At 40.4% G+C, this 57671-nt stretch carries 43 protein-coding genes (1 of these 43 running past the window's edge); 33 read left to right on the top strand and 10 right to left on the bottom strand.

Going from position 1 to position 57671, the window contains the following annotated elements; translation table 11 throughout:
- A protein-coding gene (locus KSO91_RS03950; RefSeq protein WP_238741554.1) for a S9 family peptidase crosses the window boundary here: on the top strand, positions 1-1343 show its 3' portion. The gene continues 712 nt to the left of window position 1, outside the view; the window shows 1343 of its 2055 coding nt (coding positions 713-2055); the start codon falls outside the window, past its left edge; the stop codon is at positions 1341-1343.
- A 320-nt stretch (positions 1344-1663) separates the two neighbouring features.
- Here KSO91_RS03950 and KSO91_RS03945 read toward each other — a convergent pair whose 3' ends face one another.
- Both KSO91_RS03945 and KSO91_RS03940 read right to left on the bottom strand, forming a co-directional pair.
- Complete coding sequence (locus tag KSO91_RS03945) at positions 1664-4099, bottom strand: cation:proton antiporter (protein WP_238741553.1); 2436 nt, start codon at positions 4097-4099, stop codon at positions 1664-1666.
- Between the two features lie 313 nt (positions 4100-4412).
- Positions 4413-4883: an RNA recognition motif domain-containing protein gene (locus KSO91_RS03940; RefSeq protein WP_238741552.1), complete on the bottom strand. Its 471-nt coding sequence runs from the start codon at positions 4881-4883 to the stop codon at positions 4413-4415.
- A gap of 624 nt (positions 4884-5507) precedes the next feature.
- Here KSO91_RS03940 and lepA point away from each other — a divergent pair.
- The 7 genes from lepA (at position 5508) to KSO91_RS03905 (ending at position 12896) form a co-directional block, all read left to right on the top strand.
- Entirely contained in the window at positions 5508-7304 is a 1797-nt protein-coding gene (gene lepA / locus KSO91_RS03935) for a translation elongation factor 4 (protein ID WP_238741551.1), read from the top strand.
- Positions 7305-7568: 264 nt separating this feature from the next.
- Positions 7569-8483: a signal peptidase I gene (gene lepB / locus KSO91_RS03930; RefSeq protein ID WP_238741550.1), complete on the top strand. Its 915-nt coding sequence runs from the start codon at positions 7569-7571 to the stop codon at positions 8481-8483.
- A gap of 2 nt (positions 8484-8485) precedes the next feature.
- Entirely contained in the window at positions 8486-9166 is a 681-nt protein-coding gene (rnc, locus tag KSO91_RS03925; RefSeq protein ID WP_238741549.1) for a ribonuclease III, read from the top strand.
- On the top strand, positions 9166-10068 hold the full coding sequence (gene era / locus KSO91_RS03920) for a GTPase Era (protein ID WP_238741547.1): 903 nt from the start codon (positions 9166-9168) through the stop codon (positions 10066-10068). Before rnc ends, era begins: the two co-directional genes overlap by 1 nt.
- A gap of 70 nt (positions 10069-10138) precedes the next feature.
- Entirely contained in the window at positions 10139-10840 is a 702-nt protein-coding gene (recO, locus tag KSO91_RS03915; protein WP_238741544.1) for a DNA repair protein RecO, read from the top strand.
- 26 nt (positions 10841-10866) lie between these two features.
- Entirely contained in the window at positions 10867-11604 is a 738-nt protein-coding gene (pdxJ, locus tag KSO91_RS03910; protein WP_238741541.1) for a pyridoxine 5'-phosphate synthase, read from the top strand.
- 59 nt (positions 11605-11663) lie between these two features.
- A complete protein-coding gene (locus KSO91_RS03905; protein WP_238741585.1) occupies positions 11664-12896 on the top strand; it encodes an aminotransferase class V-fold PLP-dependent enzyme in 1233 nt (410 codons plus the stop codon).
- A 66-nt stretch (positions 12897-12962) separates the two neighbouring features.
- Here the strand turns inward: KSO91_RS03905 and KSO91_RS03900 are convergent, their stop codons facing one another.
- From KSO91_RS03900 to KSO91_RS03885, 4 genes are all read right to left on the bottom strand, one after another.
- Positions 12963-13070, bottom strand: a complete 108-nt coding sequence (locus KSO91_RS03900) for a MetS family NSS transporter small subunit (protein WP_238741539.1) — start codon at positions 13068-13070, stop codon at positions 12963-12965.
- A gap of 2 nt (positions 13071-13072) precedes the next feature.
- On the bottom strand, positions 13073-14560 hold the full coding sequence (locus tag KSO91_RS03895; RefSeq protein ID WP_238741537.1) for a sodium-dependent transporter: 1488 nt from the start codon (positions 14558-14560) through the stop codon (positions 13073-13075).
- A 258-nt stretch (positions 14561-14818) separates the two neighbouring features.
- Positions 14819-18013 (bottom strand): efflux RND transporter permease subunit, encoded by a 3195-nt coding sequence (locus KSO91_RS03890; protein ID WP_238741535.1) that lies wholly within the window; start codon positions 18011-18013, stop codon positions 14819-14821.
- Positions 18013-19038 carry an efflux RND transporter periplasmic adaptor subunit gene (locus KSO91_RS03885; RefSeq protein ID WP_238741533.1) on the bottom strand — a complete coding sequence of 342 codons (1026 nt, stop codon included), beginning with the start codon at positions 19036-19038 and terminating at the stop codon, positions 18013-18015. Before KSO91_RS03885 ends, KSO91_RS03890 begins: the two co-directional genes overlap by 1 nt.
- Positions 19039-19206: 168 nt before the next feature.
- Between KSO91_RS03885 and mazG the strand changes: the two genes are divergently transcribed.
- The 4 genes from mazG (at position 19207) to KSO91_RS03865 (ending at position 24297) form a co-directional block, all read left to right on the top strand.
- A complete protein-coding gene (mazG, locus tag KSO91_RS03880) occupies positions 19207-20043 on the top strand; it encodes a nucleoside triphosphate pyrophosphohydrolase (protein WP_238741531.1) in 837 nt (278 codons plus the stop codon).
- A 307-nt stretch (positions 20044-20350) separates the two neighbouring features.
- Positions 20351-21988: a CTP synthase gene (locus tag KSO91_RS03875; RefSeq protein ID WP_238741530.1), complete on the top strand. Its 1638-nt coding sequence runs from the start codon at positions 20351-20353 to the stop codon at positions 21986-21988.
- A gap of 113 nt (positions 21989-22101) precedes the next feature.
- A complete protein-coding gene (eno, locus tag KSO91_RS03870) occupies positions 22102-23403 on the top strand; it encodes a phosphopyruvate hydratase (RefSeq protein ID WP_238741529.1) in 1302 nt (433 codons plus the stop codon).
- Between the two features lie 327 nt (positions 23404-23730).
- Positions 23731-24297, top strand: a complete 567-nt coding sequence (locus KSO91_RS03865; RefSeq protein ID WP_238741528.1) for a phosphopyruvate hydratase — start codon at positions 23731-23733, stop codon at positions 24295-24297.
- Positions 24298-24974: 677 nt separating this feature from the next.
- Here the strand turns inward: KSO91_RS03865 and KSO91_RS03860 are convergent.
- Complete coding sequence (locus KSO91_RS03860; protein WP_238741527.1) at positions 24975-26147, bottom strand: carbohydrate porin; 1173 nt, start codon at positions 26145-26147, stop codon at positions 24975-24977.
- A gap of 429 nt (positions 26148-26576) precedes the next feature.
- Here KSO91_RS03860 and ftsB point away from each other — a divergent pair, with 429 nt between their 5' ends.
- The 7 genes from ftsB to rpoS all read left to right on the top strand — a co-directional run bounded on the left by ftsB (position 26577) and on the right by rpoS (position 31711).
- Positions 26577-26855: a cell division protein FtsB gene (ftsB, locus tag KSO91_RS03855; protein ID WP_238741526.1), complete on the top strand. Its 279-nt coding sequence runs from the start codon at positions 26577-26579 to the stop codon at positions 26853-26855.
- Positions 26856-26859: 4 nt separating this feature from the next.
- A complete protein-coding gene (gene ispD, locus KSO91_RS03850; RefSeq protein WP_238741525.1) occupies positions 26860-27552 on the top strand; it encodes a 2-C-methyl-D-erythritol 4-phosphate cytidylyltransferase in 693 nt (230 codons plus the stop codon).
- 1 nt (position 27553) lies between these two features.
- The gene (gene ispF / locus KSO91_RS03845; protein ID WP_238741523.1) at positions 27554-28042 is read left to right on the top strand and encodes a 2-C-methyl-D-erythritol 2,4-cyclodiphosphate synthase; all 489 of its coding nucleotides are present in this window, start codon (positions 27554-27556) and stop codon (positions 28040-28042) included.
- Between the two features lie 3 nt (positions 28043-28045).
- Positions 28046-29101: a tRNA pseudouridine(13) synthase TruD gene (gene truD, locus KSO91_RS03840; protein WP_238741521.1), complete on the top strand. Its 1056-nt coding sequence runs from the start codon at positions 28046-28048 to the stop codon at positions 29099-29101.
- Between the two features lie 71 nt (positions 29102-29172).
- Complete coding sequence (locus KSO91_RS03835; RefSeq protein WP_238741519.1) at positions 29173-29754, top strand: YqaA family protein; 582 nt, start codon at positions 29173-29175, stop codon at positions 29752-29754.
- A 5-nt stretch (positions 29755-29759) separates the two neighbouring features.
- A complete protein-coding gene (locus KSO91_RS03830; RefSeq protein WP_238741517.1) occupies positions 29760-30644 on the top strand; it encodes a peptidoglycan DD-metalloendopeptidase family protein in 885 nt (294 codons plus the stop codon).
- 131 nt (positions 30645-30775) lie between these two features.
- The gene (gene rpoS / locus KSO91_RS03825; RefSeq protein WP_238741515.1) at positions 30776-31711 is read left to right on the top strand and encodes an RNA polymerase sigma factor RpoS; all 936 of its coding nucleotides are present in this window, start codon (positions 30776-30778) and stop codon (positions 31709-31711) included.
- 70 nt (positions 31712-31781) lie between these two features.
- Here rpoS and KSO91_RS03820 read toward each other — a convergent pair whose 3' ends face one another.
- A complete protein-coding gene (locus tag KSO91_RS03820) occupies positions 31782-31973 on the bottom strand; it encodes a DUF3545 family protein (RefSeq protein ID WP_238741513.1) in 192 nt (63 codons plus the stop codon).
- A 163-nt stretch (positions 31974-32136) separates the two neighbouring features.
- Here KSO91_RS03820 and KSO91_RS03815 point away from each other — a divergent pair, with 163 nt between their 5' ends.
- The 8 genes from KSO91_RS03815 to KSO91_RS03780 all read left to right on the top strand — a co-directional run bounded on the left by KSO91_RS03815 (position 32137) and on the right by KSO91_RS03780 (position 43591).
- Positions 32137-33765, top strand: a complete 1629-nt coding sequence (locus tag KSO91_RS03815; RefSeq protein WP_238741510.1) for a response regulator — start codon at positions 32137-32139, stop codon at positions 33763-33765.
- A 30-nt stretch (positions 33766-33795) separates the two neighbouring features.
- Positions 33796-34332 (top strand): GspH/FimT family pseudopilin, encoded by a 537-nt coding sequence (locus tag KSO91_RS03810; protein WP_238741508.1) that lies wholly within the window; start codon positions 33796-33798, stop codon positions 34330-34332.
- Entirely contained in the window at positions 34332-34931 is a 600-nt protein-coding gene (locus KSO91_RS03805) for a PilW family protein (protein WP_238741506.1), read from the top strand. Before KSO91_RS03810 ends, KSO91_RS03805 begins: the two co-directional genes overlap by 1 nt.
- 255 nt (positions 34932-35186) lie before the next feature.
- Positions 35187-35663 (top strand): FxsA family protein, encoded by a 477-nt coding sequence (locus KSO91_RS03800; RefSeq protein WP_238741504.1) that lies wholly within the window; start codon positions 35187-35189, stop codon positions 35661-35663.
- A 165-nt stretch (positions 35664-35828) separates the two neighbouring features.
- On the top strand, positions 35829-36074 hold the full coding sequence (locus KSO91_RS03795) for a DUF1107 family protein (protein WP_238741502.1): 246 nt from the start codon (positions 35829-35831) through the stop codon (positions 36072-36074).
- A gap of 145 nt (positions 36075-36219) precedes the next feature.
- Positions 36220-36510, top strand: a complete 291-nt coding sequence (locus tag KSO91_RS03790; RefSeq protein ID WP_238741500.1) for a co-chaperone GroES — start codon at positions 36220-36222, stop codon at positions 36508-36510.
- 77 nt (positions 36511-36587) lie between these two features.
- A complete protein-coding gene (gene groL, locus KSO91_RS03785; RefSeq protein WP_238741498.1) occupies positions 36588-38228 on the top strand; it encodes a chaperonin GroEL in 1641 nt (546 codons plus the stop codon).
- A 575-nt stretch (positions 38229-38803) separates the two neighbouring features.
- Positions 38804-43591: an NAD-glutamate dehydrogenase gene (locus tag KSO91_RS03780; protein WP_238741496.1), complete on the top strand. Its 4788-nt coding sequence runs from the start codon at positions 38804-38806 to the stop codon at positions 43589-43591.
- An 84-nt stretch (positions 43592-43675) separates the two neighbouring features.
- Here KSO91_RS03780 and tcdA read toward each other — a convergent pair whose 3' ends face one another.
- Positions 43676-44458, bottom strand: a complete 783-nt coding sequence (tcdA, locus tag KSO91_RS03775; protein WP_238741494.1) for a tRNA cyclic N6-threonylcarbamoyladenosine(37) synthase TcdA — start codon at positions 44456-44458, stop codon at positions 43676-43678.
- Between the two features lie 372 nt (positions 44459-44830).
- Between tcdA and KSO91_RS03770 the strand changes: the two genes are divergently transcribed.
- A complete protein-coding gene (locus KSO91_RS03770; protein WP_238741492.1) occupies positions 44831-45442 on the top strand; it encodes a MarC family protein in 612 nt (203 codons plus the stop codon).
- A gap of 82 nt (positions 45443-45524) precedes the next feature.
- Here KSO91_RS03770 and ilvC read toward each other — a convergent pair whose 3' ends face one another.
- A complete protein-coding gene (gene ilvC / locus KSO91_RS03765) occupies positions 45525-47006 on the bottom strand; it encodes a ketol-acid reductoisomerase (RefSeq protein WP_238741490.1) in 1482 nt (493 codons plus the stop codon).
- A gap of 318 nt (positions 47007-47324) precedes the next feature.
- Between ilvC and sseA the strand changes: the two genes are divergently transcribed.
- The 5 genes from sseA to KSO91_RS03740 all read left to right on the top strand — a co-directional run bounded on the left by sseA (position 47325) and on the right by KSO91_RS03740 (position 57476).
- Positions 47325-48179 carry a 3-mercaptopyruvate sulfurtransferase gene (gene sseA / locus KSO91_RS03760; protein WP_238741488.1) on the top strand — a complete coding sequence of 285 codons (855 nt, stop codon included), beginning with the start codon at positions 47325-47327 and terminating at the stop codon, positions 48177-48179.
- Positions 48180-48183: 4 nt separating this feature from the next.
- Positions 48184-49065: an HTH-type transcriptional activator IlvY gene (ilvY, locus tag KSO91_RS03755; RefSeq protein ID WP_238741486.1), complete on the top strand. Its 882-nt coding sequence runs from the start codon at positions 48184-48186 to the stop codon at positions 49063-49065.
- Positions 49066-49831: 766 nt separating this feature from the next.
- The gene (gene gltB, locus KSO91_RS03750) at positions 49832-54349 is read left to right on the top strand and encodes a glutamate synthase large subunit (RefSeq protein WP_238741484.1); all 4518 of its coding nucleotides are present in this window, start codon (positions 49832-49834) and stop codon (positions 54347-54349) included.
- The gene (locus KSO91_RS03745; RefSeq protein ID WP_238741482.1) at positions 54349-55818 is read left to right on the top strand and encodes a glutamate synthase subunit beta; all 1470 of its coding nucleotides are present in this window, start codon (positions 54349-54351) and stop codon (positions 55816-55818) included. The genes gltB and KSO91_RS03745 overlap by 1 nt, the downstream gene beginning before the upstream one ends.
- A 92-nt stretch (positions 55819-55910) precedes the next feature.
- The gene (locus KSO91_RS03740; protein ID WP_238741480.1) at positions 55911-57476 is read left to right on the top strand and encodes a Na+/H+ antiporter NhaC family protein; all 1566 of its coding nucleotides are present in this window, start codon (positions 55911-55913) and stop codon (positions 57474-57476) included.
- Positions 57477-57671 lie beyond the last annotated feature (195 nt).

Below are 57671 nucleotides of genomic sequence, written 5' to 3'. Positions count from 1 at the left end.
AACGCTACCTGGTGATCTGCATCGACAGCACTCTCACCTCAGAATGTTTACTGTTAGATGCGAACAAGCCAACCGGAGAGTTTGTGTCGTTTTTAGCCCGTACTCGAAACCATGAATACAGTATCGATCATTTCCAAGACAAATTTTATATTCGCACAAATATTAGTGGTAAAAATTTTGCCTTAAAGACCAGTGAAACAATGAGCAATAACAACTACGATAACTGGCAAACGGTTATTGAGGCACGTGAAGATATCTTACTAGAAGGGTATGAGCTGATGCGTGATTGGTTAATTGTGGAAGAGCGTGAAGCTGGACTACCAATATTGCGGCAAATTAATATACACACCGGGGAGTCAAAAACACTGTATTTTAAGGATCCGGTTTATACGGTATTCAGTCATTACAATCCCGATCCCGACACTTTGAAATTCCGCTACCAGTATATTTCCTTTACTACCCCTGCAAGCGTTTATGAGCTTGATCTCAACAGCGGCGAAACTTCCTTGCTAAAACAAAGTCAGGTGGTAGGAGACTTCCGCTGTGAGCATTACCAAAGTGAACGCGTTTGGGTGACTGCTCGTGATGGGGTCAATGTGCCCGTTTCACTGGTGTACAGAAAAGAGCTATTTAATCATTGTAATCCACTGTTGATTTATGCCTATGGATCTTATGGGCATAGCTTGGATATCGGCTTTAGTTCGGCTAATTTAAGTCTATTAGATCGTGGATTTGTGTATGCGGTGGCACATATTCGTGGCGGTGAAGAGCTCGGTCGCAGCTGGTATGAAGAGGGTAAGCTACTTAAAAAACAAAATACTTTTAATGATTTTGTCGATGTTACTCAATCATTAATTGGACTCGGTTATGGTGCTAAAGATAAGGTTTTTGCTATGGGGGGCAGCGCCGGTGGACTGTTGATGGGGGCGGTGATTAATCAAGCACCAGCACTTTATAAAGGGATTGTTGCTGCGGTGCCTTTTGTGGACATCGTCTCTACTATGCTGGATGAATCAATTCCGCTGACTACGGGAGAATATGACGAGTGGGGTAATCCTAATAAAAAACACTATTACCACTATATGCTTTCTTACAGTCCTTATGATCAAGTTACCGCGCAAGATTACCCGAACATGTTGGTGACGACCGGCTTACATGACTCGCAGGTACAATATTGGGAACCGGCTAAGTGGGTCGCAAAATTACGTGAGCTGAAGACCGATACTAACCAGTTGCTTTTGTATACAGATATGGAGTCAGGGCACGGTGGGAAATCGGGCCGCTTTAAACACTTCGAAGATATCGCCAGAGAGTTTGCTTTTCTGATTTCCTTAGCGCAGTAAATGGGAAATTAAAGATCATGCTTATGTAGATGACTCAGGTTATTTTTTGTAAAAAGATTAAAACTACTACCACGCACACTTCATGCGACTGCGAAACTGCGTTTCGGTTCGCATTCATTAACAGAGGGGCTGCGCGCTACACAGAGGAAAAACTAACATACTAAAATATAAGATAATTATTATTTTTTATGTTTTTCTATGTTTTCCCTCATTTTACTCTGTGGTGAAATTTTTTGACGTGTTTTTATCTTTTCGCATTTTTACCTGAGTTAAGTGCATAGGCATGTTAAAGATAATCTTAGCGCGTATTAACTCAGCCTTTAATGCTTTAACTGATCTGCTAGTTGAGCCGCAAGTAACTCATCTTTAGCGCTAATTTTTTTCAGCGAATCAATATCAAACCACACTAATTCGACAGGGGTTAGCGCTTTCGCATTATGAGTAAAACGGCCGCTTAAAAACGCATCAAGCGCAATCATTGCGCCTGTTTCAACAACTTGTTCTGCAGATGCAGAAAGCAGCTCAACTTTGCCGTGAATAATAACGGCCAGTGATGAGGCATGCCCATTTTGCCGGTAGATAAGTTCACTTTCGCTATAAATTTGCCGTTTCGCTAATTTTCCTAATAGATAAAGGCTGTTAGTTTTCAGGTCTTTTGCCCAAGGCATTGATGCCAGATGTTTGCTTATCGATTGCCCGCTAATACGGTACGGGATAGGTTTCAGATTAGCCAATTTTAGTTCAACTACTTTAGTGAGTTTATTGGCTTCACTCTCATCTAATACGCCTTCCGTTATCAATTCTTGCAGATAAACACGTTCTAAATGGAGCAGTAAGCGATGCGCGCTATGGGTTTCTAGACTGTATGAGAGATCTGGGAAATTTTCACGAAGCTGGTTAATATGTAGACGTGTCTGGGTCTTGTTCTGTTTAATTTCAGCCTTCACCATCTCAGTATCTTGCTTAGAAGGGGATAGCGACTCAGCAAAAGTTTGTATCTCCTCTTGGGCTTGAATAAAGCCGCGAGCGGTATCGTAACTCAGAGCCAATCGTTCAAAGGACAAATGCACGAGAAAACGATTTAAATAGGGAATATGCTCAAACCAGATTAGATAACGGGGCGTTTTCCATAATGCAAACAAGCTATTGCGAGGTGCAATTTGTGGATCCCCATCTAATGCGACCTGCACAGCTTTGACCAGTTGATTAGTTGCAATGCCAGTCAATAGGCCTTGATTGAATTGTGACCAGTAAAATTGCCGTTCGGTTTCTAACAAACGGCGACGAAAGGCAACGCATAAGTCTTTATTCTGCTCTTCCGCGGGAAGCGTTACCGCTTTTAATGGGTTAATTAAAAGTGGCCAGTTAGCGCGCTGTAAAAACTCATTTTGTTGTAACGCAGGCATGTTGTCGAGGAGGCGCTGTTTGATAGTAAATTTTGCCTTATTAAGGCTTGCTTGTTTGGCTGCTGGTAATTGATCTAATCCTAAATAGCGCAATACCCAACTCATTGTGCTGGAATTAATGACGATGGTTAATACCACAATCCCCGCAGTTAAAAAGAGTACCTGATCACCTAGTGCTTTAGGTAAAAGCGTATCTTGGGCAACAATTAAGGCTAATGCCAAGGAAACCGCGCCGCGCAGCCCACCCCAAACTAATACAGTCGCTTTTGGGGGAGTAAGACCAACTCCTACCCGTTTTAATAAGGGCATAAATGCAAACACCGAAACTGCGCGGATCACTTGAATGCTGAAATATAATATAGCGAGAGTTACCCACCACTCGGTTATATCTAAACGAATGCGTGAAGCGATAATAACACCGACCAAAATAAAAATGAGTGTATTGGCGATATACGCCATCATCTGCCAAAAATGCTGCAAAAAAAGAGCAACTTCTGGAGATATTCGCGTACGCCCTATACTGGCGAGTAATAAACCTAATGTGACAACGGCAACCACTCCGGACACATGGAAAATATTCTCGGCAATAAAATAAGCGAGATAAGCCGCGCTGATGGTAAGTGTTATCTCTATCATTGGCTGATTAAATAAACGACCGATCCAGAATAAAATCAGCGCAGCGACGATTAAGCCGATTAACAGCCCAAAGAAAACGACCGATAAAAAATCAGCTGAAATGGCGAAAATATTAATATCAATAGCAGCGCCGGTTTGGGCTCCGAGTAACCCATAGAAGAGAGTAAATAAAACGATTGCGGTGCCGTCATTTAAGAGTGATTCACCTTCTATCAAGGTTTCTAAGCGTTTGCGCGAGCTGACTTCTTTTAATAAAGAAACCACGGCAACGGGATCGGTGGCACTGATGAGTGCACCAAATAGCAAGCAGACTGTCCATGACCATTGCCAAGGGATGGCATAATGTACAAAGGTAGCTGTTAACGCCGTGCTGAGTAGTAATCCGGGTACTGCTAAGATAGCTATCTGTGCAAACATACGAGTAAATAGGTGGGGCTCCATAGAAAAGGCAGATTGGAAAATAATGGTCGGTAAAAACAGTAATAAAATTAGATGGGGTTCCATCAGCGCGAGCTCTTTAAGTGTCAAACTTAGCGCTGGCATGGCTGTTTCGATCTGTGCAGTGCGGCCATATAAACCGAGGCATAGTCCAGCCAAGAGTAACACTACGCTATAAGGGAAGGTGAACACTTTAGAAAAGGATTTTACTAAGGCCCCAAATAATAAAGACAGCACCACAAAAAGTAGAATTAAAACGTTGCTGTCCAAATCCATAATTAGCTCCTATTTGCTTGCTATTCTATTTTTAGTTTGCTTGTAGCTTTTGGCGCTTGGCGTTGATTTTAATTTATTCCAAAACGCCTATACCTATGTTACTTCAAGGTACAAAATCAGCAAGCCCAATTGTGCTTTTATAACCTTGTTATCCTGAAGATACTTTCTATTTTATTTTCACGAATAGAGGGTAAATACGAGGTATAAAATTAAAGTTTAACCGCTCTACATTGGTGGGGGGATGAGATTGTTTTCTAGTAAAGATAAAAAAACGCCCCAAAGGGCGTTTATAAGAAGGTGTTGCGTTTAAATCTTATGCTTCTTCATTTTGTTCGTTGCGAGGGGTGCGTTCATTTGCTTCACGTACTTTTAATGAACGTTCTTGGAACTCTTGTTCATTTAGTGCATTAATCGCATTTTCTGCATCTTTTTGAGGCATCTCAACAAAGCCAAAACCACGACGCTTTCCTGTATGTTTGTCTTTCATTAAACGTACTGAAAGCACTTTACCGTGCTCCGAAAAAAGCGTGCGAATAGACATCTCATTTGCGCGGTAAGGTAAGTTTCCTACATAAAGCGTAGTACTTGTAAAATCCCCCTCACTTGCTTCACTGTCAGAGTTCGTGGATTTATCCAAACGGATAAACTGGATAGCAACGCCACTTGCCAATGCGCCAATAGCAAATAATAAAGCACCAGAAATTTGTACGCCTGATACACGAATAATGATATAACCTAAAATCGCGATAGCGATAGAAAGCAACACAGAAGTGTTTGATTTCATAATAAAATAACCTCAAAGATAAATGGAAAAATAATTACATCAATTCATACCGATACAAGCAATTAAGTAGTCACTTAATTGCAATGGTATTATATCTTTTTTCGGTGCTTTTGGTTTGGTAAAAAGGCGGATAGGTAAAATCAAACACCTTTTCCCCGTGCCAACAATCATCCCTAAAAAAGTCTCTGTATTGTAAGCTAAAATCGCACATTAAGTTAACAACAATCGGTCTCTATTCGTCTATACAACTCCTGTTTTGTGAAACAGGGCATGCTTGTCGCGCTGTATGAATCAGTAAAAGTTGATTGTTTTGTGCTCTTACAATATTTTGTATGGAAATAGGAGGTGTTTGCCGCTGTTAATGCATTGCAAAGTAGGGTGCTATAAGGGATGGTAATTGAGTCTGTTAAAATACATAAGTTATTTTTTTTGTCGCTGACCAATATAATTTTTGTTCACTGCTATCGCGCTCATAAAGATAGCGATTAACGGATAAATTAGCTAGAATGCACGGCGGTTATATACCTAAGCCAGCCGCTACTTTTTGAAGTTAAGATGGTTTAGGTATAAAAGCCATCATGACACAGCATACAGCATGCAATAACACAGGTATTAGACGTCTTAATGAAAAATATTCGTAACTTTTCAATTATCGCCCATATCGACCACGGTAAATCGACGCTATCAGATCGTTTAATCAGCACTTGTGGCGGATTAAGTGATCGAGAAATGGCAGCTCAAGTATTGGACTCAATGGATATTGAGCGTGAACGTGGTATCACTATCAAAGCGCAGAGTGTAACCCTTGATTACAAAGCCAATGATGGCCAAATATATCAACTTAATTTTATCGACACGCCGGGACATGTTGACTTTTCTTACGAAGTCTCTCGTTCATTAGCCGCCTGTGAAGGCGCGCTATTAGTTGTTGATGCAGGTCAGGGCGTTGAAGCACAAACCTTGGCTAACTGTTATACCGCCATGGAAATGAATTTAGAAGTGGTTCCTATTTTAAATAAAATCGATTTGCCTGCCGCCGAGCCCGATCGTGTTGCCGAAGAGATAGAAGATATTATCGGCATTGATGCAAGTAGTGCAGTGCGCTGTTCCGCTAAAACAGGTTTAGGTATAGATCTGGTTTTAGAGGAGATAGTGCGTGCTATTCCGCCACCTGTAGGTGACATAAATGCACCGCTACAAGCTTTAATTATTGATTCGTGGTTTGATAACTACCAAGGCGTTGTCTCATTAGTACGCATTAAGAATGGACAAATTAAAGTTGGCGATCGCATGAAAGTGATGTCAACTGAGCAAGTACATTTGGTTGGGAAAGTGGGTTATTTTACGCCCAAAGCAAAAGAAACGGGTATCTTGAAGGCGGGAGAAGTCGGCTATGTCGTTTCCGGCATTAAAGATATCTTAGGAGCGCCAGTCGGTGATACCTTGACCTTAGCCAATAATCCAGCGCCTAAAGCATTAGGTGGGTTTAAGCGTGTTCAGCCGCAGGTTTATGCGGGGCTTTTCCCTGTTAGCTCCGATGACTATGAGAACTTCCGCGATGCGTTAGGCAAGTTAAGTATTAATGATGCTTCACTGTTTTATGAGCCAGAGAACTCCTCTGCATTAGGGTTTGGTTTTCGTTGTGGCTTTTTAGGTTTATTGCATATGGAGATCATTCAAGAACGTTTAGAGCGTGAATATGATCTTGATTTAATCACTACGGCTCCCACGGTAGTCTATGAAGTTGAAACCAATGATGGGGCGGTACATTATATTGATAGCCCTGCAAAATTGCCTGCTACCAATGATATCAAAGAAATTCGTGAACCCATTGCAGAATGTAATATTTTAGTACCGCAAGCTTATTTGGGCAATGTGATCACTTTATGTATCAATAAACGCGGTGTACAAACCAAAATGGTTTATCACGGCAATCAAGTTGCATTAACTTACCATGTCCCGATGGGGGAAGTGGTGATGGACTTCTTTGACCGTTTAAAATCGACTAGCCGTGGTTATGCCTCTCTTGAATATAACTTTGTGCGTTTTGAATTAGCAGATATGGTCCGCGTGGATGTGATGATTAATGGCGATCGTGTTGATGCGCTAGCATTAATTACACATCGTGCTAACTCCGAAAACTATGGACGTGAATTAGTTGAAAAGATGCAAGAGCTGATTCCTCGGCAGATGTTTGACATTGCCATACAAGCCGCTATTGGTGCCAAAATCATTGCCCGTTCTACGGTGCGTCAGTTACGTAAAAATGTTATCGCAAAATGTTATGGTGGCGATATCAGCCGTAAGAAAAAACTCTTGAAGAAACAGAAAGAGGGTAAAAAACGGATGAAGTCCGTGGGTAACGTCGATGTACCACAAGAAGCATTTTTAGCGGTATTACATATCGGTAAAGACAAATAGTTTAATACCTTGATTACGCTTGTAATAATAAAAAATGCGCTTGTTTTAAATCTGCGCATTTTTGTTTTTGATTTACCCAAACCATCTTCTGATAGTTTGGGTAATGGCTGTTATTATCACGGTAAACTGCGTGACTTTACTTTTTAACGATTGCATTAGCAGCACTACGGATGCAATTTCACTGACTAGTCGTATTAGTTAAACGGATATTGAAGGATCATGTCGGTTTAAATAATCTGATTTTATAAATTTATAGGAATCAATATGGCAAATACGTTTGCACTTATCTTAGTTGTTTTAACTTTCCTAACCGGTTTCATCTGGTTACTCGATAAATTCAGCTGGGGGCCTGCGCGAAGGGCTGCTCGCCAACTGGTGCAAGATAAAACTGAAATCGCGCTTGATGATAAAACACTGGCAACGATTCACCCTGAGAATGTCATTATTGAAAATGCGCGTTCGCTATTTCCGGTGATAGCCATCGTATTTGTGCTACGTTCATTTATTTATGAGCCGTTTCAAATTCCGTCTGGATCGATGATGCCGACCCTATTAGTGGGCGACTTTATTTTAGTCGAAAAGTTTTCCTACGGTATAAAAGAGCCGGTTTGGCAGAACACCTTAATTCCAGTCAGTTTACCCAAGCGTGGTGATGTTGCGGTTTTTAAATACCCTGAAGACCCTCGCGTTGATTATATCAAACGTGTTGTTGGTTTGCCGGGGGATCGTATCGTTTATAAGGATAAGCGTTTGTATCTAATCCCAGCCTGCGAAAAAGCCCCTTGTGGTGCTTATAAAGAAGTCGATCAGCAATACTTGAGTGATAAAACCTTTGCTGATGAAAAGATGAAGATGCAGGTTTTCAGCGAAATTTTAGGTGAAGTTAGCCATAAAATACTGAACAACCCAATGCGTCAAGATCAGCTCGCTTATTATTACCAACAGCCAGGTACTTATGCCTATGAATGGGTGGTGCCAGAAGGGCACTATTTTATGATGGGTGACAATCGCGATAATAGTAGAGACAGTCGCTACTGGGGGTTTGTTCCTGCGCAAAATCTAGTCGGTAAAGCGGTTGCTATCTGGATAAGTTTTGAATTTTACCGCAAAGATGCCGATTTATTACCTACTTGGGTACCCAGTGGTGTTCGCTTTAATCGCATCGGTGGAATAAAATAATTATGCAAAATGCTGAATTAAAACGCTTAGAAAAACGTATCGGTTATACTTTTACCGACTTTGCATTGCTTAAACAGGCATTAACTCACCGTAGTGCATTAGCCTGCCATAATGAACGATTAGAGTTTTTAGGTGATTCAATATTAAGTTTTGCCATTTCAACGGATCTTTATCTGCGCTTTCCAAAAGTCGATGAAGGTGATTTAAGCCGTATGCGTGCAACGTTGGTGTGCGGGAAAATGCTGGCGGAAATAGGCCGCGAATTTCAACTTGGTGATTGCCTTATTTTGGGGCCGGGTGAACTTAAAAGTGGTGGTTTCCGTCGTGATTCGATTATTGCTGATGGTGTCGAAGCGATTATTGGCGCTGTTTTTTTAGACTCTGATATTGATACAGTAAAAAACCTTATTTTGGCCTGGTTTGACAGCCGCTTGTCGACGATCCTGCCGGGTATTAGCCAGAAAGATCCTAAAACCCAGTTACAAGAACGTCTACAATCGCGTAAAAAACCCTTACCATTATATGAAGTCGTTGATATTAAAGGTGATGCACATAATCAACGTTTCACCATGAGTTGTTCCATTGCGGGCCTTCCGGCTGTCAAAGGACAGGGCACTAGCCGTCGTAAAGCGGAGCAGATTGCCGCTGGAAAAATGTTAGATTTTTTGAATGGAGTAGCGTAATGACTACAAAATGTGGATTAGTCGCGATTGTCGGTCGCCCAAATGTGGGTAAGTCAACGCTTATCAATGCCCTTTTAGGACAAAAAGTCAGTATCACTTCACGTAAAGCGCAAACCACGCGCCACCGTATTTTAGGCATTGATACACGTGGTGATTATCAAACTATTTTTGTTGATACACCGGGGCTGCATATCGAAGAAAAACGTGCTATCAACCGTTTGATGAACCGTGCCGCTTCAAGCTCTATCAATGATGTCGAGATGGTTATTTTTGTTGTTGAAGGCACCCATTGGAACGAAGATGATGAAATGGTGCTGAGTAAATTTCAGTATCTAAAATGCCCGGTTATTTTAGCGATTAATAAAATTGATAATGTCCAAGATAAAGAGTCATTGTTACCCCATCTTGAAGGGTTAGGTAAGCTTTATAATTTCAAACATATTTTGCCTATGTCCGCTAAAAAAGGGGATAATGTTGAAAAAATTCGTCAGTGGGCACAAGAAGTATTGCCAGAATCAGAACATTATTTCCCTGAAGATTACATAACCGATCGTTCATCGCGTTTTATGGCATCGGAAATTGTACGTGAAAAACTGATGCGCTTTTTGGGTGATGAATTGCCTTATTCAGTAACCGTTGAAATTGAACAATTTAAGCAGCAAGCAAACGGCATATTACATATTAATGCGTTGATTTTAGTTGAACGTGATGGCCAAAAGCGTATGGTTATTGGTAATAAAGGTGAAAAAATAAAAGAGATTGGTAAGCAAGCACGTCTAGATATGGAAGCACTATTTGATTCAAAAGTGTTTTTAGAAATATGGGTAAAAGTAAAATCGGGTTGGGCTGATGATATGCGCGCATTGCACAGTCTAGGTTATGGCGACGATTACAGTAAATAATCCGCTTCGGTTATTGAGTTACTGGCTTCTAAGCTAGTAACAAACGGCTCTTTCGCTTTGGAATTGATTAATGTCTTTAGAGTGCCATAACGCCTTTATTTTACATCGTCGTCCTTATCGGGAGACGAGCCAATTGGTGGATCTTTTTTGTCAAGATGTCGGCCGAGTCAGTTTGGTTTATAAGGGCGGTCGCAGTAATACGCGTATGAAACGAGGGATGGCACAGCCATTTACCCTCTTACAGGTGAGCTATTTTGGGCGGGGCAGTTTAAAAACGCTTAAGTCGATAGAAGCGCAAAGCCAAGTTGTTCCGTTAGTTGAAGAGCGTTTATTTCTTGCTATGTATATTAATGAATTGTTGTACCGTTTATTACAAGCAGAGACCGCTTGTGACGGCTTGTTTGAGTCTTATCAGGACACCTTACTTGCTATCGCGGGCAGTGCTGAGCCACAAGTCGCTTTACGTCATTTTGAACTGACACTGTTAGAAACATTAGGTTATGCTGTTAATTTTGAAGAAGATATTTATAGCGGCGAATTGATCGAAGCCGGCTTTGAATATCAGTATCAGCAGCAAGCGGGTTTTTTTGCTAAGCAAGCTATTCATAAGAAAGATCAAGTCTATACGGGAGAGGAATTGTTGGCATTTTCTTGTCGTGATTTTTCCACACCCAGCCTTTTAAAAGCGGCAAAACGATTTTGCCGTCAAGCACTGGCCCATCTATTAGGTGATAAACCGTTGCATAGCCGAGCGCTATTTTTGGTTAAATAAAAAAAGATAAAACAGGATAAAAATAAATGAGCAAACTTCTACTCGGTGTAAATATCGACCATATCGCAACATTGCGTAATGCCCGTGGGACCTGCTTTCCTGAGCCGGCCCATATAGCCGCGATTGCAGAATGTGCTGGCGCGGATGGTATTACTATTCATCTGCGTGAAGATCGACGCCATATTAAAGATCGTGATGTAGCAATACTTGCGCAAACCTTGCAAACGCGCATGAATTTAGAAATGGCGGTTACCGATGAGATGGTTGAAATTGCAATTCAGACCAAACCCGCTTTTGTTTGTTTAGTACCTGAGAAACGTGAAGAGCTGACCACTGAGGGCGGTTTAGATGTTGCAGGATCATTTGCTAAAGTGGAATCTGCAGTACGTCGCCTAAATGTAGCGGGTATACAGGTGTCGCTTTTTATCGATCCTGAAATTGTGCAAATTGATGCTGCTATTAAAACGGGTGCCGCTTATATTGAACTGCATACTGGCCAATATGCCGATGCGGCGTCAGAAGACGTTCAGCAAGCAGAACTTGCGCGTATCGCAAAAGCGGCGACTTATGCAACGCAAGCAGGTATAAAAGTAAATGCCGGTCATGGTCTTAATTACCATAATGTTAAACCGATAGCTGCGTTGTCTGAGATTATTGAACTGAATATCGGTCATGCCATTGTCGCTCGTGCTGTGGTGGATGGTTTTGCCTCTGCAGTTGCGGAAATGAAGCGTCTGATGATTGAAGGCCGTAACAGCCAATAACAATCTCTTAAGAGGGAATTGCTCTCCCTCTTTATTGTTTACCCTGTTGAAGGGAGTCTATTTTGTCTAACCTAAATTTTTCTGTTGCCGAACTGCGCAGCCACTTCCCTATCTTAAACCAGAGCGTAAATAATTTTCCGCTGCTTTATTTAGATAACGCCGCTACGACTCAAAAACCACAATCTGTGATCCATGCTATTTGCCATTATTATGAAAATTCTAATGCTAATGTGCATCGCGGCAGCCATCAATTAAGTAACCGTGCAACGCAAGCATTTGAAGCGGCACGTTTGAGTATTAAACACTTTATTAATGCACAAAGCAGTAAAGAGATAATCTGGACTAAAGGTACCACGGAAGGCATAAACTTACTCGCCAATGTATTTATGGGACAACTGCAAGCTGGCGATGAAATCATTATCAGTGCATTGGAGCATCATGCCAACATTGTTCCCTGGCAGATGTTAGCCGAGCGCAGTGGTACTGTATTAAGAGTGATTCCGTTAGCGGCGGATAATAGCCTTGATTTAGTGGCTTACAAAGCCCTTTTAAATAACAAAAGCAAATTAGTGTCGATTGCACATGTCTCTAATGTGTTAGGCGTGATTAACCCCATTAAAGAGATAGTACGACTTGCTCATCAGGTTGGTGCGCAAGTTATTGTTGATGGCGCGCAAGCAATTGCCCATGAAGTTGTGGATGTGCAATTGCTTGATTGTGATTATTATCTTTTTTCCGGGCATAAAATATTTGCACCGACAGGGATTGGCGTTTTGTATGGTAAACAAGCTTTACTGGAAGCTTTACCTCCTTGGCAAGGTGGTGGTGAGATGATAAAAAGCGTCACCTTTGAACAAACAACTTACAACGATCTGCCGTTTAAGTTTGAAGCGGGGACGCCGAATATTGCTGGTGTGATTGGGCTTGCTGCCGCTATCGATTTTATTAATGGGTATGATCGTCAAGCGGTTCAACATCATGAGCAGGCATTACTAACCTTTACTGAAGATGCCTTATTAGGAATGCCTGAAATCACCCTGTTTGCCAAAGGTGTTGATAAATTGGGTGTATTAAGTTTTTCAGTCAAAGGTGAGCATCCGACTGATATCGCAATGTTATTAGACGCTCAGGGGATAGCGGTGCGCAGCGGTTCGCATTGTGCGATGCCTTTGATGAAAACATTGAACTGCGGCGGTACGGTACGAGTTTCATTCTCTATTTACAATACCCTTGAAGAGGCTCAGCGTTTTATTGAAGCCCTTAAAAACGTTATTGAAATGCTAAAGGAATAAAAAAGGATCACCGAGGTGATCCTTTTAGTATTTAGAACGGCAGAAACCGAGCGTTAATCTGACTGATTATTGGTCTTTGTTGTTGCCTTGTGCAGCTCTACGGATACAGAGGGCTGCGCCTCCCCAGGTAATGCCTAAACCGAAAACCATCATAATAATTGCACTTGTTGTCATTGTTAAACCTCCTTGATTAATTCTAAATTACTACTGGTTTTATTAATTACAATAGCAATGACTAGCATTGCAGCGATCACACCCCAGCCAAGTATCAGTAAATCAGATTGAGCATAACCCCCGTAGCCGTCAGTTAAGGTGTTTTTAATGTTGGTACCTAAAATAACGATTAAAAATGCCGGGCTAATGTAACGTATGCAAACCTCAAACCATTGACCAACGGTAAATTCAGAAAGTTTATTTACATGTTTATGGATAACAGTCAGTTTTACCAACCATCCCATAATAATAAGCTCAATAATACAGCTCGATAATAGTGCAATATTGTTAATAAAGTAATCGACTAAATCTAGCAGTAGTAAACCACCGTTTGTTGCAAAGGCCATGGATGCAATAAAACCAACACTACAAACAACTGACGCAGCTTTTCGTCGAGACCAGTTCAATTTATCCATAAAGGCAGAAGTTGATGCCTCAATAATTGATAGGTGAGAACTTAGTCCCGCAATAACAAGCGCGAAGAAGAAGATCGGTCCTAAAATATAAGGCGCAGGTAACAGGTTTATTGCAGCAGGAATCGTCACAAATGCAAGACCTACACCCGAAGTGACGACTTCGGTTAAAGGCTTCGCTTGCTCATGTGCCATGTAACCAAGAATAGAGAAGATAAGTATTCCGGCAACAATCGAGAAGCCACAGTTAATTAATACCGTCATAAAGGCATTATTATTGATATCTGAGTCATCAGGTAGGTAGCTTGAATAAGCAAGCATAATTGCAAAACCAACACTTAAAGTGAAGAATATTTGTCCATAAGCGGCAGACCAGACTTTAAGATCGGCGATTTTACTAAAATCAGGCTGGAATAGATAATTTAGACCATCTAGAGCGCCCGGCAGAAAAACCATACGTGCAATTAAAGCGATAACCATTAAAAAGAGTAAAGGCATCATAATCTTAGTCGCGCGTTCAATGCCGCCTTTTATTCCAGTGAAGATAGCGGCGAAAGTGACTGCCCAGGCTATCGTAATTGGAATGGCGATATGCCATTGTATTGAGCCTAATTTGCTGGGTGAGTTATCACTACCGAGTTGCAAATAATCACTAAAAAAGAAAGCATTAGTGTCTGTTCCCCAGCTTTGTGTAAATGACATGCTGAAGTAGGAGATTGCCCAACCAATCACGGCTACATAATAGATGCCGATGATGGTTACGATAGAAATTTGGAACCAGCCAAGCCATTCATATTTTTGATTTAATTTAGCAAAAACACGTGGTGCTGAACCTTTGTATTTTTGACCCATGCCAAATTCCATTATCATAAATGGAATACCAGCTGTTAACATGGCAAATAGGTAAGGGATAAAAAATGCTCCGCCACCATTTTCATAAGCCATATAAGGGAAGCGCCAAATATTACCTAATCCAATTGCAGATCCTACTGCGGCAAGAATAAATCCTGCTCGGGAGCCCCATTGTTCTCGTTTCATAAAAATTCCCATATGGTTTGTTCTTGAAAATTAGCGAGTCTGCTAATTATTAATATTGGTGCGCTTAAGCCAGAAATTTCAGCCAAGCATGAAGAAGATTACCGATTTGAGCGGGGCAAGGCAATAAGTTATGTTAAAAACTAAACGGTGCGTCTTTTTATGGGGTTATTGATAAAGGTTATGAGGTGAATAATTGAGTAAATAACCTGATAGCAAAAAAACAATTAATTACTATCGGGTTATTGGCGACCTTTATAATTAATGCTCAAACTGTTTATGCATAAAGGTGTAATAGAGCACGGGAATAATGACGAGTGTTAATACCGTTGATATTAAAATACCGAAGATAAGGCTAATCGCTAATCCCGAAAATATCGGATCATCAAGTATAAAAAATGCCCCTATCATCGCTGCCAACCCGGTTAAAATAATCGGTTTGGCGCGCACGGCTCCTGAATGGATCACCGCTTCTTTAAAAGGTTTACCATTGTTGCTTTGATGATTAATAAAATCCACTAACAAAATTGAATTACGCACAATAATACCGGCCAAGGCAATCATGCCTATCATCGAGGTTGCGGTAAATTGCTGTCCTAAAAGTGCGTGGCCGGGCATAACGCCAATAATGGTCAAGGGAATAGGGGCCATAATAATGATTGGCACGATGTAGGAACGAAATTGAGCAACCACTAAAAGGTAAATTAGTATCATTCCTATCGCATAAGCAATTCCCATATCTCGGAAAGTTTCATAGGTTATTTTCCACTCACCATCCCAAAGTATGGCAACTTCACTGGTGCCGTTTGGCTGGTGGATAAAATACTGTTGGATATCGAGGCCAAGTGTTTTTATTTGATCTGAGATCGCGTACATACCATACAACGGACTGTCTAATTCCCCGGTCATATCTGCAGTTACCATGATCATAGGAATCATGTTTTTGTGCATAATCGGTTTATCCATGAGTACTTTTTTAATGCTGACCATTTCTGAAAGCGCAATTAACTGACCCGTTTGACTGGATAATTTAAGGTTTAAGACTTGCTCTAAATTGACCTTTTCACCTTCTTTAAGTTGCAGGCGAATTGGTATCGCATATTTCTGTTGATCACTATGCAAAATATTGATTTCTTTCCCTCCGACTGAGGTGGTGACCGCATCGACAATATTGGCATAAGGAACGCCAAAACGACTTGCCTTAGCGCGATCTATTTTTACTTGCCATTTGGGTTGATCTTCCGGGAACATAATATCGATATCAACGACATTATCGGCTTCGATAAACAGGTTTTTTAATTGCGTGGCAGTTTTCTCTCGAATTGCTTGATTGGGGCCATAGACTTCAGCGAGAATCGGTGACCAGACAGGTGGACCCGGCGGTACTTCAACGACTTTTAGGTTGGCATTATAAAGTTTAGCGATTGTTTGCAAATTTTCACGGACACTCATTGCTATTTCATGACTATTGCGTTTTCTCTCCTTTTTATCAATTAAGTTAACTTGGATATCGCCTAGCTCCTGTGTCGCGCGCATATCATAATGGCGAACTAAACCATTAAAATTAATTGGAGCTGCTGTGCCAGCGTAGAGTTGAAAATCTTTTAGCTCGGGGATTTTTGTAACGACATCGCTTAGTTCAATGAGTAGGCGCTGTGTCATCTCAACCGGACTTCCTTCGGGTAGATCCACTAGTATTTGAAATTCCGATTTATTATCAAAAGGCAGCATTTTCATCACGACTAGCTTATTGAATGGCAGTAGAAGGGATAAAAGGATCAGTAGTAATACACCTAAAAAGAGTAACCAACGCGCTAATTTAGCTTTGCTACCGAGAATAAAAGGGCCAATCAAATGCTTAAATAAACGCGCCATAAAATTATTTTTATCATTTTCGATTTGGCTCTCTTGCGTTTCTTGGGCTCTTGCGCTGGCGGGATGTTTAAGTAGTTTACTGCTTAGCCAAGGTGAAAGAATAAAAGCCACTACCAGAGAAATAAGCATTCCCATACTGGCATTAATTGGGATAGGGCTCATATAAGGCCCCATTAAACCGGTCACAAATGCCATGGGTAATAGCGCTGCGATCACCGTGAATGTCGCTAGAATAGTGGGGCCGCCGACTTCGTTCACTGCAATAGGAATGATCACACTGAGTTTGTCGTTACTGAGTTTCATATGACGGTGAATATTTTCAACGACTACTATTGCATCGTCGACGAGAATCCCTATTGAGAAAATCAGGGCAAAGAGAGAAACGCGGTTAAGGGTAAAACCATAAGCCCAAGAGGCGAAGAGGGTAATGGTTAAGGTGATGGAGATAGCCACGCCGACAACGATCGCCTCGCGCCACCCCATCGTGACTAATACTAAAATAATCACTGCGCTGGTAGCGAAGATAAGTTTACCAATTAATGTGTCAGATTTATTCTTAGCGGTTACGCCGTAATCTCGAGAGATAGTGGCTTGTATATTATCTGGGATTAGCACATTGTGTATTTCATTAATTCTTTTTTCAATCGCTTGGGTTACATCCACTGCGTTTTTGCCTGGCTGTTTAGCAATAGCCACGGTGACAGCCGGGTATAATTGACCGTTTTCGCCATGCCAAACATTTTCATTTGGGATATCAGCGGCGAGGGTAATATCGGCGACATCCTCGAGATAAACTGGAAAACCTTGATTAACAGAAACAAGCAGTTTTTTTATTTCAGAAATATTCTTTAAAAATTGTCCGGTTTGTACTTTTATTTGTTGATTATTTTGTACTAAAGAAACGATGGGAGAGCTGGCGTTATTACTGGCTAACACTTGATTAATGGCATCATAACTGACTGCAAAAGTATTCATTTTAGCAGGATCTATGCGGATATTAACGGTCAATAAATGTCCGCCAATGGTGTAGATATCACGTGTACCATCAATATGCTGCAGTTCACTTTCAAGTCCGTGTGCAACTTCAGTTAATTGTTGTGCGCTGACGTTTTTATCTTTAGACCAAAGCGTTACCGCGGAAATAGGTACATCATCAATCGATCGTGCTTTAATTAATGGCTGGCCAATACCTGCATGTAAGGGCAGTTTATCCATATTGGAATAAATCTGATTATAAAGATTAACAATGGCATCGTTGCGCTCTTTACCGACTTCGAAAATGACGATGATCATCGCACCATCAGGTTGAGAAAAAGAGTAGCTGGTATCGACACCTTTTATTTCCGAAATAACTTGTTCCAAGGGGATGGTTACTAAGTTTTCAACCTCTTTAGGTGATGCGCCGGGGAAAGGGATATAAATATCGGCAAAGGTCACATCAATTTGTGGCTCTTCCTCTTTGGGGGTGACTATAATAGCGAAAAACCCTAATAACAAACCAACAATCGCAAGCAGCGGAGTGATTGCCGCACCTTGAAAATAACGGGCTATCTTGCCGGATATATGCAGTTGATTAGTCATTATTTAGACTCCAACTGTTGCAGTTTTTTATAGGCATCGACACTGATTACATCACCTTGCTTTAAGCCTGCAAGGACCTCCACACTGTCTTCTGCTATTGTGCCTAAACGTACCTGTGTTAATAACGCTTTACCGTTAACATCGCGATAAACTGCATTGAGTTCATTGTTATTTAAAATAGCACTTCTTGGAATGGTTATTGATTGGCGCTCACCGCTTACAAATTGCACCTTTACCCACATACCCGGTAGTAATAGGTGAGTTGTTTCGGGCAGTTCGATACGGACTTTAAAGGCATGAGATTGCTGATCTGCATAATTAAATAAAGTGATTTTATCTGATACGAGTTGGCTACCATCGTTGAGGGTAATAATAAACTCAGGATTCTTACGCAGCGCTTCCAGATGGCGTTGTGGAATTTCTGTTACTGCACGTAATTTTTGTAGGGACATCCCTGAAAAAAGAGGTTGTCCCGGCGTAATTGTTTCTCCTACCTCAACATGGCGTGCAGTGACGATGCCTGAATAAGGGGCTTTAATAATGGTGTAATCGAGAGATTCTTTGGCTTTATTTAAATTGGCTTGCGCAGCCAATGTTAATTGTTTATTGGTTTTAGCCGCCGCCTCTGCTTGATCTAACTGGCCTTGAGAAATCGCCCCTTTAGGGAAAAGTTTTTTATAGCGCTGATAGGTTAACGTTGCCTCATTGTATAAGGCTTGGGTTCGATAAACCTCCGCTTCGGCCACTGCCAATAATGCCCCTTGCTCTTTATTGGTTATCTCCAGTATAACGCTGCCTTGTGTTACATAATCATTAGTATCAAAATAGATTTGCCTGACACGGCCCGATGTTTGCGCTGATAAAGTCGCTTTATTGACCGCTTCAATAGTCGCATCAATTACCACTAGCTGTTCTTTTAGATCGTTTTTTACGATTAACAAATCTGCAGAAAAAGCGCGCCAACAGATAAACAACAGACTCAGAGCTATTAATTGTGGTGATTTATTCAAAATACAATGATTCATCGTTATATCCTTATTAGATATAGTAGCGTGCTAACTGGGAAAGCTAATTTAGATTATTCTAATATTTAAAGCGAATAGGGTCAACTCAATCATTAATTTAGTTATCAATAAGTCAAAAATCCATTATTGTGGATATTCAATCTTAAATATATTAAGTAGGGCATTGAAATGATGAAAAAAAACAACTTAGAAGAGTTATTAAATATTATGCAGCAACTACGGGATCCTGAAAATGGCTGCCCTTGGGACATCAAGCAGACCTTTGATTCGATTGTTGCGCATACTATCGAAGAAGTCTATGAAGTTGCAGATGCGATTGAGCAGAAAGATTTTGTCGATCTAAAAGGGGAATTAGGGGATCTGCTATTTCAAGTAATCTTTTATGCACAAATGGCAAAAGAGAAAAATCTATTTGATTTTGAAGATATTATTGACACCCTTAATGAGAAGTTGGTGCGTCGTCATCCGCATGTTTTTGCACAGGCTGAGTTTGTCGATGAGCAGGCCGTGCACGCCAATTGGGAAGCTGAAAAAGAGAAAGAGCGCATACTCAAAGCCGATGCCGACAATAAAGGGAGCAGCGTACTGGATAATATCCCATTATCACTGCCCGCATTAAACCGTGCATATAAAATTCAAAAACGTTGTGCAACAGTGGGCTTTGATTGGGTAACACTACCCCCTGTTATTGATAAAATTAAAGAGGAGATAGACGAGGTGTTAGCGGAAGTTAATCGTGATGATTTAACGGCACAAGAAAAGCAGGTACGCATTGAAGATGAGCTCGGAGATCTGTTATTTGCGAATATTAATCTGGTACGTCATCTGCAATGCAATCCGGAGCAGGTATTGCGACAAGCGAATATTAAATTTGAAAAACGTTTCCGTTTAGTCGAACTGGAGGTTTTAAAACAGGGTAAGCAGCTTAGTGATTGTTCGCTTGATGAATTAGAGGTGATCTGGACGAGAGTCAAGAAAGAACTTAATAAGTCTCAATCTAGCTAGGCAATACAACAGCTTAACCCATCTCGTCGATTTTTAGCAATTAAGCAGAATGGGTTAAAATAAATTTATTAGTCATACTGTGCTTTGTTTTTAAGTAAATAGGTATAAAGGATTGTCGAAAATGAGAGGTTTTGCTACAATGCCTCCCCATCTAAATGTTCAAAATTCACATTTGTAATGACAGTCAATTAATTTGCCAACTTAACTTGTCGCTTATATATAAGCGGGCATTTTTTTATGTTTGCAGTTTGATTATTCAATGAATAAAAGTTTCATTTTTTCTAATTCCTAAACTCTCAGGGTTACTATGACGACAAAATATATTTTCGTAACTGGCGGTGTTGTTTCATCGCTAGGTAAAGGTATTGCTGCAGGTTCACTCGCTGCTATTCTAGAAGCACGTGGTCTTGACGTAACAATTATGAAACTTGATCCCTATATTAACATTGATCCCGGCACCATGAGTCCTACCCAGCACGGTGAAGTGTTTGTCACCGATGATGGTGCTGAAACAGATCTTGATTTAGGCCATTATGAACGTTTTATTCGCACCAAAATGACTAAACGTAATAACTTTACCACCGGTCGAGTTTACTCTGAAGTATTGGCGAAAGAGCGTCGAGGCGATTACCTTGGTGCAACCATTCAGGTTATTCCCCATATCACCAATGAAATTCAGGATCGTATTATTGCTGGTGGTGATGGGCATGATATTGCTATTGTTGAATTGGGCGGTACGGTGGGCGACATCGAGTCACAACCTTTCCTTGAGGCGATTCGCCAATTAGTGTTAAAAGTAGGTCAAGAAAATGCAATGTGTATGCATTTAACTCTTTTACCTTATCTAAAAACGGCCGGTGAAGTGAAAACAAAACCGACCCAACACTCGGTAAAAGAATTGCGCAGTTTGGGGATTCAACCAGATATATTAGTGTGCCGTTCCGAGGTGAATATTCCCGCCAATGAACGCGCTAAAATTGCTCTCTTTTGTAATGTCCAAGAAAAAGCGGTTATTTCATTACGCGACGTTGATTCTATTTACAAAATACCCGCTTTACTAAAAGCGCAGGGACTCGATGAAATTTGTGTTAAGCGTTTTGGTTTGCTTTGCCCCGAAGCAGATTTAAGTGAATGGGCACAAGTGGTTTCTGAAGAAGCAAACACTACCAACGAAGTAGTTATTGGTATGGTGGGCAAGTACATAGAATTACCTGATGCTTATAAATCCGTTAATGAAGCCTTAAAACATGGTGGCCTGAAAAACGCGGCGTCAGTAAAAATAAAATATATCGACTCACAAGATGTCGAAGTAAAAGGCGTTTCAATTTTAGAAGGGGTTGACGCAATTTTAGTACCTGGTGGCTTCGGCGAACGGGGTATTGAAGGTAAAATTTTAGCCGCGCAATACGCTCGTGAAAACAAAATACCTTATTTAGGTATATGTTTAGGTATGCAGGTTGCGCTTATCGAATTTGCTCGTCATGTTGCAGGACTTAAAAATGCGCATTCAACAGAATTTAAACCTGATTGTGAACAACCTGTTGTTGGCCTTATTACGGAATGGACTGATAAAACAGGTGATGTTGAACAGCGTAGTGAAGATTCTGATTTAGGTGGTACAATGCGCGTTGGTGCACAGCTTTGTCATCTCAAAGATGGATCTAAAGTGCAAGAGATGTACGCTAGTAGAACTATTTTTGAACGTCATCGCCATCGTTATGAGGTAAATAATAATTTATTACCTATCCTAGAGAAAGCCGGTTTAGCCGTAACAGGTTTATCTGAAGATAAGAAACTAGTAGAAATTATTGAGATCCCAAATCATCCTTGGTTTGTTGCTGCGCAATTCCATCCGGAATTTACATCGACGCCTAGAGATGGGCATCCTTTATTTAAAGGCTTTATAAAATCTGCGATAGATCATCAACAGGGACGATTTAAATAGTTTTTGTTGACCAGGTCACTTTAGTTTGTTAAAAAATGGCAAAATAAAGTGTTATTAAGCTAGACAACCAATTTTTAATATTATTTTTAAACACTACAATCAAAGGAACAATTATGTCTTCTAATATCGTAAAAGTACTTGCTCGCGAAATCATGGATTCACGTGGGAACCCGACTGTTGAAGCTGAAGTTCACCTAGTTGACGGTTCAATCGGTATGGCTGCAGCGCCTTCAGGTGCATCTACTGGTTCGCGTGAAGCGTTAGAGTTACGTGATGGTGATAAAGCACGCTACCTAGGTAAAGGCGTTCTTAAAGCTGTTGCGGCTGTTAATGGCCCAATCGCTGAAGCATTACTTGGTAAAGATGCGCTTGCACAAGCTGAACTTGATCAAATCATGATCGATTTAGATGGTACTGAGAACAAAGCAAAATTTGGCGCAAACGCTATCCTAGCTGTTTCTCTAGCTGCTGCTAAAGCTGCTGCAGTTTCTAAAAAAGTGCCACTATACGCCCACATCGCTGACCTTAACGGTACTCCTGGTGTTTACTCTATGCCGCTTCCAATGATGAACATCATCAATGGTGGTGAGCATGCTGATAACTCTGTTGATATCCAAGAATTCATGATTCAACCAGTTGGCGCAACGACTTTCCGTGAAGGTCTGCGTATGGGTGCTGAAGTATTTCATAGCCTTGCTAAAGTACTTAAAGCTGACGGCCATAGCACCGCAGTTGGTGATGAAGGTGGTTTCGCTCCGAACCTTCCATCAAACGCTGCTGCACTTGCTGCAATTAAAGTTGCTGTTGCAAATGCTGGTTACGAACTGGGTAAAGACATTACGCTAGCGATGGATTGTGCTGCATCTGAGTTCTATAACAAAGAAACGGGTATGTACGAACTTAAGGGTGAAGGCAAAACTTTCACTGCTGAAGAGTTCAACTACTTCCTTGAAGGTCTTGTTAAAGATTACCCAATCGTTTCTATTGAAGATGGTCTTGATGAGTCTGATTGGGTTGGTTTTAAACACCAAACTGAACTACTAGGTGACAAAATTCAACTAGTAGGTGACGATCTGTTCGTTACAAATACGAAGATTCTTGCTCGTGGTATCAAAGAAGGTATTACTAACTCTATCTTAATCAAATTTAACCAAATCGGTTCTTTGACTGAAACACTTGCTGCAATCAAAATGGCTAAAGATGCAGGCTTCACTGCTGTTATCTCTCACCGTTCTGGCGAAACAGAAGATTCAACAATTGCAGATCTTGCTGTTGGTACTGCTGCTGGTCAAATCAAAACAGGTTCATTAAGCCGCAGTGATCGTGTTGCTAAGTACAACCAGCTTCTACGTATTGAAGAAGCGCTAGGTTCAAAAGCACCTTACAAAGGTCTTAAAGAAGTTAAAAACCAGTAATTAGCGGTTTTTAGTTTTTCCCATGCGTTGCGTGGGAATATAAATCCTCGTTTATACGGGGATTTTTTTGTCGGTGATTTACTGAGGCTAGAAGCATATTAAGCCGTTCTGATCGTGTTGCTGCTTTTTGTTAACTACGGGCAACCAACTTCTACGTATTGAAGAAGCGCTAGGTTCAAAAGCACCTTACAAAGGTCTTAAAGAAGTTAAAAACCAATAATTAATAATTAGCAGTTTTTAGTTTTTCCCACGTACTGCGTGGGAATCAAAATCCTCGTCTAGTTCGGGGATTTTTTTTGTCTGTAGTATGTATTAGGGGGGTAGTGTATGGATTTGTTAGTAGAGATAATGGGATGGACAAGTGTTGCTTTCTATATTTTATTATTGTTGTTTAATGGTATGAAAAATATGCGCCTTGCTTCATTTCTGTCCGTTGCCAATGATGTGATGTGGGGGGTGATGATAGGCGTATTACCAAAAGTATTATTGAATTTAGTCGTCGGTAGTGTCACTTTGTACCGCTACCTATGTGACTTTACTGATGCACCGAAAAAGTTAACGCATCTTGTGCTTATGCTCATGATAGCGGGGCTTTCTTACTTCACCTATTTTGCGTTAAATGATTACTTGGATAACCCGTCATTAGGCTTGTTACTGACTTGGCTGGATTTTGTGCTGATATTAATCGCTTTAAGTTTCAAACGTATCTTCATTTTTCAATTTTTCATGCTGATATCTGCATTTGTTGGCGGATTTGCTTATTATCTTTTGGGTATTGAGCAGATGGTTGTTATTAAAGTGATAGTCGGGCTGATCACCAGTTATAAGTTATTTATTCGCCCTCTTTTCCCTGAACTGGAAAATAAATTGCTATTTTGGAGAATTGCCAAATAGCCTCAGCTAGGGATAAATAAATCGATACAGTGCCACTATTTACATCTATTTTTCGTTAACTTAGCAACACAAAAGCTAATCACGAAGCCGCGGCGCAGAGGACACTAAGAAAACAAAGGCGGGGTAGGTTTGGGTTTTTAGATTTATCCTTCCTTTTCTTTTGTACCTCGGTGGTTAATCATTTTTGGCCTGACCTGACTGCCAGCAAACAAACAACAAGCTAACCACGCAGCCGCTGCGCTATAAAGAGGACTCGAAGAAACCCCAAAAAAAGTTTGTGTGCGTACCCTCCGTGGTTGACAGCTTTTGATTTTACTAGCAATAATTTTCCTTGAAGCATATAAAACTATCCACACACACTTCGCAAGTCTACGTCGTTGATAATTGTCATCTTTGAATTCGTTTAGGTTTTTTTGTGGGGATGCTTTATACAGAGGTTATCACTCGCCTTAGGATGGCAGGCAACTAGGTTTGAATAACTGGACTCCGTTGTTTACCAAGAAGGTCAATAACCCGCTATTAATAATACCAAGCAATATAGAGGGTGATGGCGTTCGTTCTGTAACGATGAAAACGCTTATCCTTTGCGCAACATAAAAAAACCCTTGTCAGTTGCCTGACAAGGGTTTTAATCAATAGTTTAATGGCTTATAAATTAAGCGTTTAAACTTTGTGGCTTACCACCAAGCTTCCATTTGTACACCAACGCTTAATGCATCGTCTTCACCGTTGTAACGAGTGTCGTTATCTTCTAGATCAGCTAAGTAAGTTGCGAAAACACGGATTTCTGGACGAGACCAAAAACCGCTTGCTGGAGACCAAGTTTGTGCAACAGTAAATTTCATTTCTGAAGAATCTGCAGTACCTTCTTCTCTGTTGTAGTAACCAACTTCTAGTTGAGATTTCATGTTATCAGTCCAAGAGTACTGAGGACGTACAACAACATTATATTGAGTGAAATCACCATTATCTGTAGTAGTTAAATCAGAGCCAGAAACAAAACCTAATGTGTAACCAACATTGATTTTTTCAGATGGGCTAACAACACCCCAGTTGTAAATGCGGAACGCTTTAGAATCATCAGCAGCATCGCTATCATCGGCATTCCAGCTACCGTCAGTTCCCCAAGTGAAACCGTTAGCAAGACCTTGGTTTGCGACTTGGACGATTAATTTGTTAAAGCCACCTAAGAAATCACCTTGAACGTATTCAGCTGTTAGCATAGTAGATGCGTCATTTGCATCAGACTCTGCATTAGGCATCCAAGTAGTCACGCCTAGTTCTAATGATGCGTTTTTCCACATTTGAATGCCCGCTAAGCGTGCATCTAAAATGTTGGTATTCGCAGCGCCATCAGCACCACCACGTTGGAACCAAGCTAGAGAAAGAGCTGTATCACCAATTGCAATGTTTTCGATACCAGCGCCATCGCCGTTAATTGCCCAGTAGTAATCATCTGTAATATGGATGTCATGACGTTGGTAGTAACGTTTACCAGCCCATAGTGTAGATGAACCAAGTACACCACTTGCTGTAGCATAGATTTCTCGGATTAGAACTTCTTGGTCTGATTGGTAATCTGTAGCGTTTTGACCTGGGTTAAACACAGCTAAAGAGTGAATATCAAATTTCACGCCACTGTCATCATATAGGTTTTGACCTAGAGCTAACTCAACATAAGTATCATTCTCATTACCAAGACGACCTACTTTATCTTTGTTTGAAGTGATCATGCCACCATCTGCAGATGCGCCAACACCTGAACGAGCATAACCTGTAAAGTCTACCGCTGATGCGCTAGTTGATAACAATGCAACTGCAACTGCAGCCGAAAGCATTTTAAATTTCATAGCTATTCCTTAATTTCTATTATTTATTTTATTTGAGAATCCATCACTCTAAGGTGAGCCAATTGGCGATTACAACTAAATGTGTAATTGAAGTTCCAATCAACTTGGTCGGCATTATAAGGGGCTTGTCTCGATAAAGACTAAGACATAGGTCACACTTTTATCACGGTAATGTTTTTTCTGGAACTTTTATGCAACTTTATTGACGCACTCTACAAAAAAAGCATTTAGAAACACAGTAAAGAATAAAGTCTATCAATAATTCAGATAGTTGCACTAAACCTACGCTTGAATAGTGTATTAATAAAGACAGCTGGTAATGACGATGCGCGTTATCATTATGTTTTTAGCCGCATATTTTAATTTGTTAGTTAATGTGGGAAAATAACGTTCTTGTTTTTCTTTGTGCTTTTTAGAGGTTTTTTTGCTATGCGTTTATTTATGTTTGTGCTCCTCTCTTTATTAGCTTTGCAACAATACCACTTATGGTTTGGTAAAAATGGGTTACAGGACAACTCTGCGTTAAAGAAAGAAGTTGCGCTTGTAATAGTAAGCAATGCGGATCTCAGACAACGCAACCAGATGATGTTTGCAGAAATAGATAATTTGAAGCGAGGATCTCAGGCTATTGAAGAACGAGCTCGCAATGAATTAGGTTTAGTGAAAGAGGGAGAAACGTTTTTCCATATTGTCCCAAAAGAAGATTAAGCGAATGAGTAAATTAAATTTAGTTGCCGTGATTGCGGCTGCGGGCCTTGGCAAACGTGTCGCGGCAGAGATCCCTAAACAGTACCTGTCGTTATTAGGTAAAACTATTATTGAACACAGTATGGCTCCTTTTCTTAACCATCCAGATATCACCAAAGTGGTTATCTCAATAGCTAAAAACGATCGCTGGTTTACCCAGCTAAGTGTCGCCAAACACCCCAAAGTAGAACTCGTAGAAGGCGGTTTGACGCGTGTTGACTCAGTATTGTCGGCGCTGAATGTGATTGATGAATGCGCTTATGTGTTAGTGCATGATGCGGCAAGACCTTGTATTTCGCGCACTGATATAGATAAGTTAATTGCCTCTGTGACGTTTTCAAAACAGGGCGCGATTCTTGCGTCCAGAGTACGCGACACCATGAAACGTAGCGATTTACGTGGGCAAATAATCGCCACGGTTGATCGTGAAAATTTATGGCATGCTTTGACACCGCAAATGTTCGAAAACAAAGTATTGCTTAAGGCGATTAGTCAGATCGATGATCCACAAATGATTACCGATGAAGCTTCTGCTATGGAAATGTCGGGATTGCCTGTTACTATCATCGAAGGACGAAGTGATAATCTCAAAGTGACTCGTCAGGAAGATTTACAACTCGCGGAACTGTATCTATCCCAAAAAATTAATGGAGCATGAAATGATTCGAATCGGACACGGTTTTGATGTTCATAAGTTTGGCGGGCAAGGCCCGATTACCCTTGGCGGTGTTAAAATACCCTATTTTCGCGGGTTAATTGCTCATTCAGATGGCGATGTGGTACTGCATGCTTTATGTGATGCGTTATTGGGGGCACTTGCATTGGGGGATATAGGCCGCCATTTCCCAGATAACGATCCTAAATATGCCGATATTGATAGCCGGAAATTGCTATTAGATGTTTTTCATCAAACAAAAAATAGAGGTTATAACATTGGTAATGTGGATCTAACTATTGTGGCACAGGCTCCGAAAATGGCCTCTTTTATTGATGATATGCGCTTGCAGATAGCGGCACTATTAGAAACCGAGTCTCATAATATTAATGTCAAAGCAACTACCACTGAAAAGCTGGGTTGTATTGGACGCGGGGAAGGAATTGCCACCCATGCTGTTGTTCTATTGATTAAAAAAAATAATGAAGAATAAATAATGAATGAAAAAAGCGAAAAGCAAGTAGTTGATTTAGATTTTAGTTATCTCTATGGAAAACCTCAAAGTACGGGGTTATATAAACAGTCATGTGAAGATTTTAATGTTCAAGAAAACTTGGGGTTTGAGTTAACCGGAGAAGGTGAACATGTTTGCTTGTGGGTGCGTAAAATAGGCGAAAACACACAATATTTAGCGCGTGAACTGGCTAAATTTGCCAATATTCCTGCCCGTAATGTTAGCTATGCAGGCCTAAAAGATCGCCTTGGTGATACTAAACAATGGTTTTCACTGCATATTCCAGGGAAAGTGACGCCTGATTTTTCGCAGTTTGAATCGCCGGGTGTGACCATTTTGAAGGTTGTTCGCCATCACAAAAAGATTAAGACAGGTGCATTAGCGGGTAACTACTTCTCAATTGTTTTACGAGAAATCAGTGATAAAAGCGCATTCCAAAACGCATTACAACAGCTGCAAAATGGGGTGCCAAACTATTTTGGTGCGCAGCGGTTTGGGTTTGATGGTTATAATGTCACAGCGGCGCTGACTATGTTTCAAGGTCGAAAAATAAAAGATCGTTTTAAACGTGGTATTTATTTAAGCGCGGCGCGTAGTTATCTATTTAATCATGTGGTTTCAGCGCGTATTAAAGAGGATCTGTATAATAAACCCATATTGGGTGATTGTGTGCAATTTGTGGGTAATCGTTCCTTTTTTCCGTTAATGGAGTTAGATCCAGCCACAATGGGGCGTTTAAATAAGCGCGAAGTTTGTCTAACAGCACCTTTATGGGGAGCTGGGGAGTTAACTTCAGAATTAGATGCAAAAGAGTATGAAACAGCATTGCTGTCAACTTACCATGAAATTCAGGCGGGACTGGCTCAAAATGGATTAAAACAGGAGCGCCGACCTTTGTTATTAATCCCTGAAAAATTGAGCGCCACTTGGCTTGATGAAAGGAGTGTGCAAATCGATTTTTATCTGCCATCGGGTTGTTACGCGACCAGTGTTCTACGGGAGTTAATTAGTGAACCCGCAATAGCTTGCAATGGATAATTTTAAATAATCAACCTGATTGTTAACAAGCCACTCGTTGCTATTTTTTATTTACGACATGAGAAAACACAGTGAAAATATTTTCCCCACTATACGCTAAGGTTATGATTTGGTCGCAACACAGGTATGCGCCATTTTATCTTTATATCACCGCCTTTGTTGAATCCATTTTTTGGCCTATTCCTGTTGATATTATGCTCGCACCCATGGCGCTTGCGAAACCTCACTTAGCCTGGCGTTTTGCATTGGGAGCAACTGTTTTTTCTGTGTTGGGGGGCGCCGTAGGTTATTATGTAGGAAACGTTCTATATGATCCGTTAGTTTTGCCTTTTATAGAGTTTATGGGTTATCAAGAAAAAATGCAGATAGCACAAGCTTGGTTTTCACAGTGGGGGATAATGGTTATTTTTATTGCCAGTTTTACGCCTATTCCTTTTAAAGTTTTTACCATTACCGCTGGAATTATGAGCATGGCATTTTTCCCATTTCTATTAACGGCACTAATTGGTCGCGGTTTACGTTTCTTTATAGTGGCTGGTTTAATGGTTCTAGGAGGTAAGAAGATGGAAGCTAAGCTAAGTAAATATATCGATAGATTGGGATGGATAACAATATTACTCGCCATTCTTTTATATTTTGCATTGAAGTATTAAGGCTTGTGAAATATCTTACTGTTTTTATTTTCAGTTTATGGGGGCTGTGGGGGTGTAGCTCAGCGGATCCCCGAGCCCCAGTTTTGGATCTTACCTTAAGTCAAAATAGAAATAGTACATACTCTCAATCAGCTTCCCCGCTTCAAAATTTCAGCACCTATAAAGTCGCAACGGGTGATACCTTGTATTCAATTGCATGGCGATCAGATCTTGACGTCGAGACATTAGTTAAGCGTAATCATTTAAAACCACCCTATACTATTTACCAAGGACAGATATTAAATTTAATAGAAAAAAAGCCGCGAAAACTTAATAAAGCCAAAACAACAACCGTAAAAAATGACCTCCCTTCACAAAAATCAGATAAAAAAGCTGCAACTAACTGCTCGGGTCAAAGCTGTGAGAAAAACCGCAATCAAAAGCTTGTACAGAAAAAAACAAAAGCTTACTCTACAAATGAAGGGGTTGTCAGAACGCTTAATAAAAGGGCCGCAGAGAAACATCCTAAACGTCTAAAAGTAACAGATTGGCGTTGGCCCGCAGAAGGGAGATTAACTGAAACATTTTCCGCATCACAACAAGGAATGAAAGGGATCAGCCTTTCAAATCGGCGAGGAACCGCTATTCATGCAACGGCATCTGGAAAAGTTGTTTATGCAGGCAATGGCTTGCGAGGTTACGGTAACTTAATAATTATTAAACATAATTATGATTATTTAAGTGCCTATGCACACAATGAAAAACTATTTGTTGGTGAAAACGAAACAATTAAAGAAGGTCAAAAAATAGCAATAATGGGTGATAGCGGTGCAGACAGTGTGCATTTGCATTTTGAAATCCGTTACCGTGGCAAGTCTGTCGATCCGTTACGTTACCTACCAAAACGTTAACTGCTTAGCATTTACAGTAGTAATTCGCAACAAATGTACCTATTTTTGATTATAAAATGTTATTTCTGGTGTAAGCTGTTTTGTGTCACTAAGAATATTAATTTGCGCATTAAAATAAGGATATTAGCTATATGATTAAAAAAGCTAAAAGTGATTTAATTGAATGTGAAAATGACGGCGTTATCAATGTCAGTATTGATGCCATAGAAGTAACTGCAAATAATGAATTAAAGATAATGGATGCCACTCAACTTTACCTTGGTGAGATCGGGTTTTCTCCCTTATTAACCGCACCGGAAGAGGTTTATTACGCTCGGCGATCCCTACGTGGTGATGACGTTGCACGTAGACGCATGATTGAAAGCAATTTACGACTAGTGGTTAAAATTTCTCGCCGTTATAACAACCGTGGCCTGTCCCTGCTCGATTTAGTTGAAGAAGGGAATTTAGGATTAATTCGTGCAGTGGAGAAATTTGATCCAGAAAAAGGTTTTCGTTTTTCTACTTACGCAACTTGGTGGATACGTCAAACCATAGAACGCGCCATTATGAATCAAACACGCACTATTCGGCTTCCTATCCACATTGTTAAAAAATTAAATGTTTATTTAAGAACTGCGAGAGAATTAGCGCACAAATTAACGCATGAACCCACCGCGGAAGATATTGCAAAAGAGTTAGATGTTTCAGCGAAAGAGGTTGCCAAAATATTAAAGCTTAATGAGCGGATCAGTTCAGTGGACATACCCATTGGTAATAATTCTGATAAGGAACTCTTAGATATTATTCCGGATCGTAAAGAAGCGTCACCAGAGAATGAGTTACAAGATGATGATATGAAGTTACGCATTGTTGATTGGTTAGAAGATCTGAATCCTAAGCAGCGAGAAGTGCTAGCAAGGCGTTTTGGTTTATTGGGTTATGAAGCGGCGACCTTAGAAAATGTAGGCAAAGAGATAGGGTTAACACGCGAGCGTGTCCGCCAAATTCAGGTCGAGGCATTAAAGAGTTTGCGGGATGTACTCTCTCAGCAAGGTTTATCGATCGAGTCTTTATTTCAGATTTAGCTTACTGGCTTTTAAAATGAATAAAAACGCATCCCTTTTGATGCGTTTTTATTAATTTGAATTTTAGCGGTTAAAAGAAGTCAGCTAATACTAATGAAAAGCTTGGATCAATTTCGCGCAGTTCTTTTACTAATTTTTGACGAGCTTTAACCTCTTCTATCTCCCGCCACATTCTGACTCTTTGCGTTGTTTTTTTCGGGATATAGATTTTCTCATCATCACTTGCTTGTATATCTGCACGGTCTAAATATTGCATATTCATCCAGTCCTTATATGTTGAAAGTGTTTCGATGGGGTAACAATAAGCATTAAGTATTGCAGTTTTATGATATTACGATGCTATCCTTCATTAATTTATAGCGAAAGCTATCTGTTCAACTAAAATTTAATAGTTTTCTTTTATCTATCTTAGGTACTGACAAATTATGGCCTTACCCAGTAATTTCTTTTCTACGCAAGCCGTTTTAGTGGTTGATGATATCGACACAATAAGAAGTGCGATAAAAGGCATGCTACAAATGCTCGGCTGTATAGACATATCCGTTGCCGCTAATGGCGATCGTGCAATTGAGCTGTGTGAAGCTACAAAATTTGATTTTGTTTTATGTGATTTTAATTTAGGAAAAGGTAAAGACGGCTATCAACTATTTGAAGAGTTAAAACTACGCGAGTTACTTAAAAGTAATACTGTTTTTATATTAATAAGTGCGGAAACTGCTTTGCAAGTTATCCATGGTATTGTGGAATTACAACCTGATGACTATCTATTAAAGCCATTTTCCTACAAAACATTAGAAGCTCGTTTGGTCAGGGCGTTAAAAAAACGTAAGGTGCTGGGAGGGATTTATGATGCGCTTGCGCTGCGCGATTATAGAAAAGCGTTAGATGAATGCGCTAAAGCGTCTAAAACAGATCTAAAATATGCATTGCCCGTTATGCGTCTTAAAGGTGAAGTGTTACTTAATTTAAGACAGCCCCGAATAGCACTGGAACTGTATAACTCAATTTTAGATCTGCGATATTTCTCTTGGGCTAAATTAGGCAAAGCGATCGCTTATTATCACCTTGGTGATTACACGAATTCTGCAACACTATTAAATGATCTCTGTGAATTGAAAGAAACACGCATTGAAGCTTTAAACTGGTTGTCTAGCATCTATGCTCAGCGTGAATGTTACTCGCAAGCAAAAAATACACTAATCGAATCGGTCAAACTATCCCCTAAAAATATCCCTAGACAACGTGCCTTGGCTAACCTTTCCTTGCTAGAAAGTGATTGGGAAGTAGCCCAGCGCTGCCTTAAAACGGTATTACAGAATACCCGTTTTTCAGTGCATGAGCGTATTGAACACCATTTTAACTATATTAACTGCCTACTCGATCGCGCTCAAAAAAGTAGCGAATTACAGCAAGCCAAAATATTCTCACAAGTACAAGTCACCCTAAAAAGCGCTTCGCAGCGTTTTGATAAAACGACGTTTCATGAGCTTGAAAAAATTGTCTGTGCACGAATGTTGATCATGAAAGGACTGTTGAAGTCTGCAACTGACTCACTTAACGACTGCAATGTTGACATTATAATTGACTGTGATCGAGATTGTGGCTTAGCGCTAGCCAAAGCCTGGTTTGAGCTCGGTAATTACAAAAAACATGATCAAATTATGGCACTAATTACTTTCCCTGAACACAATAATAGTATTGAAGAAATGAGTGATCTACTGCTTATTAACAAAGTGAAGCGGCAGCATAAAGAGCAAATTGCTAAGCTGCTTAGCCTTAATGAGCAGGGCATCAAACTTTACCGCAGTGGTCTATATCCCGCTTCGACAAGCATATTTCTTGATGCGCATGAAATCATGCCGAACAATACGCTGTTGTCATTAAATTTAGCGCAATCAATTACAAAGGGATGGCCACCTAATGAGAAGTTCAGTAAGAAAAAACAGATCGTCAAGCAATGTATTAATGTAATCGAAGCTGGTCAGCTTGATAGCTTATCAATGAAACGTTATCGCTCAATTGAAACCGAGCTTAAAGCCATCTTAGGTGGGTAAATAAAATTAAATATTATTGGACCGTTATTGATGAAAATAGATCACCGTAAAAGAGCTGGGTTTACGCTTATTGAATTACTTGTCACACTTGTGGTACTTGGAATTCTGATCTCAATCGGTATAAATAACTATAGCAGGCTATTTTCTCAACAGAAATTAGTACAAAAGACGGAACATCTTTATCATTTTTTGCGTTTAGCAAAGTCTCAATCGATCAAGTATAACAAAAAAATTTATGTACACTTTTGCCAATTGGGCAATAGCGGTAAATGGAAAATGGGGATGACGGATCAGGCTAGTTGTGATTGCTTTACCCCTGCTTCCTGCTTGTTAAATGGCTTAGAAGTCGTTAACGAGTTAAGTGATGGGCAAGCCGTATTGATAGCCCCATCAGATATCACTTTTAGTAGTAATCAAGCCTCTTATAGTCCAATGCGTTTTAGTGTTAATGCTGGTAGCGTCACACTGGCAGATGACGCCGGTTATAAGTTAAAAGTTATCCAGTCAACGATGCGCTTACGAGTTTGTTCGCCAGAACAAGCACAATTAGGGTATAAAAAATGCTAATGGCGGGGAAAAAAGGTTTTTCATTAATCGAGATGTTAATTTCATTACTGCTTGGCTCTGTATTGCTGGCGATGGTTATTGGTTTGTATGTGACGGGTGTTTCATCAGGCGCGAAAAGTTTAAAATACTCGCGCTTACGCACGGATTTACAATCAATGATGTCCATGATGGAAACCGATATCAGACGTGCGGGTTATGGTGGTAACGCTTTTCTGGTGGGCAGTGGTGCAAGTAAAACGGTGGATTCAATCAATCATTGTATTATTTACTATTATAACCATGATTCCGTGCTTTCTATTACTGATGCGAACAAAATGGCTTTTAGGTTTGTCCCCGCTAAAAATGAGATTCAATTTGGAACAGGCGTTGGTCCTCTTGCCAGTGATTGTTATTCTCCGGGCAATGGATCTTGGACTGCATTATCCGATAAAAACTTCATCAAAATCACTGCGTTAAACTTTACAGAGAACGCTGTTTCGAGTGCATCGGCAACGATGCGCAGCGTACAAATAATTTTAGCTGGAGAGTTGGTGTCAGATAATCGTTATTCACATGTAATAAAGACAAAAGTGAGCGTGAGAAATATAGAGGTCAAGTAGGACGGATGATCTTTGTCAGAATCTAGGACTTCACTATCGCCCCCTTTTTTAATTGTGAACTTTTCCCCTTTTATGCAGACTAAGCTTGTTACGATGAACGATAATAGTATTCATCAGTTGTTTGCCATATACCTCGAAATGAAATTTATCATCTTGAATTTTCTTTCAAGTACCCCCATATAATAGGTTGACTGTTTATATAACGATATATATTACCAATATTTTACTAATTAGAAGATCTATTTAGGAGTGACTATGTTTGCGCGATTATTTTTAATTTTCACCAGTGTCTCATTATTAGAGATTTTTGTTCTGGTTAAAGTCGGTAGCTTTTTAGGTGCATGGCCAACTATTGGATTAGTTATTGTTACCGCATTAATCGGCTCCGCGCTTGTACGTAGCCAAGGCATCCAGCTTGTAAAACAGTTACAGGAACGCATGGCGCAAGGCGAAATACCCGGTTTGCAACTGATTGAAGGTGTGATGTTGCTGGTGACTGGTGTGCTATTAGTGACGCCAGGTTTTGTAACTGATTTGTGCGGTTTATTACTATTACAACCACAAATTAGAGCGGCAATTGCGAAAACTGTGCTAGCAAATATAAAGATAAATCCAACAGTTCCTCTTACAGGTGGTTATTCGCAATCACCAACAGGCTCTCCTTTTACGGATAGCAACGCCGATGAAAATATTATTGAAGGGGAGTTTGAACGTAAAGAGGATAAAAAATAGGTTTTTTTGACAAACATCACATGGCGGGCTATTCCTTTGTTCAATTTGTTTCAGCGCTAGCATTTTAACTATTTCTATCTTGGAAAAAACTTATTAATCATTAAGTTGTCACACAAGAACAGTAAACTAGCGGTCCAGAATTTATCACTCTAAAAAGGGTTAATTGTGAATATTAAGCACTCTATAACATTAAGAAGTTTTAAAAAATATCAACCTCGCCAAATTGCAAAATTCGTTAAAGGCTTTTTTAGCGGTCGTATCTTTATTGTCGGTTTGGGCCGTTTGCGTGTTATCGAGGGGAAGGTAGTTGCTTATCAACATCAGAAAAGTGAAAAAAGTATTATGATTGTCGTCAGCGAAATCAATCGAATTATAAATGAATTATCTCATCCAAAAGTTTCAATCAGCTAGTTTTAATTTGACTCAAATAAACCTCTAATAACCTGTATATTTATTGCAGGTTTTTTTTAATAAAATGATACTGCGTACTTGATAATCTAATATTCATCCCCATCTATTTAATCAATGCAAACGTTAATTATCTTAAGGAAAAACCATGACTATTCGTCCATTACATGATCGCGTTATTTTAAAACGTACTGAACAAGAAACTAAATCAGCTGGTGGTATCGTATTAACCGGAAGCGCGGCTGAAAAATCAACTCGCGGTGAGGTTTTAGCTGTGGGTAAAGGCCGCCTTTTAGATAGCGGAGAAGTAAAACCGCTTGATGTAAAAGTGGGTGATATTGTTATTTTTAGTGAAGGTTATGGCTTGAAAACGGAAAAAATAGAAGGTCAAGAAGTCATTATACTGAGTGAAAATGATATTTTAGCCGTTGTAGAATAAATTTTAAATTCAACGCCATTTTTCTAACAGCAGAAAAATAGTTTGACCATAAATCTAACAGGTAAAGGAAAATAAATATGTCTGCAAAAGATGTGAAATTCGGTAATGACGCTCGTATTAAAATGCTTGCTGGTGTAAATGTATTGGCTGACGCAGTTAAAGTAACTTTGGGTCCTAAAGGACGTAATGTTGTTATTGATAAAAGTTTTGGTGCGCCACAAATAACTAAAGATGGTGTCACGGTCGCTAAAGAGATCGAGCTAGAAGATAAGTTCGAAAACATGGGCGCACAGATGGTTAAAGAAGTGGCTTCGCAAACTAATGATGCAGCAGGCGACGGAACAACTACTGCAACTGTTTTAGCACAGGCTATTATTTCAGAAGGACTAAAAGCGGTTGCTGCGGGAATGAATCCAATGGATTTGAAACGTGGTATAGATAAAACTGTTAAAGCGGCTGTTGAAGCGCTGAAATCGTTATCGACACCTTGTTCTGATTCAAAAGCAATTACTCAAGTCGGTACCATCTCGGCTAACTCTGATCACGAAATAGGTGAAATTATCGCCCAAGCGATGCAGAAAGTGGGCAATGAAGGTGTTATCACTGTTGAAGAAGGCCAAGGACTAGAAACTGAACTTGATGTCGTTGAAGGCATGCAATTTGATCGCGGTTATCTTTCTCCTTACTTTATGACAAATCATGAAACCGGTACGGTTGAATTGGAAAGTCCATATATCTTATTGGTTGATAAAAAGATTGGTAATATCCGTGAATTATTGCCAACACTAGAAGCTGTTGCTAAAGCATCAAAACCGTTACTTATTATTGCTGAAGATGTTGAAGGCGAAGCGTTGGCAACGTTGGTTGTTAACAATATGCGCGGTATCGTCAAAGTGTGTGCAGTTAAAGCACCTGGTTTTGGTGATCGTCGTAAAGCGATGTTACAAGATATTGCGATTTTAACGGCTGCGACTGTTATTTCTGAAGAGATAGGTTTAGATCTTGAAAAAGTACAACTGGAAGATTTAGGTCAAGCCAAACGCATTGTTATCAGTAAAGATGAAACAACCATTATTGATGGTATTGGCGAAGATGCGGCTATTAAGGCCCGTGTTGCTCAAATCCAACAACAAATAGAAGCTTCTTCATCTGATTATGATAAAGAAAAATTACAAGAACGCTCTGCTAAATTAGCCGGCGGTGTCGCTGTCATTAAAGTTGGCGCTTCGACAGAAGTGGAAATGAAAGAGAAAAAAGATCGCGTCGATGATGCATTACATGCAACACGTGCAGCGGTTGAAGAAGGCGTTGTTGCCGGTGGCGGTGTTGCTTTAGTTCGTGTTGCTGCACTATTAAAAGATCTTAAAGGTGATAATGACGAGCAAAATGTTGGCATCCGTGTTGCACTACGTGCTATGGAATCACCACTTCGTCAAATCGTAGAAAACTGTGGTGAAGAAGCTTCTGTAGTGACTAATAACGTACAGAAAGGCGAAGGAAACTACGGTTACAATGCAACCACGGGTGAATACGGTGATATGTTAGAGATGGGTATTCTTGACCCAACTAAAGTAACCCGTAGCGCATTACAGTTCGCCGCTTCTATTGCTGGCATGATGATTACTACTGAATGTATGATCACTGATCGTCCTCTAGAATCAGGTGCCGCGATGCCTGATATGGGTGGCATGGGTGGTGGAATGGGCGGCATGATGTAAGCATCATCATCTAACCATTCTATTGAAACGCATAACGTTTCATGAGCCTCGAAGAACCTTGTTTTTCGAGGCTTTTTTGTTTGCAGTTATTCCGTATTGGTTATTATCCGCTTTTACGTCTTCCCGCTTTTGCACTCACTCCTGCGGTAATGGATTAGCTTTATCGCTGTGATCTGTTGCTTGTGGTTGATGGTGTTGCAATTCTGCCGTCGGGGCGGAATTGCAATAATAATACTAATCACAATAATTAACTGGTCTATTTTACTTGTTAAAATAACTTATTTCTTCGTTATAAGTTTCGTAAAGGGAACAACCATTTACCTCAACTTATGCCTTAAACTAAGCTATTTTTCCTACGCAAAATTCAGAACACTTATTTAATGTAATTGGTATAACAGTCACCTGAAACCCTCTTTAGCTGATAGCTGTAATTAACATTTTTATGCTCATCCTAATTTACACCTATTTTCTTTGCATCAAATAGCCAAATAGCGCTGCGTCATCACGTATCACGTTTGTTAATTCACTATACTGATCTAGCCTTAGGGTAATAAGATTCAGCAAGATAGGTGGTAATGATGATTTCAAAACTCAATCAAAAAAGTGATATTTTAGATCAACTATTTTCTCAATTACAGCCACACTTTTCAGAGCGTACACAAAAAACATTACAGCAATTTATTCATTGTGTTTATCGCGATGTGGTGATCAGCGATTTAACACAAATGTCACAGACGGATTTATGCGGTCTGACAGTGTCATTGTGGCGTGAGGCGCAACAGTGGTTAGGTGATGAAGCTAAAGTGCGTGTATTTAATCCCGATGTTGAGCAGGATGAATGGCAGTCAGCTCACACCGTGATCAGTGTGTTATGTAGAAACGTTCCTTTTGTTATTGATACCTTAAAGCTCATCATTAATGAGAAGAACATAAAAATACACCGTTTTTTTCATAGTGAAATAGCAGCTGAACGCGGTAAAATCGGAAAACTAAAATCACTTGAAAATAAAAATTCAAATGAATTACTGCTGTATTTCGAAATAGATCAGACCAGTTCTGCATCTGAGCGCGATGAAATCAGGGCGAAGTTACAGCTTGTACTGCTGGATATAGTGCTCGTTGTAGATGATTTTACAGCGCTTATAAATTACGTTAAAGAAGCTGTGAAATTTAGTACAAGGTTGAAATGTAATAGTAATATTGAGGATCTTCAGGAACAGCAAACTTTTTTAACTTGGATGCTGGAAGATCATTTCACTTTTCTTGCTGGTGAAAAACTGATTGTTAAAGGAGGCCTTGTTAAGCCTGTTGAAGGTAGTCAGTTAGGTTTGTTAAAACATGCCGAATTTAGACGTGAAACTAGCCAGTTGCAGTCTGTCAATGTATTAAATGAAAATACGCTAGTGCTTTTCACTAAAGCCTCAAAACGCGCTATGGTACATCGTCCAGCTTATCCCGATATTATTTATATTAAGCAATTTAATGAGAATGGTGAATGCGTTAGTGCATATCGCTTTATCGGGTTGTATACCTCTTCAGTTTACAGCGGCACCCCGGTTGATATACCCGTTGTACGTAATAAATTGAGTAATATCCTGAAACAGTCTGGTTACAGCAAAGGTGGGCATTATTATAAAGAACTAGCGCAAATTCTTTATACTTATCCTGTTGAAGACCTACTGCTGTGTAATGAAAGTGAGCTGTTGCAGAATGTAACGGAAGTACTGCATGCGCAGGAGCGTAAAGACTTAAAACTATTTTTACGTACGGAAGGCCATAATCAGTTTGTTATCGCTATTCTGTATGTACCGCGCGATATTTATAATACAGAAGTAAGACTTAAGTTTGAAAAGCTTATTTGCTGCACCTTAGAAGTCACAGACAGTGATTTCCAGACCTATTTAAGTGAGTCAAATTTAGCCCGATTACGTTTGGTTTTACGCCTTAAAAATCCACTTAATGAAGTATTGGAAGTGCAGGCCATTCAGGACCGTATGAGACAGTTAACTAGACTGTGGAGTGATGAATTACACGAGTCTTTAATTGAACATTTTGGTGAAGAGCTAGGTACTAAACTGAATAAAAAATACACTGGTGCTTTTACTGGCAGCTATCAAGACACCTTCAACTCCCGGGTTGCAGTGGCCGATATAGAGCGTATTGAATCGTTATATAAGGATCAAAAACGGGCTATGACGCTGCGCTTCTACCGTTCAATAGAGCCAAATAGCAGTGAACTTAAATTAAAACTTTTTCATCAGGATGGTGCTTTACTGCTTTCCGATCTTATTCCAATTTTAGAAAATTTAGGACTAAAAGTTGCTGAAGAATACCCTTATAAAGTGACACCTAGCTGTGAAAAAAACTTTTGGTTATATGACTTTACCCTAATTTACTCGAAGGTGAATAATTTAGAGCCGAATACTTATGATGTTGTTTTTGCCGATGCTTTTTTATCTATCTGGTATGGAAAAGCAGAGAACGATCCATTTAATAAGCTTATTCTTGGTGCAGGACTGGCGTGGCGGGATGTTGCAATGCTGCGCGCCTATGCTAAATATTTAAAACAGTTATGCTTTGGTTTTAGCCAAAGCAGTATTGCGAAAACGTTATTAGATCACAGTAAGCTGGTGAAAGAACTAGTGACATTATTTAAATTGCGCTTTGATCCGAGTCGAACCATCGATTTAGAAAAACAGCAAAACCTAGAAATGAAAATTTTAACTGCGCTTAATGATGTCACTAATCTTAATGAAGACAGAGTACTGCGTAAATATGTTGAACTGATTATGGCAACACTGCGTAGTAATTATTTTCAAGAAAATGAGGGTGAAAATAAATCCTACATCAGTTTTAAATTTGACCACAGCAAAATATGCGATATCCCGCTGCCGCGCTTAACTTATGAAGTTTTTGTTTATTCTCCGCGTATCGAGGGGGTGCATCTGCGCGGTGGAAAAGTCGCCCGTGGTGGTTTGCGCTGGTCTGATCGCCGCGAGGATTTCCGCACCGAGATATTGGGTTTGGTCAAAGCACAGCAGGTGAAAAATTCAGTGATTGTCCCGGTTGGTGCAAAAGGAGGCTTTGTTGCGAAAAAAATTAAGCCTGCGATGGACAGAGAAACCTTTATGGCTGAGGGCATCAGTTGCTACAAAATATTTATCAGTGCGTTATTGGATATTACTGACAATTTAAGTGAGGGGACGGTAATACCTCCCCCTGATTTGGTGCGTTACGACGGTGATGATCCTTACCTTGTTGTGGCTGCAGATAAAGGCACTGCGACATTCTCTGATATTGCTAATGAGCTGGCAGTGGACAGAGATTTCTGGCTGAATGATGCGTTCGCTTCGGGTGGTAGTAATGGGTATGACCATAAAAAAATGGGGATTACTGCTAAAGGGGCGTGGATTAGTGTGCAACGTCATTTCCGGGAACTCAGTATTGATGTACAAAGTAAGCCGCTGAGTGTGATCGGTATAGGTGATATGGGCGGTGATGTATTTGGTAACGGTATGTTACGTTCTCCATTTATTGCTTTACTGGGGGCGTTTAACCATGTGCATATTTTTATTGATCCAACACCTGTGGACTTAGCCGCTAATTTTGCTGAGCGTCAGCGTCTATTTGATACCCCAAGAACAGGGTGGAACGATTACAATCGAGATTTGCTTTCGTCGGGCGGTGGCATCTTTGAACGCAGCGCAAAATCTATTTCGGTCACGCCGGAAATGGCTAAGCGTTTTGATATATATCAGAAAAAAGTAACACCAACAGAGCTTATTAGTATTTTATTAAAAGCTCAGGTTGATTTGTTATGGAATGGTGGCATCGGGACCTATGTGAAAGGGAGCCTAGAAAGTCATGCCGATGTCGGCGATAAAGCCAATGACATTCTGCGTGTTAACGGCAATGAATTACGCTGTGCAGTGATTGCTGAAGGTGGTAATTTAGGTATGACTCAGAGAGCACGTATTGAGTATGCGTTAAATAGCGGCTTATGTTTTACTGATGCGATTGATAATGCTGCAGGAGTGAATTGTTCCGATTTAGAAGTTAATATCAAAATTCTATTAGATAAATTAGTTTCACAAGGTGATTTAACGGTTAAGCAGCGTAATGTTTGGTTAGGTAATATGACTGATGAAGTGGCTAGAATAGTGCTTAAGAACAATTACCGTCAAGCACAGTGTATTAGCATTTCTTATCTGGAAGGATATAAACGCCTAGAAGAATATCGCCGTTTAATTGGTGATTTAGAAGAGAAGGGGAAACTTAACCGTGCTCTTGAGTTTATTCCGACGGATGATGTATTGCTTGAAGGTAAGAGTAGGCAGGAAGGATTAACCCGCCCAAGTATTTCGGTGATGCTTTCTTATGCTAAAAATGAGATGAAGGAAGCACTGGCTAATGAAAAAGTAGCCGATGATCCCTATCTGCTGCAGGAAGCTGAGAAGATTTTCCCAGCTTCGCTGGTTAATAAGTACCGCAAAGAGGTGCATCATCATCCACTGGTCACTGAAATTGTTGCCACTCAGGTCAGCAATGATATTTTTAACTGTATGGGGCCGACTTTTGTACACCGTATAATGATGAGTGCTGGCTGTTCCTTTTTAGATGTCTGTAAAGCTTGGGTCGCTGCGCGTGATATTTTTGATTTCAATACGACGCTGGAGCAAATTGAAGCCTTAGATAACCGCATCAGTTATGATTTACAAAGTGATTTAATCTTTAAGCTTAAACGCATGGTTCGCCACGGAACGCGTTGGTTAATTCGTAATCATCGTGATCAATTGAATACTGGCGATTTAGTTATACGATATAAAAAATCGTTACAGTCTATTGTTGATGATATTGAATTGGTGCTAATGGGGGGAGAAATCGTTTATCGTTCTGAGATGATAGCCTCACTGAGCGAGTCGGGAGTGCCTAAAATATTAGCACATAAATTAGCCAGTGCGGATCAGGTTTATGCAATGTTAGGGGTACTGTCGGTTGCATCTACCTTAGAAATGGCACCACAGTTAGCTGTGCAAGTGTATTTCCACAGCGGTGAGCATTTAAAACTGTTTGCTATTGCCAAACAGCTCAGTGTGTTACCTGCCGATAGCCATTGGCAATCATTAGCAAGAGAAGCGATGCGGGATGATTTAGAGTGGCAGCAAAAGCATATTTGCCAGACTATTTTACTGGGTTTAAAAGAGGGCAATGTGAGTCAAGCTTTTACTGCTTGGGAAAATCAGCATCAAAATCTGGTACAGCGTTGGTATAAAATGGCGGATGTCTTACTCGCCGTAAAAGTACCTGAGTTTAGTATGTGTCAGGTTGCGTTGCGTGAATTATTGGATCTGTCCAGCAGTTAAATTATAAATGCCCATGATGCATGGATCTCTGCGCAAACACCTAAAGATGCTCATTTTCGTTTTTTGGTGTTTGCACACAACGGCTTATTGGCCTTTATTGATCATTTTTTTGAGCATAAAAGCCACACCGACAAAAGCAAAACTTGCAGTCACCATCGTCGATGCACCAAAACCTGTTGCACAATCCATTTTCATATTACCATCCGAGTCTGCTTTTTCTTTGCAGACTTCCCCATTCATATCGGGGTAACTCAGTTGCTCGGTTGAAAAAACACAGTCGATTCTAAATTTTCGTTTGGGATTTTTACTGAAATTAAAAAAACGACGCAGTTCAGAACGCACTTTTGCGGCGAGCGGATCTTGAATCGTTCGGGCTAAATCAGTCACTTGAATTTGTGTAGGATCAAGCTGACCACCGGCACCCCCGCAGGTTAATAGTGGAAATTTATTACGTTTGCAATGAGCCACCAGCGCCACTTTGGCATGAATGCTATCAATGGCATCAAAGATATAATCAAATTCACTGGAAAGGTATTCAAAACAGTTTTGTTTATCAATAAAGTCATCAATTAAATTGAGTTTGATCTCCGGATTAATTAAACGACAACGTGCTGCCATCGCTTCAATTTTCATCTCACCAACGGTATCACTCAGTGCATGGATTTGGCGGTTGGTATTAGTCACACAGATATCATCCATATCAATTAAGGTGAGTTGACCAATGCCCGAGCGAGCCAATGCTTCGATAACCCAGGAGCCAACACCACCGATACCTATCACACAGATGTGGCTATTTTGGAATTGATTAAGCGCTTTACTGCCATATAAGCGTTTGATACCCCCAAAACGATTTTCATAATTTGACATTGAATACTCCCGAATTTAGGTGGCGCATTATACCCAATGGAGATAAAAATGCGAGATACGTATTAGCTGCACTCGGCGGCCCGAAAAATAAAATTTGCCCTTATCGGAATTAAATTTACAATACAGGGCAACGAATCTGTGATTCATTCACTTAAGTAACCTCAAATCGAGACCAAAAAATATAATTTCTATTTAATATCAGTTGGTTAAAGTTTAATGTCATGCAGTATTGATAGCTTTGTGTAGTTCAAGGCAACTCAACGTAACGATAGCGGACTATTGGTCGCTGAGTTAACGCTGAAGACACGCAAATAGCTGCGCTGTATCGATTTGCTCATTCAGAGCAGAGGTTAGGCACAAAGGATAATTTAGATGGAAACAACATTTCCAATATTTTCAACAGCAGTTTTACTTTTTTTTATTTTGGATCCCTTTGGCAATGTTCCCTTATTGCTGAGTATCTTGAAAAATATCGATAAGAAAAAACATTCAAAAATCATTATCCGTGAGATGCTAATCGGTTTATTCATATTAGTCATTTTTATGTTTTTTGGTGAACAATTTTTAAGCCTGTTTCATTTGGAAACGCAGGCCATTACCATCGCTGGTGGGATCATCTTTTTTGTGATCTCTTTAAAAATGATTTTTCCCTCTGCCAATGGAGGGGATTTGTTTGCGATGAAGCAAGGTGATGAACCCTTGATCGTACCAATTGCGATGCCGATGATTGCAGGTCCTGCTGCCTTAGCCACACTCTTAGTTTTAGCCAAAACTAATGTGCAACATTCCGGCGCACTTTTTGTTTCGGTCTTACTGGCTTGGGCGATGACTGCGGCTGTTTTACTTTTTTCCCCGCATCTATATAAAGTATTAAAAGTAAAGGGGTTGACTGCGCTCGAAAGGTTAATGGGGATGTTACTGCTTATTATGTCGGTACAGATGTTTATTGATGGAATTCGTGCTCTATTGCCGACGTTCGCTTAAACTTTTAGAGATGTTATTCTCGAGACAAAAAAAAGCCAAGGTTTATCCCTTGGCTTTTTTACGCGTTAATTTTTAATGGAACTTAAGATGCCGCAATAATGGTTTTCATCTCGGTCATATATCCGCGTAGTTTTTTACCTACGATTTCTACCGGGTGAGTACGAATCGCTTCATTAACTTCGATTAAGCGTGCATTGTCAACTGAGTTAGATTTCACTGCGAAAGGTTTACCCAACATTTCAGGGCTAAGTGCTTTAACAAAATCAGCGAGTAGCGGCTTCGCTGCGTGGTCAAACAGGTAACAGCCGTATTCTGCTGTATCAGAAATGACGACATTCATTTCGTAAAGTTTTTTACGTGCAATGGTATTAGCAATAAGCGGTGTTTCATGCAGTGACTCGTAATAAGCTGACTCATCAATAATACCCGATGCTGTCATCGCTTCAAATGCAAGTTCAACGCCTGCTTTGATCATCGCAACGAGGAAGATACCGTTATCATAGAACTCTTGCTCATCAATTTTCATATCGCCAGCAGGTTGTTTTTCAAAACCTGTTTCAGCCGTTGCCGCGCGCCATTTGAGTAGGTTAACGTCATCGTTCGCCCAGTCAGCCATCATGGTTTTTGAGAATTCCCCCTCTATAATATCATCCATATGTTTATTAAAGAGCGGACGTAAAATATCTTTAAGTTTTAAAGACATATCAAATGCTTTGATTTTAGCTGGGTTAGATAGACGATCCATCATATTCGTGATGCCGCCGTATTTTAGTCCTTCAGTGACTGTTTCCCAACCGTATTGAATCAGTTTAGATGCATAAGCTGGCTCTAGACCATCAGCGACCATTTTTTCATAGCCAAGAATCGCACCCGTTTGTAACATACCACAAAGAATAGTTTGCTCGCCCATTAGATCTGATTTAACTTCAGCAACAAAAGATGACATGAGTACACCCGCGCGATCACCACCTGTTGCGCTTGCGTATGCTTTAGCAATCGCAAGACCTTGGCCTTTAGGATCGTTTTCTGGGTGAACTGCGATCAAAGTGGGGACACCGAAACCACGTTTGTATTCTTCACGTACTTCAGTACCTGGACACTTAGGTGCAACCATAATGACTGTAATGTCATCACGTACTTGCATTCCTTCTTCAACGATATTAAAACCGTGAGAGTAAGCCAGCGTCGCGCCTTCTTTCATAAGCGGCATTACTGCGTTGACTACGTTTGTGTGCTGTTTATCGGGTGTTAAATTTAAAATAAGATCAGCAGTTGGAATAAGATTTTCATAGGTATCGACAACAAAGCCATTGTCTTTCGCATTTAAATAAGATTGACGTTTTTCAGCAATTGCGGCACCACGCAGTGCGTAAGCGATATCGAGACCTGAGTCGCGCATATTAAGGCCTTGGTTAAGCCCTTGAGCACCACAACCAATCACTACAATTTTCCAACCTTTAATAAATTCACAACCGTCTGTAAATTCGCTGCGATCCATAAAACGACATTGACCTAGCTGATATAGCTTCTCACGTAGAGGAAGGGTATTAAAGTAGTTAGCCATTGAGCACACTCCAAAAAATTAGTTTAAAAGGAATAAAGTATCGTAAAAATTTTATTAATTTGTGTTTAATTATTGGAAGTTACTATAGCGCATAACGGATATTGCGCAAAATGATATATTGGCAATGTTATGTTGCAAATAATGAAATACAATACAGTGTATTTTCCTAAATGAGTTAAGTTCACAACTTCATGTTAAATAGTTTGATTTTTGAGCAATGAGCCTGAACTATTAACTTGTTTTAATACTTTGAGGTGATCACCCTGTTTTTAGATTAACTCAATAAATATGTTTCATTTATTATTTACAGGAGATTATATGTCTCAGTTAATATTACCTAGCGTACTGGTAACAACCGATTGGCTGCATCAGCAATACCACCACGAAAACTTGATTTTATTAGATGCCAGCTGGCATATGCCTAATGTTAATCGTGATGGTAAGTTGGAATGGGCTAACGAGCGACTCCCTGGTGCAGTTTTTTTCGACTTTGATCGTGTTATTTGTGATCACAATAGCGATTTACCGCATATGATGCCGAGTGAGATTGTTTTTCAGCAATCGGCACAAATTCTTGGTATTAATCAAGATAGCGTGATTGTGGTTTATGATAGTTTGGGTATTTTTTCCAGCCCAAGAGTCTGGTGGATGTTTAAAACCATGGGCTTTGACAATATAGCTGTGTTAGATGGCGGTTTGCCAGCTTGGAAAGCGGCTGGCTTTGCTATTGAGAGCGGCAGTAAAAGTAAAGCGATTATCCCCGGCGACTTTATTGCCCATTATCAGAGTGGATTGATCTGTGCTGCTGATGCAGTCCTTTCTGCCACGAGCAATAGTGAGCAAACCATTATTGACGCGCGTTCATCCGAGCGATTTTTAGGGCAGCTCGCCGAGCCAAGAGCAGGTGTGCGCTCTGGCCATATGCCTAATGCTAAAAACTTACCTGTGGCAGACATTCTGCAAGATCTGAAAATGAAAAATGCCTACCAGCTTGCGTTAATTTTTGAAGCGATAGCCCCGAAAAAACAACGCGTTATTTTTAGTTGTGGATCTGGTGTTACTGCTTGTATTTTGGTACTAGGAGCAACACTAGCGGGATATAAGGACTTATCCGTCTATGATGGTTCCTGGAGTGAATGGGGAAGCCGTGACGATCTTCCTGTGGTGAAGTAAAGTGATGGATATTAAATCACTAGAGCTGTTTTTACACTTGGCAAATAGTTTGCATTTTGCTAAAACGGCGCAGGCGAAGCATGTCAGTCCATCGACCCTTAGTCGCTGTATTCAGCGAATTGAAGCTGAATTGGGGGTTAGTTTGCTTAACCGTGATAATCGTTCTGTGGTTTTAACTGAAGCTGGGCTGTTATTTAAACCCTATGCAGTGCAGCAAATTGAGCAATGGGAGCTATTAAAACGTACTATTAAGCAGGGGAAAAGTGAGCTCGAAGGATTGATCAACCTATACTGCTCAGTGACAGCTGCCTACAGTCATTTCCCTCCCATTCTCGAGCGCTTTCGATTATTGCATCCTCATGTTGAAATTAAGCTGATTACCGGGGATAGTGCGGTTGCTATCGATCAAGTATTACAACACCAAGTTGATTTTGCGATCACCGCCTATCCGGATGCCTTACCTAGCCGTCTACATTTTATAAAACTGGCAGAAATACCTTTGTCGATTATAGCGCCAATTATCGCCTGTTCGGTTACCCAGCAAATCAAGCAGACAGAAATTGATTGGAAAAATATTCCCTTTATTTTGCCTGAGCATGGCGCCGTGCGCCGTCGCTTTGATAATTGGTATCGTTTATTTAAAATGGGGAAACCCGCCATTTATGCAAAAGTAGCGGGACATGAGGCATTAATCAGCATGGTTGCCTTAGGGTGCGGCATCGGGATTGCACCTGATGTGGTGCTTGAAAATAGTCCGGTGCGAGATCGCGTGCAGCGTTTACCAATAGCGACGCCCCTGCAGTCATTTGATTTAGGTATCTGCTGCTATAAAACGCGTATTAATGAAGCGCTAATTAACGCATTTATTGGATGTGTTAAGGGCTAAATGCGTTATTAGTAAGAGTCCTTTTGATGAAAAGAAGTCTCAGGTTGTTTTATTGTCTGTCTTATTTCAGATAATACAAATCTGATGGATGCAATTGCATGGGTAAAAATTTAAAACTACAACAAGTTAATGCTTATCATCATATCTATTTGCCTCGTTATTTATAAAGGTTGATTAGCGGAACTGACTCGTGGGAAGCATAAAAATATGGTTTAAGTGAATTAATATTCATATTATTTTTTGTCTGCGGGCAGTTGATCCTGCTTATTTATGATCAACCTCCTTGCCGCTTGCGCTTTTTGTTATCAATTATATATCTTCATAATAAGCTGCCATCCAATTACCCATCAATAAATGATGGTTTTTTGAACGTAAATGTAATGTTAAAGTAAAATATTCTTTTGTTAAAAACCTGTTGCAAACCAATAACAATGGCTGCTCTTTAGGAAAAACAAGAAAATTGGATTTTATGCGTTTGAAGCGGTAGAATGTGCGCAATATTATGCCTGTTATATGGGGTGATTTAGAAGAAGTAGTGTATGACCCCTGTACTTGTTAGGGATACTCTGCGCGTTATTTCTTGTTATGGAAGTTTTCTAATTAAGCATATTTTTCTTTAAAAGGTGGTTTCCTTTACTAAAAAAGTAAAATTGAATTGCTTGTTTTTTTTGTTTCTACAAATAAACAGGTTATGTATAGCATTTTGAAAACATTAAAACGCAAAGCATAGAGATAACTTTGCCGTTTAATCTTGAAGGACATGTTTATGACTAAGATAGAGCAAAGCGCTCAAGGCCTTTATGTGCCAGAGATGGAACATGATGCTTGTGGTATCGGCTTCGTTGCACATTTAAAAAATAGTAAGTCACACAAAATTGTGACTCAAGCATTAGATATGCTTGCGCGAATGGAACACCGTGGTGGTCAAGGTTGCGATCCATGCAGTGGTGATGGTGCTGGTATTTTGTTACAAAAACCGCATGAGTTTTTGGTAACAGAAGCACTTAAAAAGGGAATAACTTTACCTAAGTTTGATCAATACGGGGTAGGCACAGTGCTTTTTCCCAAAGATGCAAATCAACGTAAAGAATGTCGTGATATTTTAGAGCGTAATGTTGAGCGTTTAGGTCTTGAACTTATTGGTTATCGTGTTCTTCCTACGGACAATTCAATGCTCGGTGGCGATCCTCTTAGTAGTGAGCCGCAGTTCGAACATATGTTCGTCACTGGCGGTATTGATATGGAGCCCGCTGTATTAGAGCGTAAGCTGTTTATCTTACGTAATTACGCCGTGCGCATCTGTTTGCAGTCTGTTGCGGGTATTGAAGATAACTTCTACATCAATACTTTCTCATACAAAACAATTGTTTATAAAGGTCAGTTAACCACTGAACAAGTACCTCTGTATTTCTTGGATTTACAAAATCCGTCTATGGTAACTGCATTGGCTCTTGTGCATTCGCGCTTTTCTACCAATACATTTCCACGCTGGCGTTTAGCGCAGCCTTTCCGCTATATTGCACATAACGGTGAAATAAATACTGTTCGCGGTAATATTAACTGGATGAAGGCACGTGAAGCCTTGTTTGAAGCAAAATTCTTTAGCCGTGAAGAATTAGATATGTTGATGCCTATCTGTACCGATGGTATGTCTGATTCTGCTAGCTTTGATATGGCATTAGAGTTACTTGTGCTCTCTGGCCGTAGCTTGCCGCATGCATTAATGATGATGATCCCTGAAGCATGGCAAGAAAATAAAGAAATGGACCCAGCACGTCGTGCATTCTACCAATACCATGCCAATATTATGGAACCTTGGGATGGTCCTGCTTCTGTCTGTTTCACTGATGGAGTGCAAGTAGGCGCGACACTGGATCGTAATGGTCTTCGTCCTTCTCGTTACTGCGTCACAAAAGATGATTTTCTGATTATGGCATCAGAAAGTGGTGTGGTTGAAATCGCGCCTGAAAATATTAAGTTTCGTGGTCGACTCCAACCTGGGCGTATTTTTGTTGCCGATCTTGAACAAGGTCGTATCATTTCTGATGATGAAGTTAAAAATAGTATTGCAACTCGTCAACCATATGAAACTTGGCTTGCAGATAACTTAGTTAAATTAAGAGAGCAACCTGATGCTTTAGAGCGTAACTTGCAACCTAATGATGGTCAGTTACTAAGACGATTACAAGCTTTTGGTGTTACCTCTGAAGAAGTTAACGACATTGTTTTACCTATGTTAGTTGATGGTAAAGAGCCATTGGGTGCGATGGGGGTCGATTGGCCGCTTGCTGTGTTATCGCATCAATCGCAACATCTTTCTCATTACTTTAAACAGCTTTTTGCGCAAGTAACGAATCCGCCTATCGATCCGATTCGAGAGCGTATGGTGATGTCGTTAAAAACCTACTTAGGTAAAGATCGTAACTTATTAACTGAAACGCCAGAACATTGTCATAAAGTTGAATTACAATCGCCAGTGCTAAGTAATGCAAAACTACAAAAGATCAATGCGCTTGATGATAAGCATCTGCAGGCTAAAACCTTAGATACCTTGTTTCTTGCAACAGGTGAATCAGGCAAATTGAAGAAAGCATTAGATCGTATCTGTCGTTATGCAGAAGACGCGGTTCATGATGGTTATTCAATCATTATTCTTTCAGATCGTAATGCCACTTCAGATCATGCTGCTATTCCTGCGATGTTAGTGACCGCTGCAGTGCACCATTTCTTAATTAGAAGAGGGCTACGTGCGCTTTGCGATATAGTGGTAGAGACAGGCGATGTGCGAGAAACTCATCATTTCGCAACGGTAATTGGTTACGGCGCATCTGCTGTAAACCCTTACTTGGTTGAAGAGATGATTGTTGATTTGCAAGCTAAAAACCGTCTTCCTAAAGATAAAAAAGTAGCGGAGATTTTTGAATCATATAAAGATGCCATTGATGCTGGACTGCTTAAAATATTCTCTAAAATGGGTATTTCAACTATTCAGTCATATCAAGGGGCGCAAATATTTGAAGCCTTAGGTATCAGTAAAAATGTTGTCGATAACTATTTCAAAGGTACGGTAACGCGTATTCAGGGGTTATCAATTGATGATATTGCGACTGAAATTCTAATACGCCATCGCTTTGCTTATCCATTACGTGAAGTGCCAGTAACTCGTTTAGATGTTGGTGGTGTTTACCAGTGGAAACAACATGGTGAAAAACATCTATTTAATCCAACAACTATTTCGTTATTGCAACAATCAACACGTAATAAAAACTACGAACAGTTTAAAGAGTACGCTGCAGCGGTTGACTTGCAAGGTGATAATGCCGCAACACTACGTAGCCAGTTTGTTTTCGTCGCCAATAAAACCGGCCCAATTTCAATTGATAAAGTTGAGTCGTCTGAAAATATTCTAAAACGTTTTGCAACAGGTGCGATGAGTTTTGGTTCTATATCACATGAAGCGCACTCAACATTAGCTATCGCCATGAACCGAATCGGCGCAAAATCTAACTCGGGTGAAGGCGGCGAAGATCCAATGCGTTTCTTACCAAAAGCAAATGGTGATTGGGAACGCTCTGCAATTAAACAGGTAGCATCGGGACGTTTCGGTGTGACATCTTATTATCTGACGAATGCAGTCGAACTTCAGATTAAAATGGCACAGGGTGCTAAACCGGGAGAAGGGGGGCAACTACCTGGCCATAAAGTAGATGATTGGATTGGTCGTACACGTCATTCAACACCAGGAGTTGGTCTGATATCACCACCTCCACACCACGATATCTACTCAATCGAAGATTTAGCTCAGCTTATTTTCGATCTCAAAAATGCCAATCGCAAAGCACGTGTTAATGTTAAATTAGTATCGGAAGCGGGCGTTGGCACAATTGCAACGGGTGTATGTAAAGCGAAAGCGGATGTTGTGTTGATTGCTGGTTTTGATGGCGGAACAGGCGCATCGCCAGTTTCTTCTATTCGTCATACCGGACTACCATGGGAACTCGGTCTGGCTGAAACACATCAGACCTTGCTGAAAAATGGTCTACGTAATCGTATTGTTGTGCAAGCCGATGGACAGATGAAAACCCCGCGTGATTTAACGGTGGCTGCTTTATTAGGAGCCGAAGAATGGGGTGTTGCTACTGCCGCGTTAGTCGTTGAAGGTTGTATTATGATGCGTAAGTGTCATCTCAATACTTGTCCTGTTGGGATCGCAACACAAAATAAAACATTACGTGAACGTTTTGATGGGCGCGTTGAAGATGTAGTCACTTTCTTCCAGTATATGGTGCAAGGGATGCGTGAGCGCATGGCTGAACTGGGTTACGCAACTATTAATGAAATGATTGGGCAGACGCAGAGCTTAAAAGTGCGTAGTGACATTAAGCATTGGAAATATAAAAACTTAGATCTAAGTACTATCTTATATAAAGAAGCGCCGAAAGCAGAAGATGGCCTGTTTAATCAAACAGTTCAAAATCATCATCTTGAAGCGGTGTTAGATAGAAAATTGATTGAGCTAGCTAAACCTGCTTTGGAGAATGGGGAAGCAGTTTCGGGTGAGTTTGCTATCCATAATACAGATCGTAGTTGTGGCACAATGCTTTCCAATGAAATTTCGAAGGTGTATTTTGGTGAAGGACTGCCTAAACCGATGAAAGTTAAATTCACCGGTAGTGCAGGACAAAGCTTTGGTTGTTTCCTTGCCAAAGGCGTTGAGTTTACCGTTGAAGGTGATGCGAATGACTACTGGGGTAAAGGATTATCGGGTGGCCGAATTGTTATTTACCCTTACAAAAAATCCGATATTGTTGCTAAAGATAATATCTTAATCGGTAACGTTTGTTTTTATGGTGCAACATCCGGTGAGTCATATATTAATGGTGTCGCTGGTGAGCGTTTCTGTGTTCGTAACTCGGGTGCAGAAGTCGTTGTTGAAGGTGTCGGCGATCATGGTTGTGAATATATGACCGGCGGTATCACTATTGTCTTAGGGTCAACGGGTCGTAACTTTGCCGCGGGCATGAGTGGCGGTATTGCTTACGTGTGGGATCAAGATGATAGTTTTGCCAGTAAATGTAATATGGAACTGGTTGATTTTGATCCGCTTGAGCAGAGCGATCAAGATTTGCTCTTCGCTAAGGTCACAAAACATCATGAGTTAACAGGCTCTAAAGTAGCTAAAGCATTCCTAGCTGATTTACAAACTAGCCTGGGGCAAATAGTTAAAGTGATGCCGCGTGATTACAAAGCGGCACTAGCGGCTCGTTCTAAAGGAGAAGCATAATGGGTAAGCCTACTGGATTTTTAGAATTGGGTCGTGAACTGCCAGGTAAGTTACCTGTTGGCGAACGACTTAAAAATAATAAAGAGTTTGTGCAGAACGAAGAATTTGGGCAAAAAATCAGTGACCAAGCTTCGCGTTGTATGGACTGTGGAGTGCCTTTCTGCCACAGTGGTTGTCCGATTGGCAATATTATTCCTGAATTTAATGATGCGGTTTATCGTGAAAGTTGGTTGGAAGCATGGGACATCCTCAGCTCGACTAATAACTTTCCAGAATTTACTGGTCGTGTATGTCCGGCGCCTTGTGAAACATCTTGTGTGCTTGGGATCAACCAAGATCCCATCACTATTTGTAATATCGAGAAAACGATTGTCGAAAAAGCTTACGCTAACGGTTATGTTAAGCCTAAGATCCCGACGTCTCGTACCGGTAAAACAATTGCTATTGTTGGATCTGGCCCTGCTGGCTTAGCGGCCGCAGAACAGTTAAACAGCGCGGGTCACACCGTTACTGTTTATGAACGTGACGAAAAAGTGGGTGGACTCGTGCGTTTCGGCATTCCTGATTTTAAACTCAGTATGGATGTTATCGATCGTAAAATTTCCGTTATGGAAGCCGCGGGAATAAAAATGGTCGTCAATGCACATATTGGTGTTGATTTCGATGCAAGCGAATTGCGTAAGCAGTTTGATGCAGTGCTGCTAACGGGGGGATCAACTGTTCCTCGAGATCTGCCGATTCCAGGACGTGAATTGAAAGGTGTGCATTTTGCAATGGAATTCCTAGGGCAAAATAATCGTCGTGCAAATAATATGGATCTTAAAGCAGAAGAGATTCATGCCAAAGATGATCACGTTGTCGTTATTGGTGGAGGTGATACTGGTTCAGACTGTGTCGGCACATCAAACCGTCATGGTGCAGCGAGCGTTACACAAGTGGAGATAATGCCTATTCCACCTGAAAAACGCACCGTGAATATGCCGTGGCCTTCTTACCCGATGATATTAAAAACAACGACTTCACATGAAGAAGGAGTGCAACGTCATTGGTCTATTCTGACTAAAGAATTTATTGGTGATGAAAACGGTCATGTTAAAGAGTTAGTCGTTGCAGATATCGAATGGGAAGAAGCGAAACCTGGTGAGCGTCCTGGTTTTAAGGAGATTGCAGGCAGTGTGCGCGCCATCCCTTGTACTAAAGCGTTTCTTGCGATGGGCTTTTTACATCCAGAACCAACAGGTGCATTAGCCCAGCTTAAGATCGCATTAGATGAGCGTGGTAACGTACAGACGACTGATTTTCAAACTAACCAGAAAGGTGTTTTTGCCGCAGGTGATATGCGTACCGGTCAGTCATTAATTGTTCGCTGTATTAATGAAGGTCGAGAAGCGTCCCGCGCCGTTGACACCTTCTTAATGGGCAACTCAAATTTAGAGGCTATCAATAGCTCTTTGATGTTATCTAACTAAGCGTTATTAGTACAATTTGTTAAAAACAAACCCCCTCCCTTTTTAAGGGGTGGGGGTTTTTCATTGAATAAATAAAAAAGGTAAAAAACAAAATGACATTAATCGATTTTGCAGCGTCTCCGTTGTCGATTTTGCCTGCGATTATTGCACTCGGTTTAGCAATTATTACCCGTCGTGTATTGCTCTCTCTCGGTGTCGGCATCGTATTAGGCAGCTTACTATTACTCGACTTCTCTTTTACCCAGAGTGCACTCTATATCTTTAATACCGTCAAAGGTGTCGTCATAACCGAGGGGGAGATTAACAGTTGGAATATGAGTATTATCGCATTTTTATTGCTACTGGGTATGATGACCGCTTTATTAACGTTGTCAGGTGGCACGCGTGCTTTTGCTAATTGGGCATTAGTACACATTAAAGATAAGCGAGGGGCAGCCTTTTTAGCGGCCTTTTTAGGCGTATTTATCTTTATCGATGATTATTTTAATAGCTTAGCGGTCGGTTCAATCTCTCGTCCCGTCACCGACCGATTTAATGTGTCACGTGCAAAACTTGCTTATATTCTTGATTCAACGGCAGCACCGATGTGTATATTGATGCCCGTCTCCAGTTGGGGCGCGTATATTATGACCATTATTGGTGGTATTTTACTTAGCCATGGGATTACTGACTACTCACCTTTAAGTGCTTATATGCGCTTAATCCCGATGAATTTTTATGCCATTTTTACACTGTTAATGGTATTTGCAATGATCTGGTTCAAACTCGATATTGGTTTGATGAAAGAACATGAAATTAATGCTGAAAAAAATGGTTCATTAAAAGGTAGTGACCATAACGCGGTTAATTTACACGATGAATATGGCATTGATGAGAGTGAAAAAGGCAAGGTATCGGATCTGGTTTTTCCGATTATCACTCTGATTATTGCGACACTATTTTTTATGCTCTATACAGGTAATCAAGCGCTAACTACGAGTTCATTACCTTTTTCAGTGCTTGGTGCCTTTGAAAACACCGATGTAGGTAAATCCTTATGTTACGGTGGAGCGGTTGGATTGCTCTTCTCTCTGGTCACTGTTATCAAGCAAAGATTGGCCTTGGTAGTGATTGCTCAGGCGCTTTGGATAGGTGCTAAATCTATGTTTGGTGCAATCATTATTCTATTTTTTGCTTGGTCAATAGGTAGTGTAATTGGCGATATGAAAACCGGCGCTTACCTCTCATCACTGGTGCAGGGGAATATTAGTTTACACTGGTTACCGGTGATTCTATTTGTCTTATCGGGTGCAATGGCATTCGCGACAGGTACATCATGGGGGACATTTGGTATTATGTTACCTATTGCAGGGGACATGGCGGCCGCGGTAGAAATAAGCCTTATGTTACCTATGTTAAGTGCGGTATTAGCGGGATCTGTATTTGGCGATCACTGCTCACCTATTTCTGATACCACTATATTGTCATCGACGGGTGCGCGCTGCAGACATATAGATCATGTTGCCACCCAGCTACCCTATGCATTATTAGTGGCAGCAATTTCTGCTGTCGGTTTTACTATTTTAGGTTTTACTGCATCACTGACTGCCGCCTTACTTGCTTGCTCTATGGCATTTGTTTTAGTGCTTGTGGTGATTAAGCAGTTTGTAAAAAGATAACGGCTAGTCGCATTATCGATTATAAAAGACCAGCTGAATGCTGGTTTTTTTGTTTGCCCAGCAAAGCTGGCAAACCCGCTCACTTGCAAGAGAGTGAGATCACCCTGATTGAGGGGAAGATAATCCGAATGGCAAGGGCGTCACTGGCTAACGGTGGGGTCTGAAGGAAGCCATAGGAAGTTAGAAGTACACAAC

It is taken from the genome of Psychromonas antarctica (genome assembly GCF_022267535.1).
In the GTDB taxonomy this organism is placed as follows: domain Bacteria; phylum Pseudomonadota; class Gammaproteobacteria; order Enterobacterales; family Psychromonadaceae; genus Psychromonas; species Psychromonas antarctica.
This window is presented reverse-complemented; position numbering and strand designations above follow the sequence as displayed.

Excerpts from the sequence above, each read along its gene's own strand:
- KSO91_RS03900 (WP_238741539.1), bottom strand. The coding sequence starts at position 13,070 with ATGACAACAAGTGCAATTATTATGATGGTTTTCGGTTTAGGCATTACC.
- KSO91_RS03805 (WP_238741506.1), top strand. The coding sequence starts at position 34,332 with ATGGCGGGGAAAAAAGGTTTTTCATTAATCGAGATGTTAATTTCATTA.
- KSO91_RS03800 (WP_238741504.1), top strand. The coding sequence starts at position 35,187 with ATGTTTGCGCGATTATTTTTAATTTTCACCAGTGTCTCATTATTAGAG.
- KSO91_RS03895 (WP_238741537.1), bottom strand. The coding sequence starts at position 14,560 with ATGAAACGAGAACAATGGGGCTCCCGAGCAGGATTTATTCTTGCCGCA.
- tcdA (WP_238741494.1), bottom strand. The coding sequence starts at position 44,458 with ATGTCAAATTATGAAAATCGTTTTGGGGGTATCAAACGCTTATATGGC.
- KSO91_RS03740 (WP_238741480.1), top strand. The coding sequence starts at position 55,911 with ATGACATTAATCGATTTTGCAGCGTCTCCGTTGTCGATTTTGCCTGCG.
- recO (WP_238741544.1), top strand. The coding sequence starts at position 10,139 with ATGTCTTTAGAGTGCCATAACGCCTTTATTTTACATCGTCGTCCTTAT.
- lepB (WP_238741550.1), top strand. The coding sequence starts at position 7,569 with ATGGCAAATACGTTTGCACTTATCTTAGTTGTTTTAACTTTCCTAACC.
- KSO91_RS03885 (WP_238741533.1), bottom strand. The coding sequence starts at position 19,038 with ATGAATCATTGTATTTTGAATAAATCACCACAATTAATAGCTCTGAGT.
- mazG (WP_238741531.1), top strand. The coding sequence starts at position 19,207 with ATGATGAAAAAAAACAACTTAGAAGAGTTATTAAATATTATGCAGCAA.
- KSO91_RS03780 (WP_238741496.1), top strand. The coding sequence starts at position 38,804 with ATGATGATTTCAAAACTCAATCAAAAAAGTGATATTTTAGATCAACTA.
- ftsB (WP_238741526.1), top strand. The coding sequence starts at position 26,577 with ATGCGTTTATTTATGTTTGTGCTCCTCTCTTTATTAGCTTTGCAACAA.
- KSO91_RS03820 (WP_238741513.1), bottom strand. The coding sequence starts at position 31,973 with ATGAATATGCAATATTTAGACCGTGCAGATATACAAGCAAGTGATGAT.
- rnc (WP_238741549.1), top strand. The coding sequence starts at position 8,486 with ATGCAAAATGCTGAATTAAAACGCTTAGAAAAACGTATCGGTTATACT.
- KSO91_RS03745 (WP_238741482.1), top strand. The coding sequence starts at position 54,349 with ATGGGTAAGCCTACTGGATTTTTAGAATTGGGTCGTGAACTGCCAGGT.
- KSO91_RS03865 (WP_238741528.1), top strand. The coding sequence starts at position 23,731 with ATGGATTTGTTAGTAGAGATAATGGGATGGACAAGTGTTGCTTTCTAT.
- groL (WP_238741498.1), top strand. The coding sequence starts at position 36,588 with ATGTCTGCAAAAGATGTGAAATTCGGTAATGACGCTCGTATTAAAATG.
- ispF (WP_238741523.1), top strand. The coding sequence starts at position 27,554 with ATGATTCGAATCGGACACGGTTTTGATGTTCATAAGTTTGGCGGGCAA.
- KSO91_RS03790 (WP_238741500.1), top strand. The coding sequence starts at position 36,220 with ATGACTATTCGTCCATTACATGATCGCGTTATTTTAAAACGTACTGAA.
- KSO91_RS03770 (WP_238741492.1), top strand. The coding sequence starts at position 44,831 with ATGGAAACAACATTTCCAATATTTTCAACAGCAGTTTTACTTTTTTTT.
- era (WP_238741547.1), top strand. The coding sequence starts at position 9,166 with ATGACTACAAAATGTGGATTAGTCGCGATTGTCGGTCGCCCAAATGTG.
- gltB (WP_238741484.1), top strand. The coding sequence starts at position 49,832 with ATGACTAAGATAGAGCAAAGCGCTCAAGGCCTTTATGTGCCAGAGATG.
- KSO91_RS03940 (WP_238741552.1), bottom strand. The coding sequence starts at position 4,883 with ATGAAATCAAACACTTCTGTGTTGCTTTCTATCGCTATCGCGATTTTA.
- KSO91_RS03815 (WP_238741510.1), top strand. The coding sequence starts at position 32,137 with ATGGCCTTACCCAGTAATTTCTTTTCTACGCAAGCCGTTTTAGTGGTT.
- lepA (WP_238741551.1), top strand. The coding sequence starts at position 5,508 with ATGAAAAATATTCGTAACTTTTCAATTATCGCCCATATCGACCACGGT.
- ilvC (WP_238741490.1), bottom strand. The coding sequence starts at position 47,006 with ATGGCTAACTACTTTAATACCCTTCCTCTACGTGAGAAGCTATATCAG.
- ispD (WP_238741525.1), top strand. The coding sequence starts at position 26,860 with ATGAGTAAATTAAATTTAGTTGCCGTGATTGCGGCTGCGGGCCTTGGC.
- KSO91_RS03810 (WP_238741508.1), top strand. The coding sequence starts at position 33,796 with ATGAAAATAGATCACCGTAAAAGAGCTGGGTTTACGCTTATTGAATTA.
- KSO91_RS03945 (WP_238741553.1), bottom strand. The coding sequence starts at position 4,099 with ATGGATTTGGACAGCAACGTTTTAATTCTACTTTTTGTGGTGCTGTCT.
- KSO91_RS03890 (WP_238741535.1), bottom strand. The coding sequence starts at position 18,013 with ATGACTAATCAACTGCATATATCCGGCAAGATAGCCCGTTATTTTCAA.
- sseA (WP_238741488.1), top strand. The coding sequence starts at position 47,325 with ATGTCTCAGTTAATATTACCTAGCGTACTGGTAACAACCGATTGGCTG.
- KSO91_RS03860 (WP_238741527.1), bottom strand. The coding sequence starts at position 26,147 with ATGAAATTTAAAATGCTTTCGGCTGCAGTTGCAGTTGCATTGTTATCA.
- truD (WP_238741521.1), top strand. The coding sequence starts at position 28,046 with ATGAATGAAAAAAGCGAAAAGCAAGTAGTTGATTTAGATTTTAGTTAT.
- pdxJ (WP_238741541.1), top strand. The coding sequence starts at position 10,867 with ATGAGCAAACTTCTACTCGGTGTAAATATCGACCATATCGCAACATTG.
- rpoS (WP_238741515.1), top strand. The coding sequence starts at position 30,776 with ATGATTAAAAAAGCTAAAAGTGATTTAATTGAATGTGAAAATGACGGC.
- ilvY (WP_238741486.1), top strand. The coding sequence starts at position 48,184 with ATGGATATTAAATCACTAGAGCTGTTTTTACACTTGGCAAATAGTTTG.
- KSO91_RS03875 (WP_238741530.1), top strand. The coding sequence starts at position 20,351 with ATGACGACAAAATATATTTTCGTAACTGGCGGTGTTGTTTCATCGCTA.
- eno (WP_238741529.1), top strand. The coding sequence starts at position 22,102 with ATGTCTTCTAATATCGTAAAAGTACTTGCTCGCGAAATCATGGATTCA.